Source organism: Pseudomonas sp. EB271-G4-1 (assembly GCF_058791355.1).
In genome coordinates this window covers 121,520-178,749 of the sequence record NZ_JBYTEO010000003.1, presented here as the reverse complement: position 1 = coordinate 178,749, position 57,230 = coordinate 121,520, and the positions used below count along the sequence as shown (strand labels likewise).

51 protein-coding genes (2 of these 51 running past the window's edge) are annotated in these 57,230 nt (G+C 60.0%); 22 read left to right on the top strand and 29 right to left on the bottom strand.

Annotation, left to right across the window (positions count from 1 at the left end):
* A protein-coding gene (gene bglX, locus AC3WWR_RS02810) for a beta-glucosidase BglX (RefSeq protein ID WP_020798372.1) crosses the window boundary here: on the top strand, positions 1-1,413 show its 3' portion. It extends 879 nt beyond the left edge of the window; 1,413 of the gene's 2,292 nt are visible here — the last part of the coding sequence; its start codon lies off the left edge, out of view; its stop codon occupies positions 1,411-1,413.
* Positions 1,414-1,532: 119 nt separating this feature from the next.
* Here the strand turns inward: bglX and AC3WWR_RS02805 are convergent, their stop codons facing one another.
* The 9 genes from AC3WWR_RS02805 to AC3WWR_RS02765 all read right to left on the bottom strand — a co-directional run bounded on the left by AC3WWR_RS02805 (position 1,533) and on the right by AC3WWR_RS02765 (position 11,088).
* On the bottom strand, positions 1,533-2,690 hold the full coding sequence (locus tag AC3WWR_RS02805; protein WP_020798371.1) for a phospholipase D-like domain-containing protein: 1,158 nt from the start codon (positions 2,688-2,690) through the stop codon (positions 1,533-1,535).
* 1 nt (position 2,691) lies between these two features.
* A complete protein-coding gene (locus AC3WWR_RS02800; protein WP_020798370.1) occupies positions 2,692-3,282 on the bottom strand; it encodes a YceI family protein in 591 nt (196 codons plus the stop codon).
* A 177-nt stretch (positions 3,283-3,459) separates the two neighbouring features.
* Positions 3,460-4,230, bottom strand: coding sequence for an IclR family transcriptional regulator (locus AC3WWR_RS02795; protein ID WP_020798369.1), 771 nt, complete (start codon positions 4,228-4,230; stop codon positions 3,460-3,462).
* Positions 4,231-4,317: 87 nt separating this feature from the next.
* Entirely contained in the window at positions 4,318-5,760 is a 1,443-nt protein-coding gene (locus AC3WWR_RS02790) for an amidase (protein WP_432669127.1), read from the bottom strand.
* A gap of 2 nt (positions 5,761-5,762) precedes the next feature.
* Complete coding sequence (locus AC3WWR_RS02785; protein WP_083348370.1) at positions 5,763-7,073, bottom strand: citrate-proton symporter; 1,311 nt, start codon at positions 7,071-7,073, stop codon at positions 5,763-5,765.
* Positions 7,074-7,154: 81 nt separating this feature from the next.
* On the bottom strand, positions 7,155-8,330 hold the full coding sequence (locus AC3WWR_RS02780) for a M20 aminoacylase family protein (RefSeq protein WP_033042959.1): 1,176 nt from the start codon (positions 8,328-8,330) through the stop codon (positions 7,155-7,157).
* A 283-nt stretch (positions 8,331-8,613) separates the two neighbouring features.
* A complete protein-coding gene (locus tag AC3WWR_RS02775; RefSeq protein ID WP_492598437.1) occupies positions 8,614-8,937 on the bottom strand; it encodes an amidase in 324 nt (107 codons plus the stop codon).
* Positions 8,934-10,028 carry a serine hydrolase domain-containing protein gene (locus tag AC3WWR_RS02770; protein ID WP_033042957.1) on the bottom strand — a complete coding sequence of 365 codons (1,095 nt, stop codon included), beginning with the start codon at positions 10,026-10,028 and terminating at the stop codon, positions 8,934-8,936. Before AC3WWR_RS02770 ends, AC3WWR_RS02775 begins: the two co-directional genes overlap by 4 nt.
* Before the next feature lie 172 nt (positions 10,029-10,200).
* The gene (locus tag AC3WWR_RS02765; RefSeq protein ID WP_033042956.1) at positions 10,201-11,088 is read right to left on the bottom strand and encodes an acyl-CoA dehydrogenase family protein; all 888 of its coding nucleotides are present in this window, start codon (positions 11,086-11,088) and stop codon (positions 10,201-10,203) included.
* Between the two features lie 155 nt (positions 11,089-11,243).
* Between AC3WWR_RS02765 and olsB the strand changes: the two genes are divergently transcribed.
* Together olsB and AC3WWR_RS02755 are read left to right on the top strand one after the other, a co-directional pair.
* Positions 11,244-11,999 (top strand): L-ornithine N(alpha)-acyltransferase, encoded by a 756-nt coding sequence (olsB, locus tag AC3WWR_RS02760; RefSeq protein ID WP_020798362.1) that lies wholly within the window; start codon positions 11,244-11,246, stop codon positions 11,997-11,999.
* Positions 11,999-12,793 carry a lysophospholipid acyltransferase family protein gene (locus AC3WWR_RS02755; protein WP_083348369.1) on the top strand — a complete coding sequence of 265 codons (795 nt, stop codon included), beginning with the start codon at positions 11,999-12,001 and terminating at the stop codon, positions 12,791-12,793. The genes olsB and AC3WWR_RS02755 overlap by 1 nt, the downstream gene beginning before the upstream one ends.
* An 81-nt stretch (positions 12,794-12,874) precedes the next feature.
* Here AC3WWR_RS02755 and AC3WWR_RS02750 read toward each other — a convergent pair whose 3' ends face one another.
* On the bottom strand, positions 12,875-13,447 hold the full coding sequence (locus AC3WWR_RS02750; protein ID WP_083348368.1) for an acyl carrier protein phosphodiesterase: 573 nt from the start codon (positions 13,445-13,447) through the stop codon (positions 12,875-12,877).
* A gap of 171 nt (positions 13,448-13,618) precedes the next feature.
* On the opposite strand from AC3WWR_RS02750, the gene AC3WWR_RS02745 reads away from it, so the two are divergent.
* The 4 genes from AC3WWR_RS02745 (at position 13,619) to AC3WWR_RS02730 (ending at position 17,062) form a co-directional block, all read left to right on the top strand.
* The gene (locus AC3WWR_RS02745; protein WP_008056907.1) at positions 13,619-13,921 is read left to right on the top strand and encodes an ArsR/SmtB family transcription factor; all 303 of its coding nucleotides are present in this window, start codon (positions 13,619-13,621) and stop codon (positions 13,919-13,921) included.
* A 35-nt stretch (positions 13,922-13,956) separates the two neighbouring features.
* Positions 13,957-15,123 carry an MFS transporter gene (locus AC3WWR_RS02740; protein WP_020798359.1) on the top strand — a complete coding sequence of 389 codons (1,167 nt, stop codon included), beginning with the start codon at positions 13,957-13,959 and terminating at the stop codon, positions 15,121-15,123.
* 21 nt (positions 15,124-15,144) lie between these two features.
* Entirely contained in the window at positions 15,145-16,194 is a 1,050-nt protein-coding gene (locus AC3WWR_RS02735) for an alkene reductase (protein ID WP_033042955.1), read from the top strand.
* Positions 16,195-16,402: 208 nt separating this feature from the next.
* Positions 16,403-17,062 (top strand): hypothetical protein, encoded by a 660-nt coding sequence (locus AC3WWR_RS02730; protein WP_020798356.1) that lies wholly within the window; start codon positions 16,403-16,405, stop codon positions 17,060-17,062.
* 224 nt (positions 17,063-17,286) lie between these two features.
* On the opposite strand, the gene emhR is transcribed toward AC3WWR_RS02730, so the two are convergent.
* Positions 17,287-17,919 carry an efflux system transcriptional repressor EmhR gene (gene emhR, locus AC3WWR_RS02725; RefSeq protein WP_020798355.1) on the bottom strand — a complete coding sequence of 211 codons (633 nt, stop codon included), beginning with the start codon at positions 17,917-17,919 and terminating at the stop codon, positions 17,287-17,289.
* A gap of 267 nt (positions 17,920-18,186) precedes the next feature.
* On the opposite strand from emhR, the gene AC3WWR_RS02720 reads away from it, so the two are divergent.
* From AC3WWR_RS02720 to emhC, 3 genes are read left to right on the top strand one after another with little or no spacing between them, the layout of a single operon-like run.
* Positions 18,187-19,344: an efflux RND transporter periplasmic adaptor subunit gene (locus tag AC3WWR_RS02720; protein ID WP_492598436.1), complete on the top strand. Its 1,158-nt coding sequence runs from the start codon at positions 18,187-18,189 to the stop codon at positions 19,342-19,344.
* A 3-nt stretch (positions 19,345-19,347) separates the two neighbouring features.
* Entirely contained in the window at positions 19,348-22,509 is a 3,162-nt protein-coding gene (gene emhB / locus AC3WWR_RS02715) for an efflux RND transporter permease subunit EmhB (RefSeq protein WP_033040535.1), read from the top strand.
* On the top strand, positions 22,509-23,969 hold the full coding sequence (emhC, locus tag AC3WWR_RS02710) for an efflux RND transporter outer membrane subunit EmhC (protein WP_020798352.1): 1,461 nt from the start codon (positions 22,509-22,511) through the stop codon (positions 23,967-23,969). Before emhB ends, emhC begins: the two co-directional genes overlap by 1 nt.
* Before the next feature lie 241 nt (positions 23,970-24,210).
* On the opposite strand, the gene AC3WWR_RS02705 is transcribed toward emhC, so the two are convergent.
* Positions 24,211-24,690: a hypothetical protein gene (locus AC3WWR_RS02705; protein ID WP_042955458.1), complete on the bottom strand. Its 480-nt coding sequence runs from the start codon at positions 24,688-24,690 to the stop codon at positions 24,211-24,213.
* Between the two features lie 425 nt (positions 24,691-25,115).
* On the opposite strand from AC3WWR_RS02705, the gene AC3WWR_RS02700 reads away from it, so the two are divergent.
* On the top strand, positions 25,116-26,375 hold the full coding sequence (locus AC3WWR_RS02700; protein WP_020798349.1) for an OprD family porin: 1,260 nt from the start codon (positions 25,116-25,118) through the stop codon (positions 26,373-26,375).
* A 141-nt stretch (positions 26,376-26,516) separates the two neighbouring features.
* Here the strand turns inward: AC3WWR_RS02700 and pcaC are convergent, their stop codons facing one another.
* The 11 genes from pcaC to pcaR all read right to left on the bottom strand — a co-directional run bounded on the left by pcaC (position 26,517) and on the right by pcaR (position 37,535).
* Positions 26,517-26,909, bottom strand: a complete 393-nt coding sequence (pcaC, locus tag AC3WWR_RS02695) for a 4-carboxymuconolactone decarboxylase (RefSeq protein WP_020798348.1) — start codon at positions 26,907-26,909, stop codon at positions 26,517-26,519.
* 10 nt (positions 26,910-26,919) lie between these two features.
* Positions 26,920-27,726: a 3-oxoadipate enol-lactonase gene (gene pcaD, locus AC3WWR_RS02690; RefSeq protein ID WP_020798347.1), complete on the bottom strand. Its 807-nt coding sequence runs from the start codon at positions 27,724-27,726 to the stop codon at positions 26,920-26,922.
* An 11-nt stretch (positions 27,727-27,737) separates the two neighbouring features.
* Positions 27,738-29,102, bottom strand: a complete 1,365-nt coding sequence (locus AC3WWR_RS02685; RefSeq protein WP_020798346.1) for a 3-carboxy-cis,cis-muconate cycloisomerase — start codon at positions 29,100-29,102, stop codon at positions 27,738-27,740.
* Positions 29,103-29,147: 45 nt separating this feature from the next.
* The gene (locus AC3WWR_RS02680; protein WP_020798345.1) at positions 29,148-30,455 is read right to left on the bottom strand and encodes an MFS family transporter; all 1,308 of its coding nucleotides are present in this window, start codon (positions 30,453-30,455) and stop codon (positions 29,148-29,150) included.
* 194 nt (positions 30,456-30,649) lie between these two features.
* Complete coding sequence (gene pcaG, locus AC3WWR_RS02675) at positions 30,650-31,216, bottom strand: protocatechuate 3,4-dioxygenase subunit alpha (protein ID WP_033043622.1); 567 nt, start codon at positions 31,214-31,216, stop codon at positions 30,650-30,652.
* A gap of 1 nt (position 31,217) precedes the next feature.
* Positions 31,218-31,922, bottom strand: a complete 705-nt coding sequence (gene pcaH / locus AC3WWR_RS02670) for a protocatechuate 3,4-dioxygenase subunit beta (protein ID WP_033043621.1) — start codon at positions 31,920-31,922, stop codon at positions 31,218-31,220.
* A 38-nt stretch (positions 31,923-31,960) separates the two neighbouring features.
* Positions 31,961-33,166 (bottom strand): 3-oxoadipyl-CoA thiolase, encoded by a 1,206-nt coding sequence (pcaF, locus tag AC3WWR_RS02665; RefSeq protein ID WP_020798342.1) that lies wholly within the window; start codon positions 33,164-33,166, stop codon positions 31,961-31,963.
* Positions 33,163-33,942 (bottom strand): CoA-transferase subunit beta, encoded by a 780-nt coding sequence (locus tag AC3WWR_RS02660; protein ID WP_110748929.1) that lies wholly within the window; start codon positions 33,940-33,942, stop codon positions 33,163-33,165. Before AC3WWR_RS02660 ends, pcaF begins: the two co-directional genes overlap by 4 nt.
* Positions 33,942-34,799, bottom strand: a complete 858-nt coding sequence (locus AC3WWR_RS02655; protein WP_168757358.1) for a CoA transferase subunit A — start codon at positions 34,797-34,799, stop codon at positions 33,942-33,944. The genes AC3WWR_RS02660 and AC3WWR_RS02655 overlap by 1 nt, the downstream gene beginning before the upstream one ends.
* Before the next feature lie 261 nt (positions 34,800-35,060).
* Positions 35,061-36,407, bottom strand: coding sequence for a 4-hydroxybenzoate transporter PcaK (pcaK, locus tag AC3WWR_RS02650; RefSeq protein ID WP_020798339.1), 1,347 nt, complete (start codon positions 36,405-36,407; stop codon positions 35,061-35,063).
* A 285-nt stretch (positions 36,408-36,692) separates the two neighbouring features.
* Positions 36,693-37,535, bottom strand: a complete 843-nt coding sequence (pcaR, locus tag AC3WWR_RS02645; protein WP_020798338.1) for a pca regulon transcriptional regulator PcaR — start codon at positions 37,533-37,535, stop codon at positions 36,693-36,695.
* Between the two features lie 421 nt (positions 37,536-37,956).
* On the opposite strand from pcaR, the gene AC3WWR_RS02640 reads away from it, so the two are divergent.
* The 3 genes from AC3WWR_RS02640 to AC3WWR_RS02630 all read left to right on the top strand — a co-directional run bounded on the left by AC3WWR_RS02640 (position 37,957) and on the right by AC3WWR_RS02630 (position 40,264).
* Entirely contained in the window at positions 37,957-38,112 is a 156-nt protein-coding gene (locus AC3WWR_RS02640; protein WP_020798337.1) for a hypothetical protein, read from the top strand.
* Between the two features lie 101 nt (positions 38,113-38,213).
* Positions 38,214-38,414, top strand: a complete 201-nt coding sequence (locus tag AC3WWR_RS02635; RefSeq protein ID WP_008056863.1) for a hypothetical protein — start codon at positions 38,214-38,216, stop codon at positions 38,412-38,414.
* A 374-nt stretch (positions 38,415-38,788) separates the two neighbouring features.
* Positions 38,789-40,264 carry an inorganic phosphate transporter gene (locus AC3WWR_RS02630; RefSeq protein WP_020798335.1) on the top strand — a complete coding sequence of 492 codons (1,476 nt, stop codon included), beginning with the start codon at positions 38,789-38,791 and terminating at the stop codon, positions 40,262-40,264.
* Between the two features lie 272 nt (positions 40,265-40,536).
* Here the strand turns inward: AC3WWR_RS02630 and ccoM are convergent, their stop codons facing one another.
* The 3 genes from ccoM to AC3WWR_RS02615 form a co-directional block, all read right to left on the bottom strand.
* Positions 40,537-40,653, bottom strand: a complete 117-nt coding sequence (gene ccoM, locus AC3WWR_RS02625) for a cytochrome c oxidase subunit CcoM (RefSeq protein WP_008056860.1) — start codon at positions 40,651-40,653, stop codon at positions 40,537-40,539.
* Positions 40,654-40,796: 143 nt separating this feature from the next.
* On the bottom strand, positions 40,797-40,958 hold the full coding sequence (locus AC3WWR_RS02620; RefSeq protein ID WP_008016476.1) for a hypothetical protein: 162 nt from the start codon (positions 40,956-40,958) through the stop codon (positions 40,797-40,799).
* Between the two features lie 99 nt (positions 40,959-41,057).
* Entirely contained in the window at positions 41,058-41,399 is a 342-nt protein-coding gene (locus AC3WWR_RS02615; protein ID WP_168757357.1) for an aspartate-semialdehyde dehydrogenase, read from the bottom strand.
* 232 nt (positions 41,400-41,631) lie between these two features.
* On the opposite strand from AC3WWR_RS02615, the gene rapA reads away from it, so the two are divergent.
* Complete coding sequence (gene rapA / locus AC3WWR_RS02610; RefSeq protein WP_020798332.1) at positions 41,632-44,478, top strand: RNA polymerase-associated protein RapA; 2,847 nt, start codon at positions 41,632-41,634, stop codon at positions 44,476-44,478.
* Positions 44,479-44,653: 175 nt separating this feature from the next.
* On the opposite strand, the gene AC3WWR_RS02605 is transcribed toward rapA, so the two are convergent.
* Positions 44,654-46,003, bottom strand: a complete 1,350-nt coding sequence (locus AC3WWR_RS02605; RefSeq protein WP_020798331.1) for a spinster family MFS transporter — start codon at positions 46,001-46,003, stop codon at positions 44,654-44,656.
* Between the two features lie 294 nt (positions 46,004-46,297).
* On the opposite strand from AC3WWR_RS02605, the gene AC3WWR_RS02600 reads away from it, so the two are divergent.
* Positions 46,298-48,514 (top strand): putative bifunctional diguanylate cyclase/phosphodiesterase, encoded by a 2,217-nt coding sequence (locus AC3WWR_RS02600; RefSeq protein ID WP_492598435.1) that lies wholly within the window; start codon positions 46,298-46,300, stop codon positions 48,512-48,514.
* Here the strand turns inward: AC3WWR_RS02600 and AC3WWR_RS02595 are convergent.
* Positions 48,471-49,364, bottom strand: a complete 894-nt coding sequence (locus AC3WWR_RS02595) for an NAD(P)-dependent oxidoreductase (RefSeq protein WP_492598434.1) — start codon at positions 49,362-49,364, stop codon at positions 48,471-48,473. The two genes, AC3WWR_RS02600 and AC3WWR_RS02595, sit on opposite strands and share 44 nt — an antisense overlap.
* 195 nt (positions 49,365-49,559) lie before the next feature.
* On the opposite strand from AC3WWR_RS02595, the gene AC3WWR_RS02590 reads away from it, so the two are divergent.
* Positions 49,560-51,755, top strand: coding sequence for a hypothetical protein (locus tag AC3WWR_RS02590; RefSeq protein ID WP_020798328.1), 2,196 nt, complete (start codon positions 49,560-49,562; stop codon positions 51,753-51,755).
* Between the two features lie 262 nt (positions 51,756-52,017).
* Here the strand turns inward: AC3WWR_RS02590 and AC3WWR_RS02585 are convergent, their stop codons facing one another.
* Complete coding sequence (locus AC3WWR_RS02585; RefSeq protein ID WP_020798127.1) at positions 52,018-52,323, bottom strand: DUF2288 domain-containing protein; 306 nt, start codon at positions 52,321-52,323, stop codon at positions 52,018-52,020.
* Positions 52,324-52,672: 349 nt separating this feature from the next.
* On the opposite strand from AC3WWR_RS02585, the gene AC3WWR_RS02580 reads away from it, so the two are divergent.
* From AC3WWR_RS02580 to AC3WWR_RS02560, 5 genes are all read left to right on the top strand, one after another.
* Complete coding sequence (locus AC3WWR_RS02580; RefSeq protein WP_020798126.1) at positions 52,673-53,800, top strand: branched-chain amino acid ABC transporter substrate-binding protein; 1,128 nt, start codon at positions 52,673-52,675, stop codon at positions 53,798-53,800.
* A 233-nt stretch (positions 53,801-54,033) separates the two neighbouring features.
* Complete coding sequence (gene livH / locus AC3WWR_RS02575; protein ID WP_007947264.1) at positions 54,034-54,957, top strand: high-affinity branched-chain amino acid ABC transporter permease LivH; 924 nt, start codon at positions 54,034-54,036, stop codon at positions 54,955-54,957.
* Positions 54,954-56,210, top strand: coding sequence for a high-affinity branched-chain amino acid ABC transporter permease LivM (locus AC3WWR_RS02570; protein WP_020798124.1), 1,257 nt, complete (start codon positions 54,954-54,956; stop codon positions 56,208-56,210). The genes livH and AC3WWR_RS02570 overlap by 4 nt, the downstream gene beginning before the upstream one ends.
* Positions 56,207-56,974, top strand: a complete 768-nt coding sequence (livG, locus tag AC3WWR_RS02565; RefSeq protein WP_020798123.1) for a high-affinity branched-chain amino acid ABC transporter ATP-binding protein LivG — start codon at positions 56,207-56,209, stop codon at positions 56,972-56,974. Before AC3WWR_RS02570 ends, livG begins: the two co-directional genes overlap by 4 nt.
* A protein-coding gene (locus tag AC3WWR_RS02560) for an ABC transporter ATP-binding protein (RefSeq protein ID WP_020798122.1) crosses the window boundary here: on the top strand, positions 56,975-57,230 show its start. It continues 446 nt past the right edge of the window; only the first 256 of its 702 coding nucleotides appear in the window; its start codon is at positions 56,975-56,977; its stop codon lies beyond the right edge, outside the window.

The following is a 57,230-nucleotide window of genomic DNA, read 5'->3' as shown; positions in this document are numbered from 1 at the left end:
GTCGCTCGCGATGGTCGTGAGGCGGCGAAGCTGGCGATCAAGGCCGGCATCCACATGAGCATGAACGACACCCTGTACGGCAAGGAACTGCCGGGGCTGCTCAAGGCCGGCGAGATCCAGCAGAGCGACATCGACAACGCCGTGCGTGCGGTGCTGGACGCCAAGTACGACATGGGCCTGTTCAAGGACCCGTACCTGCGCATCGGCAAGGCCGAGGACGATCCGGCCGACACCTACGCCGACAGCCGCCTGCACCGTGCCGAGGCCCGAGATGTGGCCCGTCGCAGCCTGGTGTTGCTGAAGAACCAGAACGAAACCCTGCCGCTGAAGAAAACCGCGAAAATCGCCCTGGTCGGCCCGCTCGCCAAGGCGCCGATCGACATGATGGGCAGTTGGGCCGCCGCCGGTCGCCCTGCGCAATCGGTGACCCTGTTCGACGGCATGACTAACGCCCTGGGTGATAAATCGACACTGATCTACGCCCGTGGCGCCAACATCACCAGCGATCCGAAAATCCTCGGCTACCTGAACTTCCTGAACTTTGACGCGCCGGAAGTGGTGGATGACCCGCGTCCGACCAATGTGCTGATCGACGAAGCGGTGAAAGCCGCCAAGGATGCCGATGTTGTCGTTGCCGCCGTCGGCGAGTCCCGTGGCATGTCCCACGAATCGTCGAGCCGCACCGACCTGAACATCCCGGAAAATCAGCGCGAGCTGATCCGTGCCCTGAAGGCCACCGGCAAACCACTGGTGCTGGTGCTGATGAACGGCCGCCCGCTGTCGATTCTTGAAGAGAAGGAACAGGCTGACGCGATCCTGGAAACCTGGTTCAGCGGCACCGAGGGCGGCAACGCCATCGCCGACGTGTTGTTCGGCGACTACAACCCGTCGGGCAAACTGCCGATCACCATCCCGCGCTCGGTAGGCCAGATTCCGACCTACTACAATCACCTGACCATTGGCCGGCCGTTCACCCCGGGCAAACCGGGCAATTACACCTCGCAATATTTCGATGACACCACCGGGCCCCTTTACCCGTTCGGCTACGGCCTGAGCTACACCGATTTCAGCCTGTCGGATATGGCGCTGTCGTCGACCACCTTGAACAAGACCGGCAAGCTCGACGCCAGCATCACGGTGAAAAACACCGGCAAGCGTGACGGTGAAACCGTGGTGCAGCTGTATATCCAGGACGAGACCGGTTCGATGATCCGCCCGATCAAGGAGCTGAAGAACTTCCAGAAAGTCATGCTCAAGGCCGGTGAACAGAAAGTCGTGCACTTCACCATCACCGAGGATGACCTGAAGTTTTACAACACCCAGCTCAAGTACGCAGCGGAGCCGGGCAAGTTCAACGTGCAGATCGGCCTGGACTCCCAGGACGTGACGCAGCAGAGCTTCGAATTGCTCTAACCCCCGTGTACTGATCGTTCCCACGCTCTGCGTGGGAATGCCTCAAGGGACGCTCCGCGTCCAGTGACGCGGAGCGTCACGGGCTGCATTCCCACGCAGAGCGTGGGAACGATCGGGATCTACCCCCGTCGATCCAGCAGATTCACCACCAGCCGGTCCACCCACCCCCAAGCCCGCTGCTTGATCCGCTTCCACAGCGGTCGGCGTTGCCATGCCTCCAGGCTGACTTCCTGGCTTAGCGAGAAGTCCTTCACAAAGCTCGCCACCACGTCACGGGTCAATCCAGGGTCCAGCGCTTCAAGATTGGCTTCCAGGTTGAAACGCAAATTCCAGTGGTCGAAATTGCACGAGCCGATGCTCACCCAGTCATCGATCAGGACCATTTTCAGATGCAGGAAACACGGCTGGTACTCGAAAATCTTCACCCCGGACTTGAGCAGTCGCGGGTAGTAGCGATGCCCGGCGTACCGCACCGACGGGTGATCGGTGCGTGGCCCGGTCAACAGCAGCCGCACATCGACCCCGCGGGAGGCCGCGCGGCGCAGTGAACGGCGGACTTTCCAGGTCGGCAGGAAATACGGGGTCGCCAGCCAGATCCGCTTCTGCCCGCTGTTCAATGCACGAATCAGCGATTGCAGGATGTCTCGGTGCTGGCGGGCGTCGGCATAGGCGACCCGGCCCATGCCCTCGCCCATGGCCGGCACGCGGGGCAAGCGCGGAAGACCGAAATGCGAGGCCGGTCGCCAGGCGCGACGATGGCGGTTGGCGATCCATTGGCGATCGAACAGCAATTGCCAGTCGAGCACCAGCGGGCCGGTTATTTCCACCATCACCTCGTGCCACTCGCTGACGTCCTCGTTTGGCGTCCAGAACTCATCGGTTACACCGGTGCCGCCGACCACGGCCATGCTCTGGTCCACCAGCAGCAGCTTGCGGTGATCGCGGTAGAAATTGCCAACCCAGCGCCGCCAGCTCAAGCGATTGTAGAAGCGCAGTTCGACGCCGGCGGCCATGAGTCGATGGCGCAGGGTCAGGGTAAAGGCGAGGCTGCCGTAATCATCGAACAGGCAGCGCACCCGCACACCGCGTTCGGCGGCCTGGACCAGTGCCTGGACCATGGCTTCGGCGCAAGCGCCCGCCTCCACCAGGTACAGTTCCAGCTCGACCTGTTCTTCGGCGCGGGCAATCGCCACCAGCATGCGTGGGAAGAATTGCGGGCCATCGACCAGCAACTCGAAGCGATTGCCTTCACGCCAGGGAAAGATCGGGCCGGCCATGTCAACGCGCCGTGAAGATCAGTACCGCACCCACCGGCACCGACAGACTGATGGCCGACAGGTCGGCAACCTTGCGCAGCGCTTCCAGGCCCGGCGCCAGATCGAAGTCCTGGGCATTGATCACCACCGGCTCCAGCGTCACCACCTGGAAACGCCGGTCATCGAGCCGGGTAGCCAGCAGTTCGGCGTTGTAGGTGTGTTGCTTGCCGTGCAAGTCAACGGTCAGCGGCAGGCGCAATTCCAGTTGCGCACCGGGCGCGAGATCGTTGATCGGCCGCAGATCGATTTGCGTGGTGATCAGCGCTTCGGCAAAGGTCTGGATTTCGAACAGCTCCTTGCGCATGCGTTCGTCGCGCAGGGGAATGCCGCTGTTGACCGATTCGAGCTCGACTTCTACCTCGGCCTTGCCGTTGGGATCGACTTTGCCGTGCAACACCAAAAAGCGCTGCACTTCGGAAACATTGGCGTTTTTGGTGCTGACGAACGACAGCCGCGAGGATTCGCCGTCCAGATACCAGTTAGCCTGGGCCGACAGCGAAGCGCCGGCCAATAGCAGGCAGGCGAGGGTTTGGGTGACAGACCGCTTGAACATAAAAACTCGTGGGGGCAGATAAACCTGTGCTGAACCTTAACTGCCCACGAGCCAATTGCAAACTTGTAGGAGCGAGCATGCTCGCGATGGACTCAAGAGCACCACGTTTATCCTGCAACCCCGCGTTATCGTTAACGACCATCGCGAGCAGGCTCGCTCCTACAGGTTAGGCGTCAATCAAGCCATCGCCTGCTGCACATCGCCAATCGTGGCCGCCAGGCTATTGAGGTGCAGGCTCAACACCCGCTCCACCGGCGCCTGGTCCATCGGCCAGTGCAACGCCATGCTGCCGACCAGCCGACCATCGGTGTGAATCGGCAAGGCCACCGCACGAATCAGGAAGGGCAGGCGCACCGGGTATTCCCAGTAGCCTTCGGTGCGCTGGCCGAAACCTTGCTGCAATGCCTGTTCGGTGGCGCTGAACAGAGATTCGTCGCTCACCCGTTCACGCTCGGCCAGGCGCTCTACCTCATGACGTTCCAGTTCACCGAGGCAGGCCCGTCCCATGGCCGAATGAAACAGGCTGGCATGCTGGCCGACGATCTGGCAGTTGTTCGGATAGCGTTTGCGCAGCACCGAGGGGATCGCACTTTCCATCACCTCCACCCGTTCGCCATCGAAGCACGACAGGTCCGCCACCAAGCCGGTGCGTTCGCATAACTCCAGCAACAGCGGCGCGGCGCTTTCCACCAGCCGCCGCTTGAAGCGTTGCCGACTGTCACCGAACAGGCGCTTGGCACACAAACGGTAGCGCCGGTCGCTCAAGCCGCGATAGATCCAGCCCTGCTCCTGCAACGTCAGCAACATGCGCGACACCGTGGCCTTGGGCAGGCGGGTCAAATAGTGCAACTCCTCCAGGCCCAATGCCTGATGCTCACCCAGCAACTCGACGATCGCCAAAGCGCGCTCGACGGAACGTACGCTGCCGGTTTCTGCCTTGTTTTCCATGGATTCGATATCCCTAAGCCCGGATCGGATGATCGCTGCTCTCTTTTTATTAAAAAGCACAGCAAGATGCGGGCCTGCCCGAAGGTTCTACGCAGTTTGCAGACAACCGGGTGGCCGACGCGTAACCCATTGCGTTAGCTGCTCATGGGCATAAGCCAGCTGCAAAACCGCAAGGTCAGCCTGGGCCGGGCCAATGATTTGCAGGCCCATCGGCAGTCCGGCCGGGTTGAATCCCACCGGCACGTTCATGCTTGGCAAACCTGCCAGGGTCGGACCTATCACCACTTCCATCCAGCGGTGATAGGTGTCCATATCTTGCCCGCCGACCACCCGCGGCCAAGGGGTTTGTGCATCAAAAGGGAACACTTGGGCGGTGGGCAGCAGCAGGAAATCGTAACGTTCGAACAATTCGTTCAAGGCGCGATACCACTCGCTGCGGCTGACCGAGGCTTGATAGACATCGGCCGCAGTCAGGCGCAGGCCACCCTCGATTTCCCACTGGGCTTCGGGCTTGAGTTGTTCGCGCTTGCGCGGGTCGGCATACAACGCGCCGAGACTGCCGTGCACCAGCCAGTGACGGTGCACCAACCAAGTCTGCCACAGGCGTTCCATGGAGAAATCCGGCTGACAGGCTTCGACCTTGCAGCCCAGGCTTGCAAAGTCCTGCAGCGCCGACTCGCACAGGCTCATTACGCCAGGCTCCATCGGCAGATAACCGTTGTAGTCGCCCAGCCAACCCACGCGGACCTCGCTGAAGTCCCGCGCCAGCGACTGATGGAAAACCTGCGGGCACTGAGTCAATGACAATGGCACGCGAGGGTCGTACCCGGCCTGGGTCCCGAGCAAACGCGCGACATCGGTGACGGTGCGGCCCATCGGCCCCTCGGTGGCCAGTTGCTGGACAAACACCTCCGGCTGCGGGCCATGCGGCACGCGGCCCTGGGACGGACGCAAACCAAACACGTTATTGAACGCCGCCGGATTGCGCAGCGAGCCCATCATGTCACTGCCGTCGGCTACCGGCAGCATGCGCAACGCCAGCGCCACCGCCGCCCCGCCGCTGCTGCCACCGGCAATCAACGACGGGTCGTAGGCATTGGTGGTGGTGCCGAACACGCTGTTGTAGGTCTGCGAGCCGAGGCCGAATTCCGGCACGTTAGACTTGCCGATGATGATCGCGCCGCAATCACGAACCCGCGCCACACTGATGGCGTCGTGCTGTGGAATGTGTTCGGCGAACAGCGTTGATCCCATGCTCGTGCGCAACCCGGCGGTGGCCGCCAGGTCCTTCACCGCTTGCGGCATACCGTGCATCCAGCCCCGGGACTGGCCCTGGTCCAGTTGTCGGTCGCAGGCGTCGGCCTCTGCCAGCAGCTCCTCGGCAGGTCGCAGCGACACCAGCGCATTGACCTGCGGATTGAAGCGCTCGATCTGCGCCAGATAGGCCTGCATCACTTCACGGCAGGACACCTCGCGAGCGTGGATGGCCTGGGACAACGCATCGGCGTCCATTTCAACAATCGGATTCATGCTCAAGGTTTCACCCCAAGGTTAAGTGCAACGGATCGCTTTGCCCGTGGTGCTTCCTGCATGCAGTAAGTGCCCAACAGCGTCAGCACGCAAGCGAACAATACGTAGAACGAAGGCGCCACCGGTGTCGCCAACACCTTGCTCAACCAGGTGACGATCAGCGGAGCAAAACCGCCGAACACCATGACCGCAACGTTATAGGCCACCGACACGCCAGTGGAGCGCACTTCAATCGGAAACTGCTCGGCCAGCGCCGTCGGTGCCGGACCAAAGAAGCCGCCAATCGAACTGCACAACAACAGTTGCATCACCAGCAAGCGCTCCACCGAGGGCGCCGCCGCGACCCACACGTACAGCGGATACACCATCAGGAAAAATGCCAGGGTGAAAGCCATCAACACCGGACGGCGACCAAGACGGTCCGACAATGCGCCAGACAGCGGAATCACCACGGTCATCACCGCCACCGCGAGCATTTGCACCAGCAGCACCTGATCCAGCGGCAAGCCGAGGTTTTTGTGGGCGAAGGTCGGCATGTTCACCAGCACCACGTAGAACGACACCGTCGCGCCGCACGCCAGGCCCATCGACACCAGGATGGCGCGACGATGTTCGCGGATCACTTGCAGCAAACCCGGGCTCGCGCCTTTGGCTTGTTTGCGTGCCTCGAGGAATTCTTCCGGTTCCTCCATGTGCTTGCGAATCCACAGGCCGACCGGCCCGATCAACAGGCCGATCATGAACGGAATCCTCCAGCCCCAGCTGTCCAGGGCTTCGGGGGTCAGCAGATGGGTGAACAACGCCACCATCCCTGCCCCGGAAAACACCGCCAGGCATTGCCCCACCAACTGCCACGAACCGTACAACCCCTTGCGGTGCGCTGGCGCGCTTTCCACCAGGAACGCCGTGGCACTGGCGTATTCGCCGCCGGTGGCAAAACCCTGGAGCATCCGCGCCACTACGATCAACAACGGGGCGCCCATGCCGATAGCGGCGTAGTTCGGCGCGAAGGCGATCAGCGCGATCGACACGGTCATCAAGCGGATAATCATCTGCATCGCCGCCTTGCGGCCTTTGCGGTCCGAATACATGCCTAGCAGGATGCCGCCCACGGGGCGCATGAAAAACCCGACGCCGAACGTCGCCAGGGCCATCAGTAACGACGCATATTCGTCTTCGGACGGAAAAAACTGTCGGGCAATGATGCTCGCCAGAAAGCCGTAAACAATGAAGTCATACCATTCCAGCGCGTTGCCGATCACGGCAGCGACCACCTGCCGGGTGCGCGAAACACCTGTGCTCGAAGTGTGCATGGGGAACTCTCCAATAACCTGTTGGGTGATGCCGGGCGCGACTCGACGCGCCCGGTCCAGCGGCAGTAGAAAGTGAAAGGGTCAGGCCGGCTTGAGCCAGCTCTCGGTCAGCGCGCCCCAATACGCAGCCCCGGTCAGCAGGATGTCGTCGTTGAAGTCGTAGGCGGGGTTGTGCACCATCGGCCGCGACACGCCGTTGCCGATGAACAGGTAGGCGCCGGGGCAGCGTTGCAGCATCCAGGCGAAGTCCTCGCTGCCCATCAGTTTTGGGGTGTTGCCATCGACGGCATCGGCACCGACCAGCTCGACGCCGATTTGCCGGGCGAATTCGGTTTCGGCGGCGTGGTTGACCAGTACAGGGTAAGCCGGACGGTGTTCGATTTTCGAACTGCAACCGAAGCTTTGCGCCTGGGATTGGATGATCGCGCGCACTCGGTCGAGGGTCTGCTCACGCACCTGGGCGTTCAGCGCGCGCAGGCTCAGGCGCAGGATCGCCTGCTGGGGGATGACGTTGGCCGCCTCCCCGGCTTGCAATGCACCGACCGTCACCACCGCCGCCTGCTGCGCATCGATGTTGCGCGCGACCACGGTTTGCAGGGCCATGACCACGCTGGCCGCCGCCACCAATGGGTCTACCGCCAGATGCGGCATCGAGCCGTGCCCGCCGACGCCTTCGAGGGTTACGGTGAGCAAATCCTGCGAAGCCATCATCGGCCCTTCGCGAAACCCCAGGTGCCCCGCTGGCAAGCCCGGCATGTTGTGCATGCCGAACAGTGCGTCGCAAGGGAAACGTTCGAGCAGGCCATCGGCGAGCATTGCTTCGGCGCCGCCCTGGCCTTCTTCGGCTGGCTGGAAAATCAGGGTCAGCGTGCCATCGAACTGGCGAGTCGCCGCCAGGTAGCGCGCTGCGCCCAACAACATCGCGGTGTGGCCATCGTGTCCACAGGCGTGCATGCAGCCCTGATGCCGGCTGCTGTAGGCCGCCCCGGTGTTCTCGATGATCGGCAGTGCATCCATGTCGGCACGTATCCCCAACTTGCGCGGGCTGCTGCCGTTGCGCAGGACGCCGACTACGCCGGTCTTGCCGATACCTGTGTGAACCTCGTAGCCCCATTCTTCGAGAGACCTGGCGACCAGCGCCGAGGTGCGACTTTCCTCGAAACCGAGTTCCGGATGGGCGTGGATATCCTGTCGGGTGGCATGCAGGTCGCTGGCGACGTCGTTGAGCCAGGCAAGGATGTGCTGATGTCGGGTCATGTCGAATGTCCTCGGGCCGGGTGTATTCCCGTTCTTTTTGTTCGCTGTGATTGCGCGACGTATCAACGGCAGGTCGCGTTCGCCACCAGATAACCGCGAGTCGCGCGCGAGGACAATCGAATGTGGTTCCACTGGATGGAACCTGGTGGCCGATCAATTGAAATTCGCCCAATACCCTGTGGGAGCGAGCCTGCTCGCGAATGCTCTACCAGTCCCACTGCTTGCGTTGAGTCTGCCGACGCTTTCGCGAGCAGGCTCGCTCCCACGGGTGTTGTGTGTGGCGTCAGGGGTTCAAGCGGCAGCCCTGGCGTTCACCGATCCAGGCTGCACGATTAGTGCGCCCCATGCCGCTGACGGTGATGCGCTTGTTGGGGGCGTCATCGTAAAAACCGCTGGTGGGCAACCACTGCTTTACATAGCTGAGGCAATACTCGGTGTCGTTACCCATCACATAGCGGCATGAGCAATATTCTTTCGCAGTGTATGCACTGATTATGTCGGGGAACGCCATCAGCGCCACTCGCTCATGCCAGCCCCAGCCTACCAAGGCGAGCAACAGGACCAGCAGCAGCGCACTGAAAGGACGGCGACGAATGAAGCTGCTCATGGCTGCTCACTCCCGGCAAACGCCTCAAGCGCAAGCCTGAGCAATTCATTGTGCCGATAGCTGCCGTCGCGATCATCGCCGTAGCGGACGATCACCAGGTTCGCGCCAGGAATCACGTACATCGCCTGCCCCCAGTGGCCCAGCGCAGCGAAGGTGTCGGCAGGTGCATCGGGCCAGGGTCGGGCGCCACCGCCTGTTGCACGATTGAGCCACCAGTGGCCGCCGGGAACCGCCTCATCCTGATTGGCGCGATAGCCAATGAAGGGCTCGCGATTGAAAACAACCCAGTCTTTGGGTAGCAGTTGTTTATCGCCCCAGCGACCGTCTCGCGCCATCAACAGACCGATGCGAGCCAGATCCCGAGCGGTGAGGTAGGCATAGGACGAGGCGACGAACGTTCCCGTAGCGTCGGTTTCCCAAACCGCGCTACGAATGCCCAATGGCTCGAACAACGCACTCCACGGATAGTTCGGGTAGCGCTCTGCACCAACGATGTTTTTCAGCGCGGCGGACAGTAGATTGGTGTCGCCACTGGAATAGCGAAACGCCTGCCCCGCTGCTGCGTACGAGTGGTGATCGGCCGTGAAGGCAGCCATGTCCGAGTGACCACGGGTGTAGAGCATGGCCACCACCGACGACTTCAACGGTGCGTATTCGTAGTCTTCCTGCCAGTCGATGCCGGAGGCCCAGTGCAGCAGGTCGGCCATGGTCAGGTCCGGGTGTTTTTCCAGTGGCGGGTAAAATTTGGCCACCGGGTCCTCGAGCCTGAACCGGCCATCGCCATAAGCTACGCCGAGGACCGTGGCCATCAGGCTTTTGCTGATGGACCAGGTGAGATGCGGCGTCTGGGCATTGGTCGGGCCGGCGTAGCGTTCGTAGATCAACTGGCCGTCGCGGATGACGAGCAAGGCGTCGCTGCGAATGCCTCGGCGGGTGGTGTCGTCGCGGGGTGGGAAGGCATATGCCTCTAGTGCTTGAAGCGCCGGACCGGTGATGGCTGGCCCTGTGGGCCATTGCTCAGTGGGCCAGTCTTCAGCGTGGGCCGGGAGACTGAGCAACAGCATGAAAAACAGGAACAGGCCTTTGGGCATGGCGGGGGCTCGTGGCGATGAACCTGCTGAGCCTAGTCGAGGTTGATGACAGTTCCGGGATTTGTGTTGTTACTGCGACCGCCTTCGCGAGCAAGCCCGCTCCCACATTTAACCGGGTTCCCAGAATGATTGCGATCAAATGTGGGAGCGGGCTTGCTCGCGAAGGCGTCAGTCAATTCAGCGAAGATCCGGATAGTGCCTTGGCCAACCGCTTGCCCCTGGCCCCGGCCGCCAGATCCAGTACCGCCTGATCGCGCTGCCACATCGCCGCCCACTGTGGCGGGCCCTCGGCCAGCGCTGCGTTGATCTCACCCTTGAGCCCCTCGAACTGCGCAAACAGACCACCGAGCAACACATGCCCCGCCGGACTGACGGGAGGATGTCGACTGACCTCCGCACACCCGGCCAGCAGCGCCAGCAAGCGCAACTGCAAGGCTTGCGGCCAGTCACTGTCCTGGCCAACGCCGTACAGCCAGGCGGTCATGGCACTCAAGACATAGATGTCTTCCAGGGTCCGGAATGGCTTGACGTACGCATCCCAGCCATCCCCCGCGAGCAATTCGCACAATGCATTGTCGAGAAATAGCCGGCCATGGCTGATGTCCGGCATCAACGGAATCGGCGGCAGTTTTTCCACCCGCACGCCCGGTTCATCGGGGTAGACCACCGCCAGGCTCAGGCGCGGAGCTTCGCCTTGCTGTTCGCTGCGGGCGGCAATCAGCAGCCAGTCGGCGGCATCGCCTGCAGTGACGAAATCCTTGCGTCCGCTCAAGCGCAAATCGTGCAGACGGGTTTGCATGTCAGCCACCCGCAGGCTGCGTTGCTCGGTCGCGCACAGTGCGCCAAGGCTCAACGGCGCGCTTGGCCACAGCATGCGCAACGCCGCCTGATAGCCCACCAGGAATGCCAGCCCCGGCGTCGCCATCAAGCGTGCACCGACCACGGCCAGTTCAAACGGGGCGACGTTACCCAGCTGCTGCAACAACGTTGCGAACCCCTCGCCCAGATCCGGATTGGCGGGCAAGCGAGCGTGGCGGTTCAACAGGGTTTGCCAGGGCATAAGAGGCTCCTTGTGGGCTGTCATACAAGCATCACCAAAGCTTAACGGCGATGACACCGGGGCTACATAGCCTGACTTTGCACAACACGGCTGGATAAAGAAAGTCGATTCGCTGTAACCCCAAGACGGGAGAGCAGCCCGCACGGAGATTCGCCATGACTCAGATCGCACGCATCAGCGACACCGGCAACGAACGCCGCCTGCAAGCCGAACGCCTGGTCGGCGCCGAGGCTTTGCAGGAAGCCCAGGCCCTGCGCTTCAACGTGTTCAGCGGCGAGTTCAACGCCAAGCTCAAGGGCGCGGAATTGGGTCTGGACATGGACGACTATGATGTTCACTGCGTTCACATCGGCGTGCGTGACCTGAACACCGGGCGCCTGGTGGCGACCACCCGGCTGCTCGACCATACCGCCGCCAGCAGCCTGGGCAAATTCTACAGCGAAGAAGAATTCAGCCTGCACGGGCTCGTTCACCTCAAAGGCCCGATCCTGGAAATCGGTCGCACCTGCGTCGACCCGGCCTACCGCAATGGCGGTACCATCGCCGTGCTCTGGGGCGAACTGGCCGAAGTCCTGAACCAGGGCGGATACAGTTACTTGATGGGTTGCGCAAGCATTCCGATGCAGGACGGCGGGATCCAGGCCCACGCAATCATGCAGCGCCTGCGTGAACGCTACCTGTGCACCGAACACTTGCGGGCGGAACCGAAAAAGCCGCTGCCCACCCTGGACATTCCCTCGAACGTGATCGCCGAAATGCCGCCACTGCTCAAGGCCTACATGCGCCTGGGCGCGAAGATCTGCGGCGAGCCGTGCTGGGACGAAGATTTCCAGGTGGCCGATGTGTTCATCCTGCTCAAGCGCGACGAACTCTGCCCGCGTTACGCCAAACACTTCAAGGCGGCTGTCTGATGAGTCGCTTGCGCGTGTACGCGCGAATCGCCCGGGTGCTTCTGGTGGTCGCGCTCGGCCTGAGCATGGCCAGCGTATTCGGTATGTTCGAACGCCTGGGGCTGGCTCACTCGATGGAACGCCGCCAGCGCTGGTCGCGGTTTTTCATGGCACGCCTGAGCAACTCCTTGCCCTTCGACGTGACCCTGCACGGTGAGTTGCCCAAGACGCCAATGCTCTGGGTCAGCAACCACGTGTCCTGGACCGACATCCCGCTGTTGGGAATGCTCACGCCGCTGTCGTTCCTGTCCAAGGCCGAAGTGCGCACCTGGCCGGTGGCGGGCTGGTTGGCGGCCAAGGCCGGCAGCCTGTTTATCCGTCGCGGTTCGGGTGACAGCCAGTTGATCCGCAAACAGATGACGCGCCACCTGCAACAGGCACATCCGCTGCTGATGTTCCCGGAAGGCACGACTACCGATGGCCGTTCGCTGCGCACCTTTCACGGTCGCCTTCTGTCGGCGGCGATCGACTCCGAGGTGAAACTGCAACCGGTGGCGATTCGTTATGTGCGCAACGGTGAACCCGACACACTGGCACCGTTCATTGGCGATGATGATTTGCTGTCGCACCTGATGCGCTTGTTTGCCAACGACCGCGGCGCGGTGGAGATTCATCTGCTCAAGCCGATCCCATGCGAAGGCCGCGAACGTGCTGCGCTGGCGTTCGAAGCGCAGCAGGCGGTGCAGAAGGCATTGTTTGGCGAAGTGGCGAAACCTGCTGAACCACGGCGTGCCGGCGAACTGATCGCCGCCTGAAAGAAAAAGATCGCAGCCTTCGGCAGCTCCTACACCGGATCAATGTAGGAGCTGCCGAAGGCTGCGATCTTTTGATCTTGGCTACATCTGTTGCAGAGCAAAATCCTGCAGCTGCGGATAGAACAACCGGAAATCCTCGCTCAACGGCTCATACAACACGCGCAACTCCTGCATCGCCGCCGCCAGTTCCTCCGGTCGGGTCAAGCGTCGAGAAATCCCCCGCAATACCTGCTCCAGCACTTCGAATTCCCGATAAGACCCCAACCAGTCATGGGCCACCATGTGCGGCGCGATTGTCGCCAGGCGATCCGGCAGTTCAGGTTGGGCGGACAACACCCGGTACACGTCCGAGGTGAACAGTTCCAGCGGCTGATCCGCGTACAGCGTCCAGTCCCGGGCCAGGCAATGATCAAAAAATACATCAAGCACGATTCCGGCATAACGCCGGCGCGTCAGGGAAAACCTCGACAACGCGACATCCACCAGCGGATGGCGATCGGTAAATACGTCGATGCTGCGATGCAGCTGGATGGCCGTTTCGATTTCCGGATCGAACTGCCCCTGCAGCCGTCCCTTGACGAAATCGCCATAGAGACTGCCGAGCAATTGACCGGGACGATGGCCACCGAGGTGAAGATGTGCGAGATAGTTCATGGGCGCAGCTTAGCACTGTGCCCTTGACCCTATACAATCCTCGTATCGTTATAACCCGATATATCGATTTACTCGGTCATCAGATCGAAATCATATTGGTATATCGCGAAATACCGATTTAAAGTTCGCTTCATCGCGATATAGCGTTTTACTAATCACGAGCCCCCGACCATGAACCTTGACCTCGACGAAATAATAAAAGCCCTGGCGCACCCAGTACGGCGAGACATCCTGCACTGGCTCAAAGACCCGACCGTCGAATTCCCCGACCAGTCCCACAGTAACGAGCACGGCGTTTGCGCCGGGCAGATCGATCAACGTTGCGGCCTGTCGCAGTCCACGGTGTCGGCACACCTGGCGACCCTGCAACGCGCCGGCCTGATCAGCAGCCGCAAGGTCGGCCAGTGGCACTTTTTCAAACGTAACGAGGAAACCATCCAGGAGTTCCTCAAAGTCTTCAGCAAAGAGCTCTGACCCTTTACGTCAGCCAGCCGACAAGGAATCCACCCATGCCCCTCTCGCTACTCATATTGGCGTTAAGCGCCTTCGCCATCGGCACCACCGAGTTCGTCATCATGGGCTTGCTGCCCGATGTGGCGGCCGACCTCGGTGTGTCGATCCCCGGTGCCGGCTGGCTGGTAACCGGTTACGCCTTGGGCGTGGCCATTGGTGCGCCATTCATGGCACTGGCCACCGCCCGGCTGCCGCGCAAGGCCGCCCTGGTAGCGTTGATGGGCATTTTCATTGTCGGTAACCTGCTTTGCGCGGTAGCCAGTGACTACAACGTGCTGATGTTTGCCCGAGTGGTGACCGCCCTGTGCCATGGTGCGTTCTTCGGCATCGGTTCGGTGGTGGCGGCAGGCCTGGTGCCCGCCAACAAGCGCGCCTCGGCCGTGGCCTTGATGTTCACCGGCCTGACCCTGGCCAACGTCCTCGGCGTACCGCTGGGCACCGCGCTCGGCCAACAGGCCGGCTGGCGCTCGACTTTCTGGGCGGTGACCGTGATCGGCGTAATCGCATTGATCGGCCTGATCCGCTTCCTGCCGGCCAACCGCGATGAAGAAAAACTCGACATGCGCGCCGAATTGCGCGCCCTCAAAGGCGCCGGTATCTGGTTGTCCCTGAGCATGACGGCACTGTTCGCCGCCTCTGTATTCACCCTGTTCACTTACGTAGCGCCACTGCTGGGCGAAGTCACCGGTGTCTCGCCCCGTGGCGTGACCTGGACCTTGATGCTCATCGGCCTGGGTTTGACCGTCGGCAACATCATCGGTGGCAAGCTGGCGGACAAAGGCCTGGCGGCAACCCTGATCGGCGTCTTCATCGCCATGGCCGTGGTCTCCACCGTACTGACCTGGACCAGCGTCGCGCTGATCCCGACCGAAATCACCCTGTTCCTCTGGGCCACCGCGTGTTTCGCCGCCGTGCCTGCCCTGCAAGTCAACGTGGTGACCTACGGCAAGGCGGCACCGAACCTGGTCTCGACCCTGAACATCGGCGCCTTCAACGTCGGCAACGCATTGGGCGCCTGGGTCGGTGGCAGCGTCATCGCCCACGGTTTCGGCCTGACCAGCGTGCCTCTCGCGGCAGCGGCCCTCGCGGTACTCGCCCTGCTGGCGACCCTGATCACTTTCCGTCAGAGCGGTGACCCCGAACTGGCCCCCGTTACCAACTGATCTTCACAAGAGAGCTATTTCATGACGACTATTTTCGATCCGATCAAACTGGGCGACCTCGAGCTGGCTAACCGCATCATCATGGCCCCGCTGACCCGCTGCCGCGCCGACGAAGGCCGTGTGCCCAACGCGTTGATGGCCGAATATTACGTACAACGCGCTTCGGCTGGCCTGATCCTCAGCGAAGCCACTTCGGTCACCCCGATGGGCGTCGGCTACCCGGACACCCCGGGCATCTGGTCCAACGACCAGGTGCGCGGCTGGACCAACGTCACCAAGGCGATCCACGGCGCGGGCGGCAAGATCTTCCTGCAACTGTGGCACGTCGGCCGGGTGTCCCACGAGTCGTACCTGAATGGCGAAAAACCGGTCGCCCCAAGCGCCATCCAGCCTAAAGGCCACGTCAGCCTGGTGCGTCCACTGGCCGATTACCCAACGCCCCGCGCGCTGGAAACCGCTGAAATCGCCGACATCGTCGACGCTTACCGCGTGGGTGCCGAAAACGCCAAGGCCGCCGGTTTTGATGGCGTGGAAATCCACGGCGCCAACGGCTACCTGCTCGACCAGTTCCTGCAAAGCAGCACCAACCAGCGCACCGACCAATACGGCGGTTCCGTGGAAAACCGTGCCCGGCTGTTGCTGGAAGTGACCGATGCCGCGATCGAGGTCTGGGGCGCCGGCCGTGTCGGTGTGCACCTGGCACCTCGCGCCGACTCCCATGACATGGGTGACGACAACCTGGCCGAAACCTTCACCTACGTCGCTCGCGAACTGGGCAAACGCGGCATCGCCTTCATCTGCTCGCGCGAAAAAGAAGGCGCCGACAGCCTGGGACCGCAAATCAAGGAAGCCTTCGGTGGCCCGTACATCATCAACGAACGCTTTACCAAGGACAGCGCCAATGCCTGGCTGGCGAGCGGCAAGGCTGATGCAGTCGCCTTCGGTGTGCCATTCATTGCCAACCCGGACTTGCCGGCGCGCCTGAAAGCGGATACGCCGCTCAACGAGGCTCGTCCGGAGCTGTTCTACGCCAAGGGCCCGGTGGGATACATCGACTACCCGACGCTGTAAGTTTCATAGCTTGAAACGCAAAAGCCCCGACTCGAAAGCGCCGGGGCTTTTTTATTAAAATAACTTTCGAGCACACTAAAAAAGCATTCAACACACATCCAGACATCATCCACCTCTTCCGGCACGCACCACCAATACAGATAATAAATTTTCCACAGACAGCTGTACTCCTCATAACTAAGACAAAACTTTATCGAAAGGAATCGACATGAACACCAGTGAAGACACTGACAACGAAGTTAACCAACCCTACGACCAATTGTTCGCGTTCTTTAAAGCTACCTCTATCGGTATTCTTTACCAGCTTTCGCCGCACCTGCTCAGCGAGGAATACCAGGCCATGCTGGACGATCTGGTAGGCAAGGCCAAGGTGGAGCTGATTGATTTGCTGGAAGAAGCGGAATATACGAACGCGCTGAATCAAAAAATCGAACAATGGCGAAATCAGAAAAGGGGTCCAAAACATACGCGTGTGATTGTCAAAATCATCAATAACACGTCTCATACATTCGGTATTGCCCAGACCAGCTTACCCATGAGCAAGGCAGAGCGCGAATCGTTCCAGACGCCCACCCAAGGACAAACTGCATTTAAATGCGACTTTGACTATAGCTATGCCTACCCCTGGCCTAAAAACAAAATCATGTTCAATCAGTTTATAGACTTCGTCGATAATCATATCGGAGTCCGCTTCGATCTGGGCATGATCATGAATACGTCATTTGGCGTTCATACGCCAACGCTCAGGCCAAGTGTAAAAAACACCGTCACGTCGATTGGCTCATCCAGTATCAAGTGCTCGACCACAACCACTCGAATGGGTGATGAGGCGCCCTTCGACTTCGAGGTAGAAATCATCCTGGGCTGATGGTGGCCAATCCGCCGGTTCGACAAGCGTGGTCAGCCAGGGCATTTGTCACGCGAGTGTTCACCTCTGCGTCTGAGCCTGCCTTACTACCCACGACACAAATTCCCTACAAAATACGAAACTCGCTACCTTTCAACCTGGCACGCGTACGTATATAAAAGCATGCCATCGCGAACAGACGAGCGCTGAAGGATCAGCGCTCGCCTCCAATTCTACATATTGTTTCATTTGCGCAGACTGGGGCTCAAGCGCAGCATGTCCAACCCGGTTTCAACCCAACGCTCTGCGTCAAGGTGCAGTTGAAAACTGTCGGGCGCCAGCAGCCACTGGTACAGGATGCCATCGATATAGGCATGCAGGCTGATGGCCGCGCGAGCCGTGTCGAGGTTTTCCGGCAATTGCCCGCGATTCACGGCGTTACTCAAGGCCAGGTCGATCTGTACATTGCAGTCCAGGCTGGCCGCCACACGCTGAAGGCGCAGGTCGCACATTTCATCGGTGAACTCGCACTTATGAAACAGAATTTCGTTGATGCGTCGGGTTTTCGGGTCCAAAGCAACTTGATGAAACAAATGAATCAACAGCTTGCGCATGCAGCCCAAGGGGTCGAGTTCGTCCGCGTCTACGCTGGCCTTGGCCATTTCATCCAGAGGCTCGTGCAGGGTGTCGAGCATGGCCTGCACCAGATCCGCCTTGTTGCTGAAATGCCAGTAGATAGCCCCACGAGTGACGCCGGCCAGGGTCGCGATATCCGCCAGTGTCGTGCGCGCCACGCCCCTTTCAAAAAAGGCTTTTTCTGCCGCCTCAATTATCTGGCTGCGGGTTTCTTGAGCTTCCTCTTTGGTACGACGGACCATGGCAGTACAACCTCAATCAGGATGCTTCAGCGATGTCTGGATATCAGCTGAATAAAAGCGGGGCGAGTGCTCTTGGGTATCGTCCCCGGGCCTACAATTCGAACCTTGCGACGGCGTTTGTAACGGAATGGGTACGTGACCAAGGTATTTACAAACAGCCATGAACGTAAGTATATTCCTTAGCATGCTACTTATCCACTCGGCCCCCACTTTTTAACCTTCAATTTTTTCTTGTGCGTTTGTTTCGCGCCTGACCCGAGGATTTTCATGCAATTCAAGCCAGCTGTTACCGCTCTGGTCGCCGCCGTCGCCCTGGCATCGCTGCTCAGCGGATGTAAAAAAGAAGAGGCCCCTCCGGCCGCACCACCGCCTCAGGTCGGCGTCGTCACTCTGCAGACGCAAACGTTTACGTTGACGTCCGATCTGCCGGGTCGCACCAGTGCATTCCGCATTGCCGAAGTGCGCCCACAGGTCAACGGCATCATTCTCAAGCGTCTTTTCAAGGAAGGCGGCGACGTCAAGGCCGGTCAGCAGCTGTATCAGATCGATCCATCGGTTTATGACGCTACGCTCAAAAGCGCCGAAGCCAACTTGCGTTCGACCAAGTCGATCTCTGACCGCTACAAGCAACTGGTCGACGAACAGGCCGTGAGCCGCCAGGAATACGACACCGCCGTGGCCAATCGCCTGCAATCGGAAGCCGCACTGCAAACGGCCCAGATCAACGTGCGCTACACCAAGGTCTATGCGCCGTTGACCGGTCGGATCGGTCGCTCGTCGGTCACCGAAGGTGCACTGGTCAGCAACGGCCAGGCCGAAGCGATGGCGGTGATCCAACAGCTGGACCCGATCTACGTCGACGTCACCCAGTCTTCGGTCGAGCTGCTTACGCTGCGCCGCGAACTGGAAAGCGGTCGTCTGCAAAAAGCCGGCGACAACGCCGCGAAAGTCAAACTGACCCTCGAGGATGGCAGCCAGTACAAGCTCGACGGCAAGCTGGAGTTCTCCGAGGTCTCGGTTGACCAGACCACCGGCTCTGTGACCCTGCGCGCCGTGTTCCCGAACCCTGACCACACCCTTCTGCCGGGCATGTTCGTGCACGCCCAGTTGCAGGCAGGCGTGAACAGCGCCGCGATCCTGGCGCCGCAACAAGGCGTCACCCGCGACCTCAAAGGCATGCCGACCGCGCTGGTCGTAGGTCCCGACAACAAGGTCGAACTGCGTCAGCTCAAGGCTAACCGCACCGTCGGCAACCAATGGCTGATCGAAGACGGCCTGAAGGCCGGCGATCGCCTGATCACCGAAGGCCTGCAATTCGTCAAGCCGGGCATCGAAGTCAAGCCCACTGACGCCACCAACGTCGGCACAAAAAACCCGGCCCCCGCCAAGCCAGCTGAGCAGGCTTCCAACGGCCAAGGGGAGTAATCCATGTCCAGATTCTTCATCGACCGTCCGATCTTCGCCTGGGTAATCGCCCTGGTGATCATGCTGGTCGGGGCTCTATCGATCCTCAAGTTGCCGATCAACCAATACCCGAGCATTGCGCCTCCAGCCATCGCCATTTCCGTGACCTACCCGGGCGCTTCTGCGCAAACCGTGCAGGACACCGTGGTCCAGGTGATCGAGCAGCAGCTAAACGGTATCGACAATTTGCGTTATGTGTCTTCGGAAAGTAACTCCGATGGCACCATGACCATTACCGCGACCTTCGAGCAAGGCACCAACTCCGATACCGCGCAGGTCCAGGTCCAGAACAAGCTGAACCTGGCCACCCCGCTGTTGCCGCAGGAAGTGCAGCAACAAGGTATCCGCGTGACCAAGGCAGTGAAGAACTTCCTGCTGGTCATCGGCGTGGTGTCGCGTGACGGCAGCATGACCAAGGACGACCTGTCCAACTACATCGTGTCCAACATGCAGGACCCGATCTCGCGGACCGCCGGCGTCGGCGACTTCCAGGTATTCGGCTCCCAGTACGCCATGCGCATCTGGCTCGACCCGGCAAAGTTGAACAACTTCAACCTGACCCCGATCGATGTCAAAACCGCCATCGCCGCACAGAACGTCCAGGTCTCGTCCGGCCAGCTCGGCGGCCTGCCCGCCCTGCCCGGCACGCAGCTGAACGCGACGATCATCGGCAAGACCCGCCTGCAGACCGCCGAGCAATTCGAAAAGATCCTGCTCAAGGTCAACAAGGACGGCTCCCAGGTTCGCCTCAGGGATGTCGCCAGCGTCGGCCTGGGTGGTGAGAACTACAGCATCAACGCCCAGTTCAACGGCGCCCCGGCGTCCGGCCTGGCCGTGAAACTGGCCACTGGCGCCAACGCCCTGGATACCGCCAAGGCCCTGCGCACGACCATCGACAACCTCAAGCCGTTCTTCCCCGAAGGGATGGAAGTGGTGTTCCCGTACGACACCACGCCGGTGGTGACCGAATCGATCAAGGGCGTGGTTCACACCCTGGTCGAAGCGGTCGGGCTGGTGTTCCTGGTGATGTTCCTGTTCCTGCAGAACTTCCGCGCCACCATCATCACCACGATGACGGTACCGGTGGTATTGCTCGGTACATTCGGGATCCTCGCGGCAGCCGGTTTCAGCATCAATACCCTGACCATGTTCGGTATGGTGCTGGCCATCGGCTTGCTGGTGGACGATGCCATCGTCGTGGTGGAAAACGTCGAACGGGTGATGAGCGAAGAAGGCCTGTCGCCCAAGGAAGCAACCAAGAAATCCATGGGGCAGATCCAGGGAGCACTGGTCGGTATCGCCCTGGTGCTGTCGGCGGTGCTGTTGCCAATGGCCTTCTTCAGCGGCTCCACCGGTGTGATCTACAAGCAATTCTCGATCACCATCGTCTCGGCCATGGCCCTGTCGGTACTGGTGGCCCTGATCTTCACGCCAGCGCTCTGCGCCACCATGCTCAAGGCTATTCCGAAGGGCGAGCACCACACCCCGAAACGCGGTTTCTTCGGCTGGTTCAACCGCAACTTCGACCGTGGTGTCAAAAGCTACGAGCGTGGCGTCGGCAGCATGCTGACGCACAAGGCGCCGTACCTGCTGGCCTATATCATCATCGTCGTTGGCATGATCTGGCTGTTCACCCGCATTCCAACCGCGTTCCTGCCGGAAGAAGACCAGGGCGTATTGTTCGCCCAGGTACAGACCCCCGCCGGATCAACGTCCCAGCGCACCCAGGTGGTCGTGGACGAAATGCGTGAATTCCTGCTGCGTCCGGGCAAGGATGGCGGTGAAGGCGACGCGGTGAACTCGGTGTTTACCGTGACCGGCTTCAACTTCGCCGGCCGTGGCCAAAGCTCGGGCATGGCGTTCATCATGCTGCGCCCATGGGAAGACCGTAACGCCGACAACAGCGTGTTCAAGGTCGCAGCCCGTGCCCAGCAGCACTTCTTCACCTTCCGTGACGCCATGGTGTTTGCCTTCGCGCCACCGGCGGTACTGGAATTGGGTAACGCCACCGGTTTCGACGTGTTCCTGCAGGACCGCGCCGGTATCGGTCACGACAAGCTGATGGAAGCCCGTAACCAGTTCCTCGGCATGGCGGCGCAAAGCAAGATCCTGACTCAAGTGCGTCCGAACGGCTTGAACGATGAGCCGCAATACCAGCTGGAAATCGACGACGAGAAGGCCAGTGCCCTGGGCATTACCATCGCCGACATCAACAACACCCTTTCGATCGCCCTGGGCAGTAGCTACGTCAACGACTTCATCGACCGCGGTCGTGTGAAGAAGGTTTACGTGCAAGGACAGCCCGGTGCGCGCATGAGTCCTGAGGACTTGCAAAAGTGGTACGTGCGCAACAGCGTCGGCACCATGGTTCCGTTCTCGGCGTTCGCCAAGGGTGAGTGGATCTACGGATCGCCAAAACTGGCCCGTTACAACGGCGTGGAAGCGGTGGAAGTCCTCGGCGCCCCGGCACCGGGTTACTCCACCGGTGAAGCCATGGCCGAAGTCGAGGCCATCGCCAAGAAACTGCCGGCCGGCGTCGGTATTTCCTGGACCGGCCTGTCCTACGAGGAACGTCTGTCGGGTTCGCAAGCGCCTGCGCTGTACGCCTTGTCGTTGCTGATGGTGTTCCTGTGCCTGGCGGCCCTCTATGAAAGCTGGTCGATTCCGATCGCGGTCATGCTGGTGGTACCGCTGGGGATCATCGGTGCGCTGATGGCCACCAGCCTGCGCGGCCTGTCCAACGACGTGTACTTCCAGGTGGGCTTGTTGACGACCATCGGCCTGGCGGCGAAAAACGCCATCCTGATTGTCGAATTCGCCAAGGAACTGCACGAACAAGGGCGCAGCCTGCGCGAGGCGGCCATCGAAGCCTGCCGCATGCGACTGCGCCCCATCATCATGACCTCGCTCGCGTTCGTGCTCGGCGTGGTGCCCCTGGCGATATCCACGGGTGCAGGTTCCGGTAGCCAGCATGCCATCGGTACCGGCGTGATTGGCGGTATGATCACCGCAACCGTTCTGGCGATCTTCTGGGTCCCACTGTTCTTCGTCACCGTGTCGGCCCTGGGTCAGCGTAAAAACGTCGACCAGCAAGACGCCATTGAAACTTCTAAAGAGGCTGGCTAATGAGCAAGTCGCTACTCTCCCTGGCCGTCGCCGCATTCGTGCTTGGTGGCTGCTCGCTGATACCTGACTATCAGCGTCCGGACGCTCCGGTGGCAGATCAATACCCGCAGGGCCAGGCGTATTCGCCAGCCCAGGCACCGGCGCAGGCCGCTGCCGAGCAGGGCTGGAAGCAGTTTTTCCATGACCCGGCGCTGCAGCAGCTGATTCAGCTGTCCCTGGAAAACAACCGCGACCTGCGTGTCGCGGCGTTGAACATCGACGCCTTTGCGGCTCAATACCGCATCTCGCGTGCCGATCTGTTCCCGGCCGTTTCGGCCAACGGTACCGGCAGCCGCCAGCGCTTGCCGGCTGACGCTTCGCAGACCGGCGAGGCCGGTATCACCAGTTCCTACTCGGCCACGGTTGGCATCAGCGCCTATGAACTGGATATGTTCGGTCGGATTCGCAGCCTGAACGAAGAAGCCCTGCAGAAGTACTTCGCCACCGAAGAAGGCCGGCGCAGCACCCAGATCAGCCTGGTGGCCAGCGTGGCCAATGCCTACCTGACCTGGCAGGCCGACAAGGAACTGCTCAAGCTGACCCAGGACACCCTCGCCGCGTTCGAGGAGAGCTACAAGCTCACCGCGCGCAGCAACGAAGTGGGCGTCGCTTCGGCCCTGGACCTGGCACAATCGCGCACCTCGGTGGAAAACGCCCGTGCGCAACTGGCCAAGTACACCCGTCAGGTCGCCCAGGATGAAAACAGCCTGGTGCTGCTGCTTGGCACCGGCATCCCGGCCAACCTGCAAGCGGCTAAACCGCTGAACGACGACCTGCTGGCCGAAGTGCCGCCTGGCCTGCCGTCGGACTTGCTGCAGCGTCGCCCGGACATCCTGCAAGCCGAGTACAACCTCAAGGCCGCCAACGCCAACATTGGCGCGGCGCGGGCAGCGTTCTTTCCGAGCATCAGCCTGACGGCCAACGCCGGGACCCTCAGCCCGGACCTGTCCGGCCTGTTCAAGGGTGGCTCGGGCACCTGGCTGTTCCAGCCGCAGATCAACCTGCCGATCTTCAACGCCGGCAGCCTGCGTGCCAGCCTGGATTATTCGAAAATCCAGAAAGACATTGGCGTGGCGAACTACGAGAAGTCCATCCAGACCGCCTTCCAGGAAGTCGCCGACGGCCTGGCCGCGCGCCAGACCTACGTCCAGCAGTTGCAGGCGCAGCAGGACTTCGTCAACGCCAACCAGGACTACTACCGCCTGGCCGAGCGTCGTTACCGCATCGGTGTCGACAGCAACCTGACCTTCCTCGATGCCCAGCGTCAGCTGTTCAGTGCCCAACAGGCATTGATCACCGACCGTCTGGCGCAACTGGTCAGCCAGGTCAACCTGTACAAGGCCCTGGGCGGTGGCTGGAATGAACAGACGGCGAAGAACGAGCCGCTAAAAGAAGAAGCGCCGAAGTTGAAATTATTCTGATAGTAGTAAAACCAATAAGCCCACCGATGGTGGGCTTATTGGTATGGCGGCCAAAGATCATATACATCGCCGGCATCTGAGCCTGATAACTTGCCGAATGACATACAGCTGCCGGTAAACCCCTCAAATTCACATTCCACATCCACGCTATCTAGCAATTAAAATATACAGCCCACCTAGAGCGAGTCGGCGAAGCCTTTTTCGTTAAAATACTTATCGGCACATGATTACAACAGGCCAATCACTTGCGCACCTTGGCACTCACAGCGAACTCAGGGCAATGCACATATACGATTTCCGTTGGATCTGCGGAATTTACAATCTTAAAATCAAATTTACCGGCTACTTTTAATTCACCTCCAGCTTCAATCAAGGTCGTAAAAGTGATATTTCCTGACGTGTAATATCCAAAACCCATAAACTCTTTAATTTCACAATATGCCTCCACTGCATCTGGATCTGAGGAGATTGCGTATTCTGTATCCACTAAAAGATCCAGATTCGAACCAAACTCTAAATTCGCTTCACCACCCGCTCCTGAATTTGAGGCCTTCAGCAAAAAATTACCAGGAGTCCAGGAAAGAAAATCAATATCACCAAAATTGATCCGACGCTCTATATCACCTTTTTTAATGGTTGTTCTAATTCCTCCGACTCCCGGATTATGATCTTTCGCCCCACTAATGGCAGCCTTGCCTTGTTCTTCTTTTTCGATACCCATGACCACGCCCTCTATTAAATAATAGTTAAAAACACAACAACCACAAAGGCGAGCGTATTCCTTGATCAGGATCAAAACAACTGTCATAAGTGACAGCGCGACAAACAAAAAAGTTATATATACCTGATATCTATAGCGAAAACTTTTCCAATAACACCACCGCCCTTCTCCCTACCTGCCTTAAATAATGTCATTCGTTTTCGTTCGATAATCGCCCAAAATTCATCCCTCACAATTGAACTATCTAGTTAATTCACCGCACCATTCCATCTCAGACCAATAACAATCAGGATCCACACCGTGCCCCAGCGCCCTGCCCTTCCCGGCTGATCCCGTTCCGCTATCACCCGATCCGAATCTTCAAATGCAGCCTCAGGTTGCGGCACATCCTGTTGCATCCACAACAATTAGAGAGACCCGAGCCCATGACGCCTTCCACCGCGCATTATTTCCTCCCAAGCTTGATCGCCGTCGCCTTGACCGCAACCGCAACTACCGTGACCGCCGAAGAGCCGGGTTTTGTCGAGGGCGCCAAGGTCAACCTGAACCTGCGCAACTTCTACATCAACCGCAATTTCACCAACCCGACCAAGGCCCAAGGCAAGGCCGAAGAGTGGACGCAAAGCTTCATCCTCGATGCCAAGTCCGGCTTTACCCAGGGCACCGTCGGTTTCGGCATGGATGTGCTGGGCCTGTACTCGGTGAAACTCGATGGCGGCAAAGGTACTGGCGGTACCCAACTGCTGCCGCTGGACAGTGACGGCCGCCCGGCCGACAACTTCGGTCGCACCAACGTGGCGTTCAAGGCCAAGCTGTCGCAGACCGAAGCGAAAGTGGGCGAATGGATGCCGGTGCTGCCGATCCTGCGTTCGGACGACGGTCGTTCCCTGCCGCAAACCTTCCGCGGCGGCCAACTCACCTCGAAGGAAATCGACGGCCTGACGCTGTACGGCGGTCAGTTCCGCCAGAACAGCCCGCGCGACGACAGCAGCATGGGCGACATGTCGATGACCGGCAAAGCCGCGTTCACCTCCGACCGTTTCAACTTCCAGGGCGGCGAGTACCTGTTCAACGATAAACGCACCCAGATCGGTGTGTGGAACGCCGAACTGAAGGACATCTACAGCCAGCAATTCATCAGCCTGACCCACAGCCAACCCATCGGCGCCTGGACCCTCGGCGCCAACCTCGGTTACTTCTACGGCAAGGATGACGGCAGCGCCCGAGCCGGCGAGCTGGACAACAAAACCATGTACGGCCTGTTCTCGGCCAAGTACGGCGGCAACACCTTTTACGTCGGCCTGCAGAAACTTACCGGCGACAGCCCGTGGATGCGGGTCAACGGCACCAGCGGCGGCACCCTGGCCAACGACAGCTACAACTCCAGCTACGACAACGCCCGGGAAAAATCCTGGCAAGTGCGCCACGACTACAACTTCGTTGCCCTCGGCGTGCCGGGCCTGACCCTGATGAACCGCTACATCAGCGGCGATAACGTGCACACCGGCACGATCACCGATGGCAAGGAATGGGGGCGTGAAAGTGAACTGGGCTACACCGTGCAGAGTGGTGCGCTGAAAGACCTGAATGTGAAGTGGCGCAACTCGACGATGCGCCGCGACTACAGCAACAACGAGTTTGATGAGAACCGCGTGATCATCAGCTATCCGATCAGCCTGCTCTAAACCTCTGCTGCCTGATCGTTCCCACGCTCTGCGTGGGAATGCAGCCCGGGACGCTCCGCGTCCCTTCCCTTCCAAAGCCGAACGCAGAGCGTCCGTTGAGGCATTCCCACGCAGAGCGTGGGAACGATCAATCGCGGGGGATCACTCCCGCGATTCAACCCCCAACTCATCCCACACCGACTCAGCCAGGTGGAACGTCGCATTGGCTGCCGGAATCCCGCAGTAGATCGCGCTCTGCATGATCACTTCCTTGATCTCGCTACGGCTCACGCCATTGTTGGCGGCGGCGCGCAGGTGCAGTTTGAGTTCGCCCTCGCGGTTCATGCCGATCAGCATGGCGATGGTGATCAGGCTGCGGGTGTGACGCGGCAGGCCCGGACGGGTCCAGATGTCGCCCCAGGCGTGGCGGGTGATCATTTCCTGGAACTCCGAGTTGAACTCGGTCAGGGTGGTCAGGCTGCGATCGACATGGGCATCGCCCAGAACAGCGCGACGGACCTTCATGCCCTCGTCGTAACGTTGTTTCTCGTCCACGGAATTCCCCTCAACGAGCCGTCAGGAAGGCCAGCACGCGGTCGCTGAAATCAGCGCCGGCCTGGACGTTGGACAAGTGCGCGGCATAGAACTCGGCGTACTCGGCACCCGGCACGTGCTCTTGGATGAAGTGCCCGCCGGACGGCGGCGTGACCGCATCCTGGGTGCCGGCGATCACCAGCAGCGGCGCCTTGATCGAGGACAACTGATCGCGGAAATCGGCATCGCGCACCGCCGCACAGTTGGCCGCATAGCCTTCAGGCGATGTCGCCGCCAGCATGTCGGTAATCTGCTTGGCCGCCGCCGGGTTGGCTTCGGAGAAGTCCGGGGTGAACCAGCGTGCAATCGAGGCATCGCGCAAGGCGACCATCGCTGCCTGACCGTCACGCAACACCGTTTCGATACGCGGGTTCCAGATCGACGGATCGCCGATTTTCGCCGCCGTGTTGCACACGATCAGCTTATTCAGACGTTCGCCGGCGTTGATCCCCAGCCACTGGCCGATCAGGCCGCCCATGGACAGGCCGCAGAAATGTGCGCGTTCGATGTGCAAGGCATCCAGCAGTGCCAATACGTCACGGCCCAGTTGTTCGATGCTGTAAGGGCCCGGTGTCACCAACGATTGGCCGTGGCCGCGGGTGTCGAAACGCAGCACACGAAAGTGCTCCGTGAACGCCGGAATCTGCGCGTCCCACATGTGCAGGTCGGTGCCCAGCGAGTTGGACAGCACCAGCACCGGCGCATCGACCGGCCCATCAAGTTGCGGCCCTTGAATTTGGTAGTGCAGTTCGCCATCGGCGAGTTTTACGAAAGCCACAGCAGTCTCCTTCAGGCAGTCATTGCAGAGTGTTCAGCCACCGCTCGCTCGACCCAGGTACGGGCCTGACCGAGATAATGGGCGGGGTCCAGCAGATGATCGAGTTCAGTGGCCGACAGCTCGGCAGTCACTTGCGGTTCGTCACCAAGTACGGCACGCAAATGGCGTTGTTCGGCGACGGCGCGTTTGCAGCATTGTTCCAGCAGGTGATGCGCGGTGTCGCGGCCGACCCGTTGTGCGAGGACGATGCTCACCGCTTCGGCGAGCACCAGGCCCTGGGTCAGGTCGAGATTGCGGGCCATGCGTTCGGCGTCCACTTCCAGGCCGCCTGTGACCAGCAGCGCCTGCTTGAGACTGCCGGACACCAGGCAGCAAATTTCCGGCAGGGTTTCCCACTCGGCATGCCAAAGCCCCAGGCTGCGCTCGTGCTCCTGCGGCATGGCGCTGAACAGTGTCGACAGCAGGCCTGGCACGCGAGTCGCCGCGCCAATCAGCACCGCCGCGCCGACTGGATTGCGTTTATGCGGCATGGTCGAAGAGCCACCCTTGCCCGGCGCCGAAGGCTCGAACACCTCGGCGGCTTCGGTTTGCATCAGCAAGCTGATATCGCGACCGAGCTTGCCGAGACTACCGGCGATCAATCCGAGCACCGAGCCAAACTCCACCAGGCGATCGCGCTGAGTGTGCCAGGGTTGGTCGGGCAAGCTCAGTTGCAGCTCTTCGGCCAACGCCTGGGCAATCGGCATCGCCTGTTCACCGAGGGCCGCGAGGGTTCCGGAGGCGCCACCGAATTGCAGCACCAGCAGGCGCGGCCTGAGCTCTTGCAGACGTTGACGGCTGCGGGTGACGGCGCCCAGCCAACCGGCGATTTTCATGCCGAGGGTCACCGGCGTCGCATGTTGCAACCAGGTGCGCCCGGCCAGTGGCGTGGCGACATGACGTTGGGCCTGGGTGGCGAGGGTGTCGCCCAGTTGCGCCAGATCGCTGTCGATCAATTCCAGCGCCCGGCGCAATTGCAACACCAGGCCGCTATCCATTACATCCTGGCTGGTGGCGCCCAGATGCACGTAGCGTTCGGCTTGCGCATCGCTCGCGGCGATTTGCTTGCCCAGCGCCTTGACCAACGGGATCGCCGAATTACCCGCCGTGGCAATTGCCTCGCCGAGGGCGGCAAAATCGTAATGCCCGGCCTGGCACGCCGCTTCAATCGGTGCCACCGCGGTAGGCGGAATCACGCCGACCCGCGCTTCGGCCCGGGCCAGCGCCGCTTCGAAATCGAGCATGGCCTGGACCCGGCCCTGATCGCAGAACACTTCGCGCATATCGCTGGCAGTGAAATAGGCATCGAACAATTGATTGCCCGGTCGCTCGTTCATAAACAGTCCCTGGAGGCGCGGGCCGCTCAGGCCCGCGGATGTGGATCAAAGGTCGTTTTCTAGATACTTCGCATGCTTGGGCAGACGCAGGCTGAACAGGAACGCTATCGCCATCATCAACGTCACGTACCAGTAGAAGGAGTTTTCCATGCCGACTGCCTTGAGGCTCAGGGCAACATATTCCGCCGAACCGCCGAAGATTGCATTCGCCACCGCGTAAGCCAGGCCAACACCCAGTGCACGCACCTCAGGCGGGAACATTTCGGCTTTTACCAGACCGCTGATCGAGGTGTAGAAACTGACGATCGCCAGCGCCAGGGTAATCAGCACGAAGGCCAGGAATGGACTGGTGACGCTTTTCAGGCTGAGCAGTATCGGCACGGTGCACAGCGTGCCGAGTGCGCCAAACCACAGCATCGAGTTCCGGCGGCCGATCTTGTCCGAGAGCATGCCGAAGATCGGCTGCATGCACATATAAAGGAACAGTGCGCCGGTCATGATGTAGCTGGCGGTCTTGGCGTGCATGCCGGCGGTGTTCACCAGGTATTTCTGCATGTACGTGGTGAAGGTGTAGAAAATCAGCGAGCCGCCGGCGGTGTAACCGAGCACGGTGATGAACGCGGCTTTATGGTCGCGGAACAACGCGCGAATGCTGCCGGCGTCCTTGTTTTCGCGCATTTCCTTGCTGGTGGTTTCTTTCAGCGAACGACGCAGGTACAGCGAAACCAAGGCCGCCATGGCACCGACCACGAACGGAATCCGCCAGCCGTAGGCACGCAAGTCATCCTCGGTGAGGAACTGTTGCAGGACCACCACCAACGACACCGCCAGCAACTGCCCGCCGATCAGGGTCACGTACTGGAACGAGGCGAAGAAACCGCGCTGGCCCTTGAGGGCGACTTCGCTCATGTAGGTAGCGGTGGTGCCGTATTCGCCGCCCACCGACAGGCCCTGGAGCAAACGGGCGAACAGCAACATGATCGGGGCCCAGACCCCGATGTCCTTGTAGGTGGGCAGACAGGCGATGAGCAACGAACCGAAGCACATCATCAGAATCGATATCAGCATCGAATTCTTGCGCCCGTGCTTGTCTGCGAGACGGCCGAAAATCCAGCCGCCAATCGGACGCATCAGGAACCCGGCGGCAAAGACGCCCGCTGTGTTGACCAACTGCACCGTGGGGTTGTCGGACGGGAAAAAGGCTGGCGCGAAATAGATCGCGCAGAAGGCGTAGACGTAGAAGTCGAACCATTCGACGAGGTTGCCCGACGATGCGCCGACGATGGCGAAGATCCGCTTGCTGCGTTCTTCGCCTGTGTAGAGCGCTGCAGGAGCCGTAGTTGGGGTTGTCATTGTTTTGTTCACTCAATGGGGACAGTGAGAGTCTAGACACACTTTGTAACAGTCCCGTTCCGCAGATGGATCACCAATGCATATCCCTTGTGGGAGCGAGCCTGCTCGCGAAGAGGCCGCTCCATTCAACATCCATGTCGACTGTCAGTCCGCTTTCGCGAGCAGGCTCGCTCCCACAGGGATTTACGGCGTTCTCAATAATCGAAGAACACCGTCTCCGCATCAGTGCCCTGCAGAATCACATTCCACTGATAAACCCCGCTCGCATCCTGCTTGGCCAGCAAGGTGCCGCGACGCTCGGCCGGAACGCATTCAAGCAGCGGGTCATCCACGTTGGCCGGTTCGCCCTCGAAGTAGATCCGAGTCAGCAAGTGCTTTACCAAACCACGGGCAAACACCAGCACCACCAGGTGCGGCGCCTGGGTCGTGCCCTTGAGGCCTTCAACCGTGCCCGGCTTGATGGTGGTAAAGCGGAAACGCCCTTCGGCGTCCACCGGCACCCGGCCAAAGCCTTCGAAGTTCGGGTCCAGGGGTTTGTCCTGATCGTCTTCAGGGTGGTCGTACTTGCCGGCGGCGTTGGCCTGCCAGACTTCCAGCATCGCGTCGTTGACGACATCACCGTTGCCATCGACCACTTGCCCGGTGATCGCCACGCGCTCGCCCAGGGTTTGTTCGACGGTCAGGTTTTCGCGATTAAGCCAGGTCAGGCCGATATGGTAGTAAGGCCCTACGGTGTGGGACGTGGTCGCAGTCAGCGTCATCTTATTTCTCCATCGGCGTGGCGTCGCGGCCACGCAATACGATGTCCCAGCGATAACCGAGGGCGTAGGAAGGGATGGTTTTTTCCAGATCGAAACTGGCGATCAAACGCTCCTTGGCACTGGTATCGGGCACGCAGTTGTAGATCGGGTCGTACGCCAGCAGCGGGTCCCCGGGGAAATACATCTGCGTGACCAGGCGCGTCAGGATGCTCGGCCCGAACAGCGAGAAATGGATGTGCGCCGGACGCCAGGCGTTGTGGTGGTTACCCCATGGATACGCGCCGGGCTTGATGGTCTGGAACTGGTACCAGCCATCGGCATCGGTCACGGTACGGCCGGTGCCGGTGAAGTTCGGGTCCAGCGGTGCATCGTGCAGGTCCCGGGGATGGTTGTAGCGTCCTGCGGCGTTGGCTTGCCAGATCTCCACCAGGATCCCCGGCACCGGCAGACCGTTTTCATCCAGCACACGGCCGTGGATGATGATGCGCTCACCCTGAGGCTGCCCTTCGTGCTGGGCGGTCAGGTCGTTGTCCTTCTCGTTGATGCGCTCGGCACCCACGGTAGGACCGGTGATTTCCGACAACGAGTGCGGCAAGAACACTAGCGGCTTGGACGGCGAGCGCAGGTTGGTGGATTGATAGGTCGGGTGCAGGTAGGCAGGCTGGGTGCCTTCCTGCGGGCGACGGTAACCAGGCTTGTCAGTCATGAAACATTCCTCAGTTCTTATAAGTCTTTTCGAGCGCGTCAGACGCGCTCGATCGCCAGGGCCAGACCCTGGCCGACACCGACGCACATGGTCGCCAGACCTTTTTTGCCACCGTTTTTTTCCAGCTGATGCAGGGCTGTCAAAACCAGTCGTGCACCGCTCATGCCCAACGGATGCCCCAAGGCAATGGCACCACCGTTCGGGTTGACTTGAGGTGCGTCGTCCGCCAGCCCCAGTTCACGCAGTACCGCCAGGCCTTGGCTGGCGAACGCTTCGTTGAGTTCGATGACGTCGAAATCGCTGACCGCCACACCCAGGCGTTCGGTCAACTTGCGCACCGCTGGCACCGGGCCAATACCCATCACCCGAGGTGCAACACCGGCGCTGGCCATGCCCAATACTTTGGCGCGAGCGGTCAGACCGTGCTTTTTCACCGCTTCGGCCGAGGCCAGGATCAAGGCCGCCGCGCCGTCGTTCACACCGGAAGCGTTGCCGGCGGTGACGGTTTTGTCCGGGCCATTGACCGGTTTGAGTTTGGCCAGGGTTTCCAGGGACGTGTCGGCGCGCGGATGCTCATCCTGGCTGACCACTGTTTCACCCTTCTTGTGGGCAATGCGCACTTCGACGATTTCTTCGGCGAAAAAGCCCGCGGCTTGCGCGGCAGCGGTGCGTTGCTGGCTGCGCAGGGCGAAAGCGTCCTGATCTTCACGGGACACTTGATAATCGTCGGCGACGTTGTCGGCGGTCTGCGGCATCGCATCCACACCGTACTGGGCCTTCATCAACGGGTTGATGAAGCGCCAGCCAATGGTAGTGTCTTCCAGCTTCATGTTGCGCGAGAACGCGGCGTCCGCCTTGCCCATCACGAACGGCGCGCGGGACATCGATTCGACGCCACCCGCAATCGCCAGCTCCATTTCGCCACTGGCGATGGCGCGGAACGCGGTACCGATGGCATCCATGCCCGAAGCGCACAGGCGATTAAGGGTCACGCCGGGAATGGTTTCCGGCAGACCCGCCAACAGCAGCGCCATGCGCGCCACGTTGCGGTTGTCTTCACCGGCCTGGTTGGCACAGCCGAGGAACACCTCGTCCACTGCATTCCAGTCCACCGACGGGTTGCGCTCCATCAAGGCCTTGATCGGCACGGCGGCCAGGTCGTCGGCGCGAACCGCCGACAAGCCTCCGCCGAAACGGCCGATGGGGGTACGAATCGCGTCGCAGATATAAACTTCACGCATCATGCTTCTCCTGGGGTTTGGCCGTGGGCGGCTGCGGTGCGGGCTTCCAGATCACGCAGCGCGGTCAGCTCGACTTCGGTCGGCTCGGCAGTGGTGTCGACGCTATCGGCAAAGCGGATCGGCCAACCGGTCGCCGCGACCACTTGCTCGCGGGTCACGCCCGGGTGCAGTGCGGTGACCACGAACTCGTGGGTGCCGGCTTCCGGCTCCATGATGCACAAGTCGGTAATGATTCCCACTGGACCGGCGCCCGGCAGGCCCAGACGCTTGCGTGAATCACCACCCTCGCCATGGCCGACCGAAGTGATGAAATCGAGTTTGTCGACGAACGAACGCGACGACTGCTTGAGAATGATCAGCACGCTCTTGGCGGAACCAGCAATCTCCGGCGCGCCACCGGCACCCGGCAGACGCACTTTCGGTGCATGGTAATCACCGACCACGGTGGTGTTGATGTTGCCGAAACGGTCGACTTGCGCAGCGCCGAGGAAACCGACGTCGATACGCCCGCCCTGCAGCCAGTAGCGGAAAATCTCACCGGTCGGGACCACGGTATCAGCGGTTTCCGCCAGTTCACCATCACCGATCGACAGTGGCAGTACGCTCGGCTTGGCGCCGATTGGGCCCGATTCGTAGATCAGGACCACGTCCGGCGAGGACGTCAGGCGCGCCAGGTTGGCCGCTTTCGACGGCAGGCCGATACCCACGAAGCACACAGAACCGTTCTTCAGCCTGCGGGCGGCAGCCACGGTCATCATTTCATTGGTGGTGTAAGTCATTACTTCGCCTCCGAAGCGGCGGCCAGTTTGGCCTGGAACTCGCTGAAGTCAGCGCTGCCATGGATGTACTCGTTGATCCATGCAGTGAAGGTTTCACGGTCGCGGGCAATCGGGTCCCAGGCCTGGTAGAAACGGTTGTCCCGCTCGTTGTAACCATGGGCGTAGGACGGATGCGCGCCACCAGGGACGTGGCAAACCGCGCTCAGGGCCCAGGTGGGCAGGACACAGGAGTTCATCGGTGCGTTCAGGTCGTCGACGATTTCCTCAACGGTGACGATGCAGCGCTTGGCAGCCAGCGCGGCTTCTTTCTGCACGCCGAGAATGCCCCACAACAGCACGTTGCCCTTGCGGTCGGCTTTTTGCGCGTGAATCACGGTGATATCCGGGCGTACCGAAGGCACGGCGGCGAGCACTTCACCGGTGAACGGGCAGGTGACGGACTTGATCAGTGGGTTGACTTTCGGCAGGTCGGAACCGGCGTAGGCACGCAGCACCGCGAACGGCAGCCCGGAAGCGCCGGCAACATAGGCGTTAGCCAGGTCGGCGTGACTGTGTTCTTCAATTTCCAGGGCGTGGGGCCACTGCTTCTCGACGGCGTCACGCAGACGATGCAACGAACCGACACCCGGGTTGCCGCCCCAGGAGAAAATCAGCTTGCGCGCACAACCGGCACCGATCAACTGGTCGTAGATCAGGTCGGGGGTCATCCGCACCAGGGTCAGGTCTTTCTTGCCCTGGCGAATGAGTTCGTGACCCGCCGCTGTCGGGATCAGATGGGTAAAGCCTTCGAGTGCGACCGTATCGCCGTCGTTCACGAATTGCTTTACCGCGTCGTGCAGCGAAAGAATTTCAGCCATCGGGGCAGGCTCCCGTTTGTTATTAACCAACTGATAAAAAGGCGCCGATGCGCAGCGCCGGAGTGGTTAAAGATTAAGCGCGTGCCCCACACCAAACAATCCGATAATCGACTGAGTGTTCGTTTATCGAACACATTGTTGTCAGGCTACCGTTTTGTCTTGCCTATGATCGTTCCCACGCTCTGCGTGGGAATGCAGCCCGGGACGCTCCGCGTCCCTGCCGAAGCGGACGCAGAGCGCAGGAACGATCAAGGTAAAATGTCAGGTCGCATCCGCATGACTGACCACACCCTTGATCACCACTGCCGCAGTCGCCAAAGCCGCCGGAATCACCAGTGCCGTCAGCACTTGCTCGAAATTCCAGCCCAGTCCCAGCAGTGTCGCGCCCATCCATGCACCGAGGATCGCGCCGAAGCGGCCAATCCCGAGCATCCATGACACCCCGGTGGCACGCCCTTGAGTCGGATAAAACCGCGCCGCCAGCGAAGGCATCGCCGATTGCGCACCGTTGACACACATGCCCGCCACCAACACCAGGGTCGCCAGTAAGGTGATATTGCCCAGGCTCTGCCCTACCGCGTAGGCAAACACCCCGGCCAACAGATAGAAAGTACCGATGACCTTGTGCGGATTGAAGCGATCCATGGCCCAGCCAACGCCCACCGCGCTCAACACCCCGCCGAACTGGAACAGCGCGCCTATGAACGCGGCCTGCTCCATGCTCGCACCGCTGTCGCGCATCAGGGTCGGCAGCCAGCTGGTCAGCAGGTAAACGATCACCAGGCCCATGAAGTAGGTCAGCCATAGCAGCAAGGTGCCGACGCTGTAGGTGCCGGAGAAGATCACGGCAAACACGTTGCGCGCCTTCACGGTTTTCTGTTCCGGCACGCTGAAGCTCGATGCCTGGGCCACCACCTTCGGGTCGATGGGTGCCAGCGTCTTGCGTACTTTGTCGGTGCCGCGATTACGCACGACCAGAAAACGCGCCGATTCCGGTAGCCAGATCAGCAACACGACGCCGAGGATCAACGGCAGGATCCCGCCGATCAACAGCAAGCTATGCCAGCCGAACGCGGGGATCAGCTTGGCCGAAATGAATCCGCCACCGGCCATGCCCAGGTTGAAGCCGCAGAACATGCTGGTCACCAGCAGGGATTTCTTGCGCTCCGGGGTGTACTCCGACAACAGGGTCGTGGCGTTGGGCATGCCCGCGCCCAAGCCGAGGCCGGTCAGGAAGCGCAATACCAGCAACTGGTCGACGTTGGTGCTGTAGGCCGAAGCCAGGCTGAAGGCACCGAACAGCAGCACAGCCCCGACCAGAACGACCTTTCGCCCAAACCGGTCAGCCAGCGGCCCGGAGCCCAACGCCCCGAAGACCATGCCGATCAGCGCCGCACTCATCACCGGGCCAAGGCTGGCGCGATCGATACCCCAATCCTGGGACAGGGCGGGCGCGATGAAGCCCATCGCCGCCGTATCGAGACCATCGAGGAAGACAATCAGGAAACACAGGATCACCACTCGCCACTGATAGCGCGAAATGGGTTGGGCATTGATGAAGGACTGCACGTCGAGGCAGTTACCTACAGCAGACTGGGGCTGGTTCATTATTTTTTTCCACGCAAAGAACGCAGTCGAACAGATATCAACCTCTAACGAGGCTGTCACGAGAAAGGGGGAGCCGGGATCAGGTGATCGAGCTCCGGCAAAATAACCGGGGAGAACGGCGACAGTCAGGGAATGTGCGCATGGGTGCCTCTTCTCATTATTATGGGGTCGTCGTCCGGAGCCGGATCGAGATCGCCAGCGCCGGGTGGCGCTGGCGCGACATTAATGAGGCAAGGGAAAGAGCGTCAATTCGTCAAACGCGAGTCTGTGCGATTATCGAACAGCTTAGGAAAACAGCTGGGTACTGAGGTCACGACTGGCACTCAGCAGGCCGGGCAGGAAACGCTGCTCGAGCTCGCTGCGGCTAACCCGACCGGCGTGGGTACTGACGTTGAGAGCCGCGACCACCTGGCCGGAAGCGTCGTATACCGGGACGGCGATCGAACGTAGCCCCTGCTCGAGCTCTTGATCGACGATGCACCATCCCTGCTGACGTACTTCCTGCAGGCATTCGAGCAAGGCTTGGGGGGTATGAATGGTTCGACTGGTCTTGGCTTGCAGGTCGGCGTGGTCGAGATACTCGCGCAATGAACTGTCATCGAGGGCGGCGAGCAGGATCCTGCCCATCGACGTGCAATAGGCCGGCAGGCGCCCGCCCACCGAAAGGTCGACCGAAATCAGGCGCTGGGTGGTCGCCGAACGCGCGATATATAAAATGTCATCGCCTTCCAGGGTAGCCATGTTGCAGGCCTCGTGGAGTTGCTCGCTCATGCGGTCCAGGTAGGGTTGCGCAGAAACCGCCAGCGGCGTCGAGGACACATAGGCATGGCCCAGGGTCAGGACTTTGGGCAACAACGAATACGTTCGGCCATCGGTCGTGGCATAACCGAGTTTGATCAGCGTGTGCAGGCAACGTCGCACGGCGGCGCGGGGAATTTCCGTACGATGGCTGATCTGCGCAATGGTCAAGTGCCGCTTGCGCTCCTGGAAGGCTTGCACCACGGCCAGTCCACGCGCCAGCGAGGTCATGAAATCCGGATCACCGGTCAGGGCCTGGATGCGCTTGGCGGGTGAAGCGACGATCGGCGGTGCCACCGAAGCGAAGGAGTTGCGCAGTTGATCGTTCATACAAGGTCCTTTTCCCGGACGGATCGACGAGCTATTACAGGGCACTGGGTGCAGGGTATACAAGCCCGGCTCGGTAACATCGGGCGATTATCGAACCATTGCGCGATAATCGCAACCAATGCTGCTCACGACGCAATCGGCCATGCGGCCATCGATACAAGTTTTTTTGTGCAAGCGCTGCAGACTTCATGACGCAATGTAACTGTCTTAAGTTGTGCGACTTAATGACGTCAGAAAGACATCACCGTAGTGTGGCATCCTCCTATGCCCTAGTTGCCAGTTACGGTTATGGGTAAAAAACAATCACACATCAAGATCCACTTTTAACTCTCTCGTGATAGTGTTCTGTAAATCGCTCGCTATAATGTAGTTCAGTAGCCATTCGGATTTTTATTGGCCGATACCGCTACCCGGTGGCGCGATGTTCCATCGCCGCTCTCCACAGCAAGCACCTGACGCCGACTGCATCCGCATCGCGCCAACGCGCTCGCTGAAACAGGATCTGATGCTACGTCAGCTGTTTATCTCTGGTGCCGTGGCCGCCTGCAACATGGAAGTAATGATCGCCCTGTCGTAAACGCGATGCCTGCAAAGGCTTTTTGCATTCGATGCGTGCGGTCAATACATCAGGTGCAGTGCGTTTCACCAGAACTCATCTCATCTCAATCAGGTAGCACCGTGACAAAAGACGAACTGCGCGCGGAACTTGAGCGCCAGGAACAACGTTACAAGGAAGTTTACGGCGGGGAAGTCACCACCTACGCCGCCCAGCCAGAACCGGAACGCAAGCCATGGCGCAAACGCGCCACCGTTCAGGATCAGGTTTTCAAGCAAGAACTGGAAAAAATGGAAAAGGAACTCAAAGCCGAGGAGCCATGAAGGCCTGGGCTTGAATGCCTGCCGGGTCTGCGTTACATCCGTTAAAAGCGGAATGTATAGATATTGCCTTTTGCGCCCGCTACGAGCGGGCAGCGGCCGCCTTGCCCACCGGACGAGGTCGAAGGCTCGAATCTGACCCTTTTTTCAGAAATTTCATACAAGCATGCTCACACCCCTTCAGGTGAGGCAAACCCCTGTGCCTGCGGGCTTCTCAAAGAAATTCAATCACTTGCAAAACCCTGTAATTCACGGGGGTTATCGGCACCGTTGCAAAATAATTCGTTGAAGAATGTTACCGATGAGCAGCAAGTGCATCGATTTCCAGTCTTTTCTGGCATAATCGCGCCCCCTTATGACCGGGTCAGAAAACCTTCATGATCGATTTATTCAGCGGACTGGATGCTTGGGTGCTTGTGAGCCTCTTGCTCGCCCTGGCTTTTGTCCTCGCCTTCGAGTTCATCAATGGATTTCATGACACCGCTAACGCGGTAGCCACTGTTATCTACACCAAAGCCATGCCCCCACATCTGGCGGTGTTCTTTTCGGGTGTGTTCAATTTCCTCGGCGTATTGCTCGGTGGCGTGGGCGTGGCGTATGCCATTGTTCACCTGCTACCGGTTGAACTGCTGATCAACGTGAACACCGGCCACGGCCTGGCAATGGTTTTCTCGCTGCTCGCGGCGGCCATCACCTGGAACCTGGGCACTTGGTACTTCGGTATCCCGGCCTCCAGCTCCCACACGCTGATCGGTTCGATCCTCGGCGTAGGCCTGGCCAATGCCTTGATCAACGATATTGCGTTGGCCGACGGGGTGAACTGGCAGAAGGCGATCGATATCGCCATGTCGCTGGTGTTCTCGCCGATGGCAGGCTTCCTGATTGCCGCGCTGATTTTGATCGGCCTTAAATGGTGGCGTCCGCTGTCGAAGATGCACAAGACGCCGGAACAGCGCCGCAAGATCGACGACAAGAAACACCCGCCGTTCTGGAACCGCCTGGTGCTGGTGATCTCCGCCATGGCCGTGAGCTTCGTGCACGGTTCCAACGATGGCCAGAAAGGTATCGGCCTGATCATGCTGGTGCTGATCGGTATCGTACCGGCGCAATTCGTGCTCGACCTGAACAGCACCACCTACCAGATCGAACGTACCCGCGATGCCACCTTGCACTTGAGCCAGTTCTACAAGCGCAATGCCGACTCACTGGGCGAGTTCCTGGCCCTGGGCAAAAGCGTCGAAGGCGATCTGCCGGAGAAATTCCGCTGCAACCCGCAGCAGACCGAACCGACCATCGACGCTCTGCTTGGCACCCTCAAAGGTGTCTCTGACTACCACTCGCTGTCGTCGGAAAGCCGCATCGAAGTACGCCGTTACCTGCTGTGCCTGGACGACACGGCGAAGAAGGTCAGCAAGTTGCCAATCCTGGGCGCCCGTGAAAAGGCTGACCTCGACAAGCTGCGCAAGGACCTGACCACCACCACCGAATACGCTCCGTTCTGGGTCATTCTGGCGGTCGCCCTGGCCTTGGGCCTGGGTACCATGGTTGGCTGGAAACGCGTGGTACTGACCATCGGCGAGAAGATCGGCAAGCAAGGCATGACCTATTCCCAAGGCATGTCGGCGCAGATCACCACGGCGAGCCTGATCGGCATGGCCAACATCTTCAGCCTGCCAGTGTCCACCACCCACGTCCTGTCCTCGGGCGTGGCCGGCACCATGGTCGCCAACAAAAGCGGCCTGCAAGGCGGCACCGTCAAGACCATCCTGCTGGCCTGGGTATTGACCCTGCCAGCCACGGTCGCCCTGTCGGCCGGCCTGTTCTGGCTGGCGTCGAAGGCACTGGGTAGCTGATACGCAGTCGTACGAAAAAAGGCGCGCTCCGTGAGGACCGCGCCTTTTTTTATTACCGCTGCTTTCGTTCAATCACCACTGTTCCAATGTGGGAGCGAGCCTGCTCGCGAAAGCGACTAACCTGTCGCCATTTTCATTGCGACGACCTCCGTCTTCGCGAGCAGGCTCGCTCCCACATTGGGCTTGCTACGTCTCGACAGGAATCGCAGACAAAAAAAAGGGCAACCGAAGTTGCCCAAAATGCCTTGCGTGCTCATTGCATCCAGAAAGACCTACGGTTTTTTGCGCTTGTGCGAGTCTTTCCAGATAAAGAATCCGAACCCTGCAAAAAACACCAACATGAGGCTGACGGTCAGCACTCCGGCGATCACCACGTTGTCGAAAAACATGACGCGTCTCCTGCAGTTGCCCTGTTGCGATGGAGCCAAGGTAACCATTTGGGCAGGAGAGAATATTGACCGGGATCAATGTTGCCCGGGACCGGGCATAGAAGGAGGGAAAAACTGACCTGCATCAATCGATGCAGGGGGATTCAACGCTTTTTCGGTTTGTTCTTCGGCTTTTTCTTCGCCTTGCCCAACGGCATGGCCTGCTCGAACGCCTGGCGCACTTCATTCAGGCGCTTGTCGTTGAGATCGTGGACACGCTTGGCGCGTTCGGCATTAAGGTCGATCAGCTTGTCATCTTGGCTCATGGCGTCAGTGCATCGCTTGAAATGAAATTCAATTGCCGCAGGTATCGGCGGGATTGTGCCAATAATGCGGTCTGGCGACGGCGCTGACCAGCCACCGGCTCAAATCTCGATATCGACCCACAGTCCCTGGCGAGGCTGGCCTTCCATCAACGGGGCCACCGGCACGGTGTTGTCGGCATTGAGTTCGTTACCCGGGATCGCCAGGTGCGCCTCAGGGTCTTCATCGGCCTCACGGCGGCGCCTTTGCTGCTCTTGCTTGCGCCGCTGCTCCTCGCGCAGCAGCAGGGCGGCCTCTTCTGGATCACGATGTTGCAGGTCGATGTTGCTGTCGCTGGCGCTTTCCTGCATCGGCACGACGGGCGCGATGTCCGGGCGCGGGCGGACCGGGTCGTGCTGGGAAGTGATCGGCACGGCACTCAAGGGGAGCATCGGTGGCAGCATATTTTTTCGGTCTCCTGTCTGCAGGCTGTCGGCCGCGGCGACGGCGACTTGAGCCATCGGTCGCAAACTGTGTGTCTATCGGCACGACAAGAACTGCCACAGGCTACGATTTCTTCAGCCTGGCAAGATCAAAGGATCGTAGCCCAAGGCAGTTCCCGCACAGGTATTCCTTTGGTCTGGAGACCTGATTCCGTTAAGATAGCCCGCTTTTTCAAGGTGGGAGTCAGGCAGCATGGCGCAGCAGTATCAACCGGGGCAACGCTGGATCAGTGACAGCGAAGCGGAGCTGGGTTTGGGCACCGTTCTGGCACAGGACGGCCGCTTGCTGACCGTGCTCTACCCGGCCACTGGCGACACTCGCCAGTACGCGCTACGGAATGCGCCCCTCACACGTGTACGGTTTTCGCCGGGTGACACCATCACTCACTTCGAAGGCTGGAAACTGACCGTTCGCGAAGTCGACGACATCGATGGCCTGCTGGTCTATCACGGCCTCAACGCGCAGAACGAAGTAGTCACCCTGCCGGAAACCCAACTGTCGAACTTCATCCAGTTCCGTCTCGCCAGCGACCGTCTGTTCGCCGGGCAGATCGACCCCCTGGCCTGGTTCGCCCTGCGCTATCACACTCTGGAACACACCAGCCGCCAACTGCAGTCGTCGCTGTGGGGCCTGGGTGGCGTGCGTGCGCAACCGATCGCGCACCAGCTGCACATCGCCCGCGAAGTGGCCGACCGGATTGCGCCACGGGTGTTGCTGGCAGACGAAGTAGGCCTGGGCAAAACCATTGAAGCCGGCCTGGTGATCCATCGCCAATTGCTCTCGGGCCGCGCCAATCGCGTGCTGATCCTGGTACCGGAAAACCTCCAGCACCAGTGGCTGGTAGAGATGCGCCGTCGCTTCAACCTGCAGGTCGCGCTGTTCGACGAAGAACGCTTCATCGAAAGCGATGCCTCCAACCCGTTCGAGGACACCCAGCTCGCCCTGGTGGCCCTGGAGTGGTTGGTCGACGACGAGAAAGCCCAGGACGCGCTGTTCGCAGCCGGTTGGGACTTGCTGGTGGTCGACGAAGCACATCACCTGGTGTGGCACGAAGATCAGGTCAGCCCTGAATACTCTCTGGTCGAGCAACTTGCTGAAACGATCCCGGGCGTCTTGCTGTTGACCGCAACCCCGGAACAGTTGGGCCAGGACAGTCACTTCGCGCGTTTGCGCCTGCTCGATCCGAACCGCTTCCACGACCTGGCCGCCTTCCGCGCCGAGAGCGAAAACTATCGCCCGGTGGCCGAGGCCGTTCAGGAACTGCTGGAAAAAGGTCGCCTGTCGCCGAAAGCCCATGAAACAATTCACGGCTTCCTCGGTAACGAAGGCGAAGCCCTGCTGACCGCCGTCAACGATGGCGACACCGAAGCCAGCGCCCGCCTGGTGCGCGAACTGCTGGACCGCCACGGCACCGGCCGCGTGCTGTTCCGTAATACCCGAGCGGCGGTCCAGGGTTTCCCGGAGCGCAAACTGCATCCTTACCCGCTGCCGTGCCCGGACGAATACCTTGAACTGCCACTGGGCGATCACGCCGAGCTGTACCCGGAAGTCAGCTTCCAGGCCCAGCCGGACGCTAGCGAAGAAGAGCGCTGGTGGAAATTCGACCCGCGTGTCGAGTGGCTGATCGACCAGTTGAAAATGCTCAAGCGCACCAAGGTGCTGGTGATCTGCGCCCATGCCGAAACCGCCATGGACCTGGAAGACGCGTTGCGCGTGCGTTCCGGCATCCCGGCCACGGTGTTCCACGAGGGCATGAACATCCTCGAGCGGGACCGCGCCGCCGCCTACTTCGCCGACGAAGAGTTTGGCGCGCAAGTGCTGATCTGCTCGGAAATCGGCAGTGAAGGCCGCAACTTCCAGTTCTCCCATCACCTGGTGCTGTTCGATCTGCCATCGCACCCGGACCTGCTTGAACAACGTATCGGCCGTCTGGACCGGATCGGCCAGAAGCACACGATCGAACTGCACGTGCCGTACCTGGAAACCAGCCCGCAAGAGCGCCTGTTCCAGTGGTACCACGAAGCCCTGAACGCGTTCCTCAATACCTGCCCGACCGGCAACGCCCTGCAGCATCAGTTTGGCCCGCGCCTGCTGCCGCTGCTCGAAGAAGCCGACGATGGCGAGTGGCAAGCGCTGATCGACGAAGCCCGTGCCGAGCGCGAACGCCTGGAAGCCGAACTGCACACCGGCCGTGACCGCTTGCTGGAACTCAATTCCGGTGGCGCTGGCGAAGGCGATGCGCTGGTCGAAGCGATTCTTGAGCAAGACGATCAGTTCGCCCTGCCGATCTACATGGAAACCCTGTTCGATGCATTCGGCATCGACAGCGAAGACCATTCGGAAAACGCCCTGATCCTCAAGCCGAGCGAAAAAATGCTCGACGCCAGTTTCCCGCTGGGCGACGACGAAGGCGTGACCATCACCTACGACCGCAACCAGGCGCTGTCTCGCGAAGACATGCAGTTCATCACCTGGGAGCACCCGATGGTCCAGGGCGGCATGGACCTGGTGCTGTCCGGCTCCATGGGCAACACCGCCGTGGCGCTGATCAAGAACAAGGCGCTGAAACCTGGCACCGTGTTGCTGGAACTGCTCTACGTCAGTGAAGTGGTTGCCCCGCGCTCACTGCAACTGGGCCGCTACCTGCCGCCGGCCGCCCTGCGCTGCCTGCTCGATGCCAATGGCAACGACCTGTCGGCCCGGGTGTCGTTCGAGACCTTGAACGATCAACTGGAAAGCGTGCCGCGCGCCAGCGCCAACAAGTTCATCCAGGCCCAGCGCGATCAGTTGACGCCACGGATCAACGCTGGCGAGGACAAGATCTACCCACGTCACGCCGAACGTGTGGCAGAGGCGCAACGCCGCCTGGCCGCCGATACCGAAGAAGAACTGGCACGCCTGACCGCGCTGCAAGCGGTCAACCCGACCGTTCGTGACAGCGAACTGGTTGCCTTGCGCAAGCAACGCGAACAAGGCCTGGCGATGCTCGACAAGGCTGCGCTGCGACTGGAAGCGATCCGGGTGTTGGTGGCGGGTTAAGCCCCCCCTGCTCCACCGCTTGAACGATCAGGCCCGCAGCGATGCGGGCCTGATCGTTCCCACGCTCTGCGTGGGAATACCTCAAGGGACGCTCCGCGTTCCAGCTCTCGAAAGGGACGCGAAGCGTCCCGGGCTGCATTCCTTTGCTGCGCGTGGGAGCGATCAACGCAAGTGGCTACGCAGTCGCCGCAGAACCCACCGGCTCAACCACCGCCACCAACCCGTCCTTCATCCGCTTGGCATCTTTCACAAAACACCGCGACGCCAACACCAGAAACACCATGGTGAAAAACAGCGCCACCGGAATCAGGTACATCGCGTCATGCAGGCCGACCGCCTTGAACGCCTCGGTCATCTGCCCGGCACCGGCCGAGAGCATCGCCGTGTGGGCAAAGTGATCGGACAACGCGCCCACCACGACCGGTCCAAGACCACCACCCAGCAAGTACAACCCGGCAAAGAACAGCGCCATGGCCGTCGCCCGCAACCGCGGCTCGACCACGTCCTGAATCGCCGTGTAGACGCAGGTATAAAAGTTATAGGCAAACAACCAACCCAGGCTGAACACCGCCACGAATACGCCGATCTCTATTCGCCCAGAATGCAGCGCCCACGCCGTGCACAGCGTTGAAATGATCAGGCTGAACGCGGCGAACAGCAGGCGACCGTTGGCGACGCGCTGGTGGATCTTGTCCGCCACCCAACCGCCCAGTGTCAGTCCGAACAACCCTGTCACGCCGACGATCACCCCGGTCGCCACCGCAGCCTCCTGCAACGGCATCAGGAAATAACGCTGCAGCATTGGCACAAGGAACGAGTTACAGGCATAGGTGGCGAAGTTGAAACAAAGTCCAGCCATTACCAGCCACAGGAATGTCGGCACCGCCAGCACCCGGCGAATCGGTCGATCAATCTTCTCCTGCGACACCTGCACGCTTTCAGCCGCGCCGCGTTTCGGTTCCTTGATGAAAAACATGAAGATCGCCAGGATCAGTCCCGGTACTGCGGCAATAAAGAATGGAGCACGCCAGCTGTCGAAAGCCTTGACCATCGCGCCGATGGTGAAGAACGCCAGCAACAAGCCCAACGGCAGTCCGAGCATGAATATACCCATGGCCCGCGCCCGGCGATGCGCCGGGAACAAGTCGCCGATCAGCGAGTTGGCGGCCGGTGCGTAACTGGCTTCACCGATGCCGATGCCCATGCGCACGATCAGGAAACTCCAGAAGCTGCCGACCATGCCGTTGACGGCGGTCAGGCCGCTCCAAGCCGCCAGGCCCCACCCCATTAACTTGCTGCGCGAGCCGGTATCGGCCATTCGTCCCAGTGGCAGGCCGGCGATCGCGTAGACAATAGTGAAGGCAGTACCGATGATCCCCAGTTGAAAGTCGCTGAGCTGCCACTCCATGCGGATCGGCTCAATGATGATGGCTGGGATCGTGCGGTCGAAGAAGTTGAACAGGTTGGCCAGGAACAGCAGGAACAGAATGCGCCAGGCATTCGCCGCTTGGGTCGAGTTCTGCATGGGTCCGTCTCTTTTATTGTTATGGGGGCTTCACTGCCAGTGCATCCGAGCCCGGAACCTGCAATCTAGTCAGGCAGGCCGGGACTGTCTGTAATTATTCGTAAAGCTGATATCCGCCCATGGGGACAGACGCGGCCCAGGCAACATTTTATTTCCAAACGAACTAAGGTCCATTCCAAAATCATTGGTAGACAATGTGCCACCATCGCTTGCGTTCAATCCATGGCCTCTATACTCCAAGACATTCGCCAGCGTTGATAACGTCGGCCAGGGAGACAAACACGGGGCATGCTAATGGAGTGGCTTGGTCTGCATTTCACTACAGTGCTAGCAGAAAGCGGACAGGTCATACTCCAATGTGTACATGACCCTTTTCTGGTGCTGCTGGCGTATCTGGTCGCCTGCGCCAGCTGTTTTGCCACGCTGGATATGGCCGAACGGATCAATCATGCGCAAAAACCAGCGTCCCAACGCCTCTGGCGCTGGATCGGCGCCGGATGCCTGGCCGGCGGAATCTGGGCCATGCACTTCATTGGCATGTTGGCGTTCCAGGCGCCGATCGACGTTCATTATCATTTGCCCATCACACTCTTGTCGCTACTGATCGCCCTGTGTGCGTCGTGGCTGGCGATGCACACCCTCAGCTTGCCTACCCTGAGTTTTCGACAATGCTGCAAGGCGTCGATCATCATTGGCCTGGGCATCGCCACCATGCACTACGTGGGCATGGCCGCCATGCGCTCGCAAGCCACGGCCTACTACCATCCGGGGCTGTTCATCCTTTCGATCATGATCGCCATCGGAGCCAGTCTTGCGGCACTGCTGCTGGCGAGCTACCTGCGTAATGGCTTGGGTATTTTTCACCAACTGCGCAAATGCGCCGCCAGCCTGGTACTGGGCGCAGGCATCATGAGCCTGCATTTCACCGGCATGGTCGCCTTCGACCTGGCCCTGCCAACTGGCAGCCAATTAACCCAGCCAGGCGAAAATAACCATCTGCAATTGGGCCTGACGGTAGCCGTCATGACGCTACTGATAATAGGCAGCTGCATCAGTGCGGCATTGGCTGACAAGAAGCTGCAGCACAAGGATCGCGATCTGCTGCGGGTGAATTCGCTACTCACCCAACTGGACCAGGCGCGCATGTCCCTGCAACAGGTGGCTCACTATGATGCCCTGACCAACCTGCTCAACCGTCGCGGGTTCAACCAGCTCTTCGCCGAAAAGCTCCTGGAGCGCACTCACGCAGGCGGCATGCTCGCCGTCCTGTTCCTCGACATCGACCATTTCAAGCGTATCAACGACAGCCTCGGCCACGATGCCGGCGATGAATTGCTCAAGGTGCTCGCCCGGCACATCAAAAGTTCAGTGCGCAGTCATGACGATGTGGTAGCACGTTTTGGCGGCGACGAATTCTGCATTCTCATCGACCTGCATGACCGTGATGAGGCGCGACAGATGGCCCAGCGCATCATGCTGAAAATGAAGGAACCCATCGAGCTGTCCGGGCGGCGCATGGTCATGACCACCAGCATCGGCATCAGCGTATTTCCCGAAGACGGCAAGACCTGTGAAGAACTGCTGAAAAACGCCGACCTGGCGCTCTATCAATCCAAGGATGGTGGCCGTAACGGCCTGAATTTCTTCAGTGCCAACCTCAAGGCACGCGCCATGCTCGAACTGCAAATGGAGGAAGAGCTGCGCCACGCCCTGCGCGAAGACACCGGCCTGATGCTCTATTATCAACCGATCCTTGACCTCAAGACCGACCAGGTCAGCAAGCTTGAAGCGTTGATCCGCTGGCAACACCCCGTCCACGGATTCCTCACGCCGGACCGCTTCATTGGCATAGCGGAGGCCAATGGGCTGATTACCGAGCTGGATAATTGGGTACTGCGCAAGGCTTGTGCCGACCTGGGCGAGCTGGCGCGCCAGGGCTGCGGGCACTTGAAGATTGCGATCAATTGCTCACCCCTGACCCTGGCACGCGAAGAATTGAGCGACGAAATCTCACTGGCATTGCGCAGCGCCGGGGTGGAGCCCCATCGACTGGAGCTGGAGGTCACCGAAAGCGCTCTGATGGGCAACATTGCCGAGACGCTGGTGCTGCTGCAGCAGATACGCGCCCTCGGCGTTTCGTTGTCGATCGATGACTTCGGCACCGGTTATTCATCCCTGGCTTACCTCAAGCGCTTACCGCTGAACACGCTGAAGATCGACCGTTCATTCATCCAGGACATTCCGAAATCCACCCAGGACATGGAGATCGTCCAGGCCATTATCGTCATGGCCCACACCCTGCATCTGGAGGTGGTTACCGAAGGCGTAGAAACCTTCGAGCAGTACCAGTTTCTCGAATGCCACGGCTGCGATTTCGTCCAGGGCTACCTGCTCAGCCGCCCGATACCTTTGACCGAACTGCAACCGGTGCTGAACGAAATCAACCAGCGCAAGCATTCGTACAGCGTCAGGCGCCTGGGTCTGGCTCACGGTACATCTGCACTAACGTAGACGGGTCCTTCTCCAGGAAACCCTGCCCCCCGTGCAGGCGCATCAATTGCGCGGCCAAGCCACTGATCGGCGTCGCCGAACCCTGTTCGCGGGAAAATTTCACCGCACCGTCCAGATCCTTGAGCAAGGTCCGCACGTGCCATTTGACCGGTTCGAAACGGCTCTCGGCCATTTGCGGAGCCAGGAACTGCAACGGCCTGGAATCGGCAAACCCGCCGGCCAGTGCTTCGGCGATCCGACTGGCGTCGACCCCGGAGCGCTCCGCCAAAGCCACCACTTCGGCGATGACCAGTGCGTTGCAGGCAACGATCATCTGGTTGCAGGCCTTGGTCACCTGCCCTGCGCCCACGGCGCCCATGTGCGTCACACGCTGGCCGAGACTCAACAAGACCGGTTTGACCCGCTCAAGGTGTGCCACGGTGCCGCCGACCATGATCGCCAGGCTACCCGCTTCGGCACCCACCACACCACCGGACACCGGCGCATCCAGCCAGCCCATGCCTGTTTTGCCGAGCTCTGTCGCCATCTCGCGGGTCGCCGTGGGCTCCAGGCTGGAAAAATCCACCAGCAATTGATCCTTTGTCGCCCCTTCGACAATGCCCGACTTGCCGAAAACCACCTCACGAACCACCGCGGTATCCGCCAGGCACAACATGACCACCTCGGCGTGCTGGCACAACTCGGCAGGCGTGGCGACCTGGCGTGCCCCGGCTTCAACCAGCGGCGCGCACTTGGCCGGATTGCGGTTCCACACCGCCAGCGGATACCCCGCGGCGAGCAAACGCCGGCACATCGGCAGGCCCATCAGGCCGATTCCGGCAAATCCCAGGGCCGGTAACGTTGACATCATTTTGCCTCCTTTGGATTAAAGAACACTGAATATTGGCCGATTCTTCAAGACGCAGGAAAGGATTCCGCCGAGCGACGCGCAAGCTGACTGCGCCGCCCGGGACTAATACGCGCTGATAAAAGACGCGAGTTCTCATTCCGTGATGGTCGACGACAGTATGCCGCCCGACCAACCAGCCCAGGTACATGGCGAACAATGACTTCCAAAAACAACCCGGCCCCTGCGCTTTCCGACCTGACGCTGAGCCCGGCGGCGAACAGCCCCGCACCGTCGAAGCCATTGACACCGTCGCGCCCGCTCGCGACCCAGCAATACCTGTACTTCACCGAAACCAATACCGATCGCATCCTCGACAACCTCGACGGCCTGCGCGACATGGTATTCCCCCGCCCGCCGCATCTGGAAGGCGACAACGAACAGCACAACGACCAGCAATTCCCGTCGGTGTGCCTTATTGGCCTGGGCCGCTGCGGATCGAACATCGCGCTGGATGTCGCAGAACTGGTCTACAACGCCCGCAAGTTCTACCTCAACGAATTCAACAACGACGATCGCCTCTCGCCAGACAAACGCTATGCGGAAAAAGGCTACAGCCCGGCGCAGTGGATTCGTAACAACTTGCGCCTGGGGTCGAACAAGGCCACCAAGCCGGTGTTCCTGGTAGAACCCCTGGTGATGCTGGGCGACCTGGACAAAGACATTGCGGGGCGTATCCGCTTCTCGCGCAAGGGCGAAAAGAGCGGGTTCCTGCGTGACTACAGCAAGATGAAGATCATGGACCTGTCGGAAGTCCATGCCGGGGGTGCCGGTAACGCACCGATCCTCGGACAGTACCTGGCCAAGATTATCCTGAACAAGGACACCCAGCGCTTCTCCAGCCCGGACTGGAAGATGATTCACTCGTACTTGATCGACAGCTGTGGCATCAAGGCCAACCAGTCGCGCCTGTATTTTTCGATCTTCAGTGCCGGTGGCGGCACCGGTTCGGGCATGGCCTCGGAGTTCGGCCTGGCCCAGCAACACTCGTACATGAACAAGACGTTCGACACCAAGCCGATGGACGAGCACGACAGCAAGAGCGGCCATGCCTTCGTCTTCGAGCCGATCTTTACCAGCGGTATCTGCGTACTGCCGAACATCTCCGATCACCGCAGTGAAATGTCCGAAGCGCTGCACATCAACGCCGGTCGCCTGCTGTGCAAATACCTGTCGGAAGAGTGGGATTTCTCCTACAACTTCGCCAACGAAGACAGCAGCGAAGCCAGTGTCATGGGACGTATCCGCCCATGGAACGCCATGATGCTGATTTCCAATGACATCATGCGTTATGCCGAAGAAAGCGATGACGGCAACATCCAGAACATCGACGTCAACGCAATGGAAAAGCATGCCAATCAGTACATCTCGCAGCAGATCTTCAACATCCTGACCGCGCAGGCGGTCACGACTGATTACGACCAGAACTATTTCCGGCGTGCCGGCATCGACATCGGCGAAACCATTCGCCTGGATGCCAACGACCTGTTCATGAGTCTGGCCGGCCCCGTGGCGATTGCCTACGCCGAGTCCGTGGTGCCTGAAACCCAGGCGCCTACCGGCGACAAGTTCAAGGTGTTCGAAAAAGAGCCACAGCGCCTGAACATCGACGATCTGTTCTTCCGCTCCATCGACCTGCCGCACTTCAACAAGGTCACCCAGGCCATCGAAGGCATCAGCCTGTTGCCGATCGAGTCCAAGCGCTATCGTGCGTCGCTGGAGCAATACAAGAATTCGGGATATGACGCGGCAGCCCTGCACGACCTGCACTTCTTCAAGAACTGTTCGTCGGTGGTGTCAATCGTTTCCCTGCCCAAGGACTACAAGCTGTCCTACATGGACCTGAACCGGCTGAAGACGCACCTCAACAACCTGTTCCCCAACACCACGCTCAAGCGTTATGCGTTGGTGATCGGTGCCTCGGCCAACCTGTCGCTGACCACCCTGATCGCCAAGAGCCCATGCCTGTCGGACGATTTCCTGACCTTGATCGTGGCGTTCATCAAGCGTTGCTTTGCGCGCGCCCCTTACCGCTTCGATGACACCCTGGACAACTCGGTCCTCGACTTCATCATCAACGAACAATTCGATGAAGACCTGATCGACGACCTGCTCAACGAGTTCGAGAACCCGGCGAAAATTCTTGATACCAATTGGTATGCGATCAAACCGATGTACGAGAAGAAGTATCGCGAGCTGATCAACGACAAGGACAAGTTTGTCTCGATCAACGATATCCGCCTGTCACGCGATTGCGTGAAGAAAGCGATCAAGTACCTGCGTGAGATCTATCGTCACCGGATTGGCAAGACCAAGGTGATTTCGTTGAATAACCATACGGGTAGAACCGCTTAATCCGTGGCACGCCCATTCGCGAGCAGGCTCGCTCCCACAGTTGACCGCGTACCTTCTGGGTAAATGCGATCCCTGTGGGAGCGAGCCTGCTCGCGAAGGCAAATCCAGAAACAATTGGGCAGTCGTTTAATTGCCTACCCAACTGTTCCCGTTACGTTTACGTCACCGTGAAGCGTGGCCTTTCTCTACGGCAACGTGCCATCACGCTACTCGGCTACACACTTATCTCCGCCAAGCCATCGCACCAAGACAGTGCAACCATTCAAGCCTGCGCCTTTTCCTGAATCATGATCCAGGGCGAAACCACCACCGCCCACAACTCCGGATCCCTTTCAAAAAGATCCAGCGCCCGCGTTTCAGACAGCTTGGCGACCTTGTCGTCAGCCAGCCAGGCGGCCACTTTCTCGCCGTCATCGGTCGCCATGGCTTCGGCGGCAGCGATCAAATCAAGGCCGGGGTCGACCCACAATAGGGCACCCTTGGCAAAGAACGGCTCCAACTCCTTCCAGGTAATAGATGCGGTTTCTCCAAGCAGCTTGGCATAGAGGGTGCTAGGTTCTTCAATCATGGGTCCGGTCCGGAAAAGAAATCGACGCAATGATAACGTCGGTGGTCAGGCAGAAAAACCCAGATGCAATTTGCAGGATCGAATGAAAAGCGCAGGAATGCCAAGGAATGCACGGAATCTGGCTATAAGCCCGTCAAAGCCCCGCCGCAATTCTGACTTTTTCTTTCAAAAAAGCGACACCCCCAAGTTTTGCCCCCCAGCGCCAGCTTCCCAGGCTGACAATCGGCGCTCTACACTGTACCGGTACAGTTGCCGAGGGGCTTTTCCGGGGAATGTCGTAGATACTGACCCGGTTCTGCCGCCGACGGCGCCAGGACTATAAAAATTACAACAGTAAGAGTGGAGCACTATGACTAAGGCTACTAAGCAGATTTCCAAACTGTTTGCCGCTATGGTTCTGGCCGGGGTTGCCAGCCATTCGTTCGCAGCTGACACCATCAAGATCGGCATCGCCGGCCCAAAAACCGGTCCTGTAGCCCAATACGGCGACATGCAGTTCAGCGGCGCCAAAATGGCCATTGAACAGATCAACGCCAAAGGCGGCGTAGACGGCAAGAAGCTCGAAGCCGTTGAATACGATGACGCCTGTGATCCAAAACAAGCGGTAGCGGTCGCGAACAAAGTCGTCAACGACGGCGTGAAATTCGTGGTTGGCCACCTGTGCTCCAGCTCCACTCAACCGGCTTCGGACATCTACGAAGACGAAGGCGTGATCATGATCACCCCGGCAGCCACCAGCCCGGACATCACCAACCGTGGTTACAAAATGGTGTTCCGCACCATCGGCCTCGACAGCGCCCAAGGCCCTGCCGCCGGTAACTACATCGCCGACTTCGTAAAACCGAAAATCGTTGCCGTGCTGCACGACAAACAGCAATACGGTGAAGGTATCGCCTCTGCCGTGAAGAAAACCCTGGAAGGCAAAGGCGTGAAGGTTGCCGTGTTCGAAGGCGTCAACGCCGGCGACAAGGACTTCTCGTCGATGATCGCCAAGCTCAAGCAAGCCAACGTCGACTTCGTCTACTACGGCGGCTACCACCCGGAACTGGGCCTGATCCTGCGTCAATCCCAGGAAAAAGGCCTGAAAGCCAAGTTCATGGGTCCGGAAGGCGTGGGTAACGATTCCATCTCGCAGATTGCCAAGGACGCTTCCGAAGGCCTGCTGGTGACCCTGCCGAAATCCTTCGACCAGGATCCGGCCAACATCGCCCTGGCTGACGCGTTCAAGGCCAAGAAAGAAGATCCAAGCGGTCCGTTCGTGTTCCCGGCCTACTCGGCTGTGGAAGTGATTGCCGAAGGCATCAAGGCGGCCAAGTCCGAAGACTCCGCCAAAGTGGCTGAAGCCATCCACAAAGGCACCTTCAAGACCCCTACCGGCGACTTGAGCTTCGACGAGAAGGGCGACCTGAAAGACTTCAAATTCGTGGTTTACGAGTGGCACTTCGGCAAACCAAAAACTGAAGCCAAGCCTCAGTAAGGCGCTGCCTGACTGACTGCCAACAAAGCCCACGGCGTGCCGTGGGCTTTGTTTTACGAACGTATCTGGGCCGTGCTGGCGTGATCCGCTAGTCTCCCCACCTGAAAATCTCAAAACCGTCATCAGCGGTTCGCTGGCAAATCCCGGATTCGAAGTGGATGCAGATCCACGGGGCCCGGGCGGGAAAATGACTCCACCAGTGAAATGCGTATCAGGTTTTTAGGAGCGCTGTAATGCCTGACATCTATCACTTCTTCCAACAGCTGGTTAATGGTTTGACCATTGGCAGCACGTATGCCCTGATCGCCATCGGCTATACGATGGTCTACGGCATCATTGGAATGATCAACTTCGCCCACGGCGAGGTGTACATGATCGGCTCCTACGTGGCGTTCATCGCCATCGCCGGGCTGGCCATGCTGGGACTCGACAGTGTTCCGCTGTTGATGACCGCCGCTTTCCTGGCGACCATCGTCGTCACCAGTGCCTACGGCTACAGCATCGAACGGATCGCCTACCGCCCCTTGCGCGGCAGCAACCGTTTGATCCCGCTGATTTCCGCCATCGGCATGTCGATCTTCCTGCAGAACACGGTTCTGCTGGCGCAAGACTCCAAGGACAAATCCATCCCCAACCTGATTCCGGGCAACTTTGCCTTCGGACCAGGTGGCGCACATGAAGTGCTGATTTCCTACATGCAAATCGTGGTGTTCGTGGTGACCCTGGTCGCCATGCTCGGCCTGACGCTGTTCATCTCCCGCTCTCGCCTGGGTCGCGCCTGCCGCGCCTGTGCCGAAGACATCAAGATGGCCAACCTGCTGGGTATCAACACCAACAACATCATCGCCCTGACCTTCGTCATCGGTGCCGCGCTGGCGGCCATCGCGGCCGTGCTGCTGAGCATGCAGTACGGCGTGATCAACCCGAACGCCGGTTTCCTGGTCGGCCTCAAGGCCTTCACCGCCGCGGTACTGGGCGGTATCGGCAGCATTCCGGGCGCCATGCTTGGCGGACTGGTGCTGGGTGTGGCGGAAGCCTTTGGTGCCGATATCTTCGGCGACCAATACAAGGACGTCGTGGCGTTCGGCCTCCTGGTTTTGGTGTTGTTGTTCCGGCCAACTGGCCTGTTGGGCCGTCCGGAGGTTGAGAAGGTATGACTAGGAATCTTAAACAGGCGCTGTTCAGCGCTTTGCTGGTGTGGGCCGTGGCCTACCCGGTACTCGGTCTGAAGCTGACCATCGTCGGCATCAACCTCGAAGTTCATGGCACCAGCGACGCCACCCTGATCACCATCGCGGTGTGCTCGGTACTGATGTTCCTGCGTGTGCTGTTCGACCAGCAGATCAGCTCGGCCTGGCGTTCTTCGCCGAGCATGCCGCTGATCCCAGCCAAGGCCAGCAACTTCCTGACCCTGCCTACCACTCAGCGCTGGATCATTATCGCGCTGATCGCCGGTGCCCTGGTCTGGCCGTTCTTCGGCTCTCGCGGTGCGGTGGATATCGCCACGCTGGTGCTGATCTACGTGATGCTCGGCCTCGGTTTGAACATCGTGGTCGGCCTGGCCGGCCTGCTCGACCTCGGTTACGTCGGTTTCTACGCCGTTGGCGCCTACAGCTACGCGCTGCTGTCGCACTACTACGGCCTGAGCTTCTGGATCTGCCTACCGATCGCCGGCCTGATGGCGGCCACCTTCGGCTTCCTGCTCGGTTTCCCGGTGCTGCGCTTGCGTGGCGACTACCTGGCGATCGTGACCCTGGGCTTTGGTGAGATCATCCGTCTGTTCCTGCGTAACCTGACCGGCCTCACGGGCGGTCCGAACGGTATCAGCAACATCGAGAAACCAACGTTCTTCGGCCTGACCTTTGAACGTAAGGCCGCTGAAGGGATGCAGACGTTCCACGAGTATTTCGGCATCGCCTACAACTCGATCAACAAGGTGATTTTCCTGTACCTGGTTGCGTTGTTGCTGGCGCTCGGCGCGCTGTTCGTCATCAATCGCCTGCTGCGCATGCCCCTGGGCCGCGCGTGGGAAGCGTTACGTGAAGACGAGATTGCCTGCCGTGCACTGGGCCTGAACCCTACCGTGATCAAATTGTCGGCGTTCACCCTGGGTGCCAGCTTCGCCGGTTTCGCCGGTAGCTTCTTCGCTGCCCGTCAGGGCCTGGTGACGCCGGAATCCTTCACTTTCATCGAGTCGGCGATCATCCTCGCCATCGTGGTACTGGGTGGCATGGGCTCGCAGCTGGGTGTGATCCTGGCCGCCGTGGTAATGATCCTGCTGCCGGAAATGATGCGTGAGTTCAGTGAGTACCGCATGTTGATGTTCGGTGCCTTGATGGTACTGATGATGATCTGGCGCCCTCAGGGTCTGCTGCCCATGCAACGTCCTCACATGGAGCTGCGCAAATGAGCCGCGAGATCCTTAAAGTAGAAAACCTGAGCATGCGCTTCGGCGGCTTGCTGGCGGTCAACGGCGTTGCCTTGAGCGTGAAAGAGAAACAAGTGGTTGCCTTGATCGGCCCCAACGGCGCCGGCAAGACCACCGTGTTCAACTGCCTCACCGGCTTTTACAAGCCAAGCGGCGGCAGCATCCTGCTCGATGGCGAGCCGATCGAAGGCCTGCCGGGCCACAAGATCGCCCTCAAGGGCGTGGTGCGCACCTTCCAGAACGTGCGGTTGTTCAAGGACATGACCGCGGTCGAGAACCTCTTGATCGCCCAGCATCGCCACCTGAACACCAACTTCCTGTCCGGCCTGTTCAAGACCCCAGGGTTCCGCAAGAGCGAACGCGAGGCCATGGAATTCGCCGAGTACTGGCTCGAAAAGGTCAACCTCAAGGAGTTCGCCAACCGTCCGGCCGGCACCCTGGCCTACGGTCAGCAACGGCGCCTGGAAATTGCCCGCTGCATGATGACCCGTCCGCGGATCCTCATGCTCGACGAACCGGCCGCCGGCCTGAACCCGAAGGAAACCGAGGACCTCAAGGCGCTGATCAGCGTGTTGCGTCAAGAGCACAACGTCACCGTGCTGCTGATCGAACACGACATGAAACTGGTCATGAGCATTTCCGACCACATCGTCGTGATCAACCAGGGCACGCCCCTGGCCAACGGTACGCCGGAACAGATCCGTGACAATCCTGAAGTGATCAAAGCCTACCTGGGGGAAGCGTAAATGCTGCAGTTCGAAAACGTTTCCACCTTCTACGGCAAGATCCAGGCCCTGCACAGCGTCAACGTCGAAGTCCGCCAGGGCGAGATCGTGACCCTGATCGGCGCCAACGGTGCCGGCAAGTCCACGCTGCTGATGACCCTGTGCGGTTCGCCGCGGGCCCACAGCGGCAGCATCCGCTACATGGGTGAGGAGCTGGTCGGGCAGGACTCTTCGCAGATCATGCGCAAGAGCATTGCCGTGGTGCCGGAAGGTCGTC

What these genes read in the sequence shown, in the direction of transcription:
- AC3WWR_RS02680 (WP_020798345.1), bottom strand. Translation starts at nt 30,455, where the DNA reads ATGACAACCCCAACTACGGCTCCTGCAGCGCTCTACACAGGCGAAGAA.
- AC3WWR_RS02795 (WP_020798369.1), bottom strand. Translation starts at nt 4,230, where the DNA reads ATGGAAAACAAGGCAGAAACCGGCAGCGTACGTTCCGTCGAGCGCGCT.
- AC3WWR_RS02735 (WP_033042955.1), top strand. Translation starts at nt 15,145, where the DNA reads ATGACGACTATTTTCGATCCGATCAAACTGGGCGACCTCGAGCTGGCT.
- AC3WWR_RS02750 (WP_083348368.1), bottom strand. Translation starts at nt 13,447, where the DNA reads ATGAACTATCTCGCACATCTTCACCTCGGTGGCCATCGTCCCGGTCAA.
- AC3WWR_RS02655 (WP_168757358.1), bottom strand. Translation starts at nt 34,799, where the DNA reads ATGGCTGAAATTCTTTCGCTGCACGACGCGGTAAAGCAATTCGTGAAC.
- pcaF (WP_020798342.1), bottom strand. Translation starts at nt 33,166, where the DNA reads ATGATGCGTGAAGTTTATATCTGCGACGCGATTCGTACCCCCATCGGC.
- AC3WWR_RS02595 (WP_492598434.1), bottom strand. Translation starts at nt 49,364, where the DNA reads ATGATGTCAACGTTACCGGCCCTGGGATTTGCCGGAATCGGCCTGATG.
- emhC (WP_020798352.1), top strand. Translation starts at nt 22,509, where the DNA reads ATGAGCAAGTCGCTACTCTCCCTGGCCGTCGCCGCATTCGTGCTTGGT.
- AC3WWR_RS02685 (WP_020798346.1), bottom strand. Translation starts at nt 29,102, where the DNA reads ATGAACGAGCGACCGGGCAATCAATTGTTCGATGCCTATTTCACTGCC.
- pcaR (WP_020798338.1), bottom strand. Translation starts at nt 37,535, where the DNA reads ATGAACGATCAACTGCGCAACTCCTTCGCTTCGGTGGCACCGCCGATC.
- AC3WWR_RS02700 (WP_020798349.1), top strand. Translation starts at nt 25,116, where the DNA reads ATGACGCCTTCCACCGCGCATTATTTCCTCCCAAGCTTGATCGCCGTC.
- AC3WWR_RS02585 (WP_020798127.1), bottom strand. Translation starts at nt 52,323, where the DNA reads ATGATTGAAGAACCTAGCACCCTCTATGCCAAGCTGCTTGGAGAAACC.
- AC3WWR_RS02785 (WP_083348370.1), bottom strand. Translation starts at nt 7,073, where the DNA reads ATGCACACTTCGAGCACAGGTGTTTCGCGCACCCGGCAGGTGGTCGCT.
- livH (WP_007947264.1), top strand. Translation starts at nt 54,034, where the DNA reads ATGCCTGACATCTATCACTTCTTCCAACAGCTGGTTAATGGTTTGACC.
- AC3WWR_RS02640 (WP_020798337.1), top strand. Translation starts at nt 37,957, where the DNA reads ATGTTCCATCGCCGCTCTCCACAGCAAGCACCTGACGCCGACTGCATC.
- rapA (WP_020798332.1), top strand. Translation starts at nt 41,632, where the DNA reads ATGGCGCAGCAGTATCAACCGGGGCAACGCTGGATCAGTGACAGCGAA.
- AC3WWR_RS02590 (WP_020798328.1), top strand. Translation starts at nt 49,560, where the DNA reads ATGACTTCCAAAAACAACCCGGCCCCTGCGCTTTCCGACCTGACGCTG.
- AC3WWR_RS02580 (WP_020798126.1), top strand. Translation starts at nt 52,673, where the DNA reads ATGACTAAGGCTACTAAGCAGATTTCCAAACTGTTTGCCGCTATGGTT.
- AC3WWR_RS02790 (WP_432669127.1), bottom strand. Translation starts at nt 5,760, where the DNA reads ATGAATCCGATTGTTGAAATGGACGCCGATGCGTTGTCCCAGGCCATC.
- AC3WWR_RS02780 (WP_033042959.1), bottom strand. Translation starts at nt 8,330, where the DNA reads ATGACCCGACATCAGCACATCCTTGCCTGGCTCAACGACGTCGCCAGC.
- pcaK (WP_020798339.1), bottom strand. Translation starts at nt 36,407, where the DNA reads ATGAACCAGCCCCAGTCTGCTGTAGGTAACTGCCTCGACGTGCAGTCC.
- olsB (WP_020798362.1), top strand. Translation starts at nt 11,244, where the DNA reads ATGACTCAGATCGCACGCATCAGCGACACCGGCAACGAACGCCGCCTG.
- AC3WWR_RS02630 (WP_020798335.1), top strand. Translation starts at nt 38,789, where the DNA reads ATGATCGATTTATTCAGCGGACTGGATGCTTGGGTGCTTGTGAGCCTC.
- AC3WWR_RS02755 (WP_083348369.1), top strand. Translation starts at nt 11,999, where the DNA reads ATGAGTCGCTTGCGCGTGTACGCGCGAATCGCCCGGGTGCTTCTGGTG.
- pcaH (WP_033043621.1), bottom strand. Translation starts at nt 31,922, where the DNA reads ATGACTGACAAGCCTGGTTACCGTCGCCCGCAGGAAGGCACCCAGCCT.
- ccoM (WP_008056860.1), bottom strand. Translation starts at nt 40,653, where the DNA reads ATGTTTTTCGACAACGTGGTGATCGCCGGAGTGCTGACCGTCAGCCTC.
- AC3WWR_RS02570 (WP_020798124.1), top strand. Translation starts at nt 54,954, where the DNA reads ATGACTAGGAATCTTAAACAGGCGCTGTTCAGCGCTTTGCTGGTGTGG.
- AC3WWR_RS02720 (WP_492598436.1), top strand. Translation starts at nt 18,187, where the DNA reads ATGCAATTCAAGCCAGCTGTTACCGCTCTGGTCGCCGCCGTCGCCCTG.
- AC3WWR_RS02745 (WP_008056907.1), top strand. Translation starts at nt 13,619, where the DNA reads ATGAACCTTGACCTCGACGAAATAATAAAAGCCCTGGCGCACCCAGTA.
- AC3WWR_RS02770 (WP_033042957.1), bottom strand. Translation starts at nt 10,028, where the DNA reads ATGCCCAAAGGCCTGTTCCTGTTTTTCATGCTGTTGCTCAGTCTCCCG.
- emhB (WP_033040535.1), top strand. Translation starts at nt 19,348, where the DNA reads ATGTCCAGATTCTTCATCGACCGTCCGATCTTCGCCTGGGTAATCGCC.
- AC3WWR_RS02740 (WP_020798359.1), top strand. Translation starts at nt 13,957, where the DNA reads ATGCCCCTCTCGCTACTCATATTGGCGTTAAGCGCCTTCGCCATCGGC.
- emhR (WP_020798355.1), bottom strand. Translation starts at nt 17,919, where the DNA reads ATGGTCCGTCGTACCAAAGAGGAAGCTCAAGAAACCCGCAGCCAGATA.
- AC3WWR_RS02800 (WP_020798370.1), bottom strand. Translation starts at nt 3,282, where the DNA reads ATGTTCAAGCGGTCTGTCACCCAAACCCTCGCCTGCCTGCTATTGGCC.
- AC3WWR_RS02775 (WP_492598437.1), bottom strand. Translation starts at nt 8,937, where the DNA reads ATGAGCAGCTTCATTCGTCGCCGTCCTTTCAGTGCGCTGCTGCTGGTC.
- AC3WWR_RS02765 (WP_033042956.1), bottom strand. Translation starts at nt 11,088, where the DNA reads ATGCCCTGGCAAACCCTGTTGAACCGCCACGCTCGCTTGCCCGCCAAT.
- AC3WWR_RS02605 (WP_020798331.1), bottom strand. Translation starts at nt 46,003, where the DNA reads ATGCAGAACTCGACCCAAGCGGCGAATGCCTGGCGCATTCTGTTCCTG.
- AC3WWR_RS02615 (WP_168757357.1), bottom strand. Translation starts at nt 41,399, where the DNA reads ATGCTGCCACCGATGCTCCCCTTGAGTGCCGTGCCGATCACTTCCCAG.
- livG (WP_020798123.1), top strand. Translation starts at nt 56,207, where the DNA reads ATGAGCCGCGAGATCCTTAAAGTAGAAAACCTGAGCATGCGCTTCGGC.
- AC3WWR_RS02660 (WP_110748929.1), bottom strand. Translation starts at nt 33,942, where the DNA reads ATGACTTACACCACCAATGAAATGATGACCGTGGCTGCCGCCCGCAGG.
- AC3WWR_RS02705 (WP_042955458.1), bottom strand. Translation starts at nt 24,690, where the DNA reads ATGGGTATCGAAAAAGAAGAACAAGGCAAGGCTGCCATTAGTGGGGCG.
- pcaG (WP_033043622.1), bottom strand. Translation starts at nt 31,216, where the DNA reads ATGACGCTGACTGCGACCACGTCCCACACCGTAGGGCCTTACTACCAT.
- AC3WWR_RS02805 (WP_020798371.1), bottom strand. Translation starts at nt 2,690, where the DNA reads ATGGCCGGCCCGATCTTTCCCTGGCGTGAAGGCAATCGCTTCGAGTTG.
- AC3WWR_RS02600 (WP_492598435.1), top strand. Translation starts at nt 46,298, where the DNA reads ATGGAGTGGCTTGGTCTGCATTTCACTACAGTGCTAGCAGAAAGCGGA.
- AC3WWR_RS02620 (WP_008016476.1), bottom strand. Translation starts at nt 40,958, where the DNA reads ATGAGCCAAGATGACAAGCTGATCGACCTTAATGCCGAACGCGCCAAG.
- AC3WWR_RS02730 (WP_020798356.1), top strand. Translation starts at nt 16,403, where the DNA reads ATGAACACCAGTGAAGACACTGACAACGAAGTTAACCAACCCTACGAC.